Source organism: Pseudoclavibacter sp. 8L (assembly GCF_902506465.1).
Classification (GTDB): domain Bacteria; phylum Actinomycetota; class Actinomycetes; order Actinomycetales; family Microbacteriaceae; genus Pseudoclavibacter.
Genome location: NZ_LR733185.1, coordinates 170,966 through 223,855 on the forward strand (window position 1 = coordinate 170,966; position 52,890 = coordinate 223,855).

Genomic DNA, 52,890 nt, shown 5'->3' on the forward strand with positions numbered 1-52,890 from the left:
CCCCGGCCCCGTCGCTCGAGCGTCCAGCTGCTGCTCCTTGTGCTCGGCATCGGGCTCCTCAGCATCGCAGCGGTCGTCTTCCTCACCTTCGCCTGGGTCGTCTTCGGCGTCGAGGTCAAGGCGGCCATCACCGCCGGCGTGACACTCGCGGTCATCGCGACCGCCAGCATCCTGAAGCGCCGGAGGCTCTCGGCCACGGCGGAGGGGATCGGCGCGCTCGGTGTCGTGCTGGTCGTCCTCGACGTGTGGGCAGTCCAGGCCACGGGTCTCCTCGGTGCCGACGACGTGCCGGGAACGCTCTACTGGGGCATCGGCCTCCTCGGCGCGACGGCGGCCTTCGAGGCCTGGCACCGCCTCTCGCACCTCCGCGCCCCGGGCATAGCCGCGAGCCTCACCGTGCTGCCCGCCCTCGCGCTCACCGCGGCCGGAGCCACCTCCACGCTCCTGTCCCCCGTGCAGCGCCTGGTGCTCGCGCTCGTGCTGGCCGGTGCCGCCTCCGCGCTGCACGTCCTGCTGCGCGTCAGGCCGCCCGTCTCGGCCCCGACACAGGGCCCACCCGCCGCCGACTCGTTCACCAGTGCAACTCCGCGCTCGCTCGAGCGCTGGATCCTCGCCGTCACGGGCGTCGTAGCACTCGCCGGCGGCGTGCTCTGCGGCGCGGCGGCGGCAACCGGCAACGACCCCTGGCTCGGGTACGCGCTCCTCTTCCTCATCGCTGCGGCTTCGGCGGCCCTGCTCGCCTGGCTCGTCAGCCAGGAACGCGGAGCACTCGCCGCGCGCAGCCTCCTCATCGCCTTCGGCATCCTGACGGCGCTCTCGCTCGGGGCCGTCCCCCTAAGCTTCACCGAGGCTGCGCGCCTCGCGCTCTCGCTTGCGCTCATCCCGATCCTGCTGGCCGCAGCCCAGGTGCTCAGATCCCGACTCGCCGCGACAGCACGCCCGCAGTCCTCCGCGTTGCAGCTCGCGGTCATTTCGCTGAGCTTCACGACGCTCGCAGCGGCTGCGGTCCCGGTGATCTCGCTCGGCCTCTCGGTCGTCTCAGCCGACTCCGTGCTGTCCTTCGCCGCCGCTGACCAGGCCGGCATGGCACAGGCGCTCTCGGGCGCCGAGCTCCGCACCTGGTGGGCCATCGCGGGCGGTGCGCTCGGGCTCGCCGTGGCAGCAGGGCTGCTGCAGCTCGTGCCCGGCCGGGTCCGGCAGCTGACCCCCGCCTTCGCGGCGGCGGGATCGTTCCTCGCACTGTGCGCTGCCGCGAGCGCTCCTGGGGCGCTTGCCGTCACCATCGCGAACCTGCTGATCGCCGCGGCCTCCGTCGCGGGAGCGATCGTCCTCGCCCGCGAGCGGCTGGCTCCTCCTACCGCCGCAGTCCCCACGACTGCCCTCAGAATCGTGCTCCAGTGCGTGGCCGGCGTCGCGATCCTCGCGCTGCTGGCGGCGGGGCTCGCGGTGCGACCCGTCGAGATCGGCGCGCTTGTCGTCGGCGCTGCGCTCACCTTCGGACTCCGGTTCTCGGCCGCGCGCACCTCGCCGCTCCGGCCCGTCCTCACCGCGCTCACGGCAGCGCAGCTGCTCGCCGTCCCCCTGCTCGTCGCGTTCGTGCGGGACGCCTGGACGACCCCGGAGCCATCGGGGACGAACCTCGCCATCACGTGCTCCTACCTCGGCATCGCGCTCCTGCTCGCCGCCTCGCTGCTGCTCCCACGACCGTGGCTCTCCGTCGCCGAGCGCATCCTGCTCGCCTCCGCGGCAGCCCTCCCCGCCTTCGTCGCCTCCTTCGTGCTGCTCGCGCTCCTCAGGTCGAGCGCGGCGCGAAGCGACGACGGCGCCCTCCTGACGAACGCCGCCTGGCCGCTCGGAGCCCTCTGGCTGAGCTGCGCCGCGCTCGGCGCGCTGCTGTGCGCCGCGTGCGTGCTCGTCGCCCTGCGCCGCCGGCAGGACGAGGATGCACCCGCCGTGGTGCCGCTCCTCGCCGTCCTGCCCCCAGCTCTCTGGGCAACGCTCGGGGCGCTCGTCACGGCGTTCGTGACGGCGCAGTTCCTTCCGCCGGTCGTGGCCTCCCTGGGCGTCGCCGCCGCGGCGCTGACTGCCGGTGGCACCCTCGCGGCCCGACTTCGCGGCGCTCAGGGAAGCAGGGTCCTCTCCGCCGAGCTCGCAGCCACCGCCGTCGCGCTCGTCTCCCTCGTGAGCACGCCGTTCTTCACCGGCGCCTTCGAGTCGACCGCCGGAGCCCAGTACCTCGCGGCGACGATCGCGACTTCGGCCGCCGTACCGGTGCTGCTCGCGATCTCCCCCGCAGGGCTGTTCCGCGCGCGCGGACGAGCCTCGATCGCCTGGATCGGCGTGGGCCTCCTCACTGCCGCCTGGTACGCCTTCGCCACCGGCACCCCCGGCATCACGAGCTCCGAGGGCTTCCATCTCCCCGCCGGAGTCCCGCTTGTCGTCTCCGCGCTCCTGCTCTGGTGGTTCGGCCGGGCGCGGAGCGCTGGCGAGCCGGCACGAGCGGCCGCCTTCGTCCTCGCCGGCGGGCTCGTGCTCTCGACGGTCGTCCCCGCGATCACGTCAGCCGAGACGACCACGAGCACGCTGCTGTACTTCCTCGTCGGCATCGTGGTCGCCCTGGGGGTCGCCCTTGCAGCGAGCATCCTCAGCGTCCCGGCCCACGCGCGTCCGCTGCTCATCTCGCTGAGCGCCTCGGCCGCCGGCGTGGCCGTGCTCACGGCGCTCGCCCACGTCGAAGCGAACCTGACCGGCGACCTCAACCCGCACGGCGTGCTCACCGTCCTGATCACGAGCGTCGAGGCACTCGTGTGGCTCACGGCCTGCGTCCTGCTCGTCGGCACCGTGTCGTGGCTGCTGCTGCGGCCCGTCTGGGCTGCGGATGAAGCCAGCGCCCGCCGCAAGCTGCTCGTCGCCCTCCTCGCAGCGACCGGCGGCGCCGTCGTCATCGCGCTCCTGCTCACCGCCCAGTTCGAGAGCGCCATTCTCCTGCTCGGGCTGGCACTGCTCGCGGGCCTCCTCGCAGCCGTCCTGCCCGATCGCCTCGTCTCCGCCGTCGGGCGCGCCGGACTCGCCCTCGTCGGCTTCCTGGCGCTCGCATCCCACGGTGTCGCCGTGACGGTCGGCACACCCAGCGGGCCGAGCAGCCCCTGGATCCAGCAGCAGACGGGCATCACCGTGCTCCTCGTCGGCCTCGTCGCGGCAGCCATCGTCGTGATCGCCCGAGTGCTCTCCGCCCCGAACCTGCTCGTGAGGCTCGCCAGCTACGCCACCACGATCCTCGCGACCTGGCTGCTCGTCGACCACCTGCAGGCCATCGGTGTCGAGAGCGTCTCCCCCGTGCAGATCGCCGCCACAGCCGGAGTCATCGGAACGCTCACCGCCTTGGCCGGTGTGCTCCTGGCTCCCGAGGGAACGCGCCGAGGAGACGGGATCGCGCTGCGCGCGCTCGGCCTCCTGACGGCGCTGGCCGGCGTCCCCCTCGCAGCGGGAGCCTCGCGCGCCCGAGTCGAAGGGTTCGCCGATTGGAGCGCGCTCCCGACGGCAGTCGCCCTGCTCGCGGCCGCCGCAATCGTCGCGAGCCTCCATGTCGGGGCGCGCTCGCCGTACGCGATCCTCCGCTACCTCGGCGTGCCGGTGCTCGCGCTCGCCTGGGTCTGGGAAGTGCTCGGGAACTGGGACGACTCCTCTCTGTTCGTGGCCTTCGGCGGAGCGTTCCTCGTGTTCTTCGCAGCTGGCACCGCGACTGCCGCGACCGGCCGTCTCGGCGACGAGCCCCGTCCGCCAAGCGTCGAGAGCCTCCTGTGGCTCGCAGCGGCACCCGGCATCTGGCTCAGTGCGGGCGCGATCGCCGCGGTCGCGCAGCCCCTCGACGAACCCGGCGCGCGCATCCTGTCCCTCTCGGTGCCGGAGCTCGCACTCGCCATCCTGACCCTCGCGCTGGTCGTCGTGTGCACCGTCGCGCCCGTTGCAGCGCGGATGCGCGCCTCGGCCAACGCGCTCGGCGTCGGCTCGTCGATCTCGGCCGCCGTGCTCGGCCCCGCCCTGGTCATCGCAGCGCAGGGACCCCTGACCCCGGTCACCCTGCCGCTCTGGGGCGTCCTGCCTGCCTGCTTCGTGCTGCTCTTCGCGAGCGCGCTGTGGCGGCGCCAGCACCAGCTCGAGAACCCGCGCCTCGCGGCGCTCGCCTCGACGGTGCTCGTGCCCCTCGCCATCACGGCGCTGGTGCTCTCCGCCCTCCCGAGCATCCTGCGACGCGAGGTCGAGAACGGCCAGCAGCTCGCACTCACCTGGGTGCTGGTGCTCTGCGCGGTCACGATGGCGAGCCTGGTCCGCCCGGAGCTGCTCCCGACTCTGGCGCCAGCTCAGTCGGCCCCCGGCGCTCGGCCCTCGCTGCGCGTCCCCGTCCTCGCGTTCTCCGCCGCCGCCCTCGTCGCCGTCATCGGCTTGGTGGCTACCGATGCGCCGGCCCCATGGCTCGAACTCGCGACGGCGCCCCTCGGCGCCACGCTGCTGGCGGGAGGCCTGTTCTTCCTCGACAAGCGCCCCGCGCTGCGCAGCTGGGCCGCGCTCACCCCAGGCCTCGCCTTGCTGCTGGTCCCCAGCTACCTCGCGCAGTTCGCCGACCCGGCACCCTGGCGTCTCATCCCCCTCGGCCTCGGCGCCGTCGGCGTCACCGTCTGGGGAGCCACGCGACGCCTCCAGGCTCCGCTCGTCTTCGGCGCGATCATCACCGTGCTCCACGCGGTCACCGCGTTCCGCCAGCAGCTCGCCGTCGTCGCCGGCGTCGTCCCCTGGTGGGCGTGGCTCGCACTCGCGGGCACGGTACTCGTCGTCATCGCGACCACCTACGAGGCGAGACTGCGCGACGCGAAGCGCGCCGCGGCGTCCATCCGCTCGCTCAGGTGAGCGCCGGCTGTCAGCTCGTGAGAAACGTCAGAGCTGGCAGCCGGGGCACCAGTAGAGCTTGCGGGCCTGCATCTCCTCGAGGGCGATGGGAGTCCCGCAGACACGGCACGGCTCCCCGGCACGGCCGTAGACCCAGTGCCGGTCCTCGCGGTTCTCGAGGGCGGCCGCCTTGGCCTTCCCGCGAAGCCCGTCGATCGTCATCATCTGGCCAACCTCGACGCCGATCTTGAGCAGCTTCGTCCAGTCGCGCCACAGCTCCCTGAGCTGCTCGTCGGTGAGCTGCGAGGTTGGCGTATGCGGGTTGATACCCGCCCGGTAGAGCATCTCAGCCCGGTAGACGTTGCCGATGCCGCTCACGATCTGCTGATCCATGAGCACGATGCCGATGGGCGTGCGCTTGCCCCGCGCACGCTCGAGGAAGCGTGCCTCCGCCTTCGCACCGCGGTCGACGAGCGGATCCGGTCCCAGCTTCTCGATGCGCGCAGCGACCTCGTCGCCCGTCATGAGCTCGCACGCGGTCGGACCGCGGAGGTCGGCGCACGTCTCTGCAGTGAGGAGCCGCAGCCGCACGGCTCCGACGGGCTCCGGCGGCCACTGCGAGAGCTCCTGCTCGCGCTCAGCCTCGGCCATCTTCAGTCGCGTGCGCCTCGGGGCCCCGATGCTCGACAGCGAGGTCTCACCCCGCGAGTCCTCGATCGTCACACCGGGACGGGTGCGCGAGTACTCGCCGGTCTGCCCGAGCGTCGTCGAAACCTGACCCGAGAAGTCCCAGGCGCCATAGATGCCGAGGTGCACGCGCAACCAGATGCCGCCCTCGAACCGCGAGAACATGTGCTTGCCGACCGCGAAGGTCTCGACCATCTCGCGGTCGTCGATCTCGGCAGCCCCCTCGACGAAGCGCCCCTGCGGCGAGGACGCCGAGACGACACGCCCCGCATAGTTCGCAGTGAACTGGCGGGCTATTCGGTGGACGGAGTGACCCTCAGGCATTCCCCGCCGGCGTCTCAGACTCCACCATCGGCGGCACGACGGTGCCGACGGCGCCAAGCACCGACTTCCCGGCGATCTTGCCGGTCTGCTCGTACTCGGCGAGCTGCGAGATGCGGCGCAGGTGGCGCTCTTCTCCCGGGAACGGCTCGGCGATGAAGATGTCGATGAACCGCAGCGCATCCACGATCTCGTGCTGCCTCGCGCCGATGGAGATCACGTTCGCGTTGTTGTGCTCACGCGCCAGCTGCGCCGTGGCGTCGCTCCACGCCAGCGCCGCGCGCACACCCGTGACCTTGTTGGCCGCGATCTGCTCGCCGTTGCCGGAACCGCCGAAGACGACGCCGAGCGACTTCGAGCCGTTGGCCCAGTCGTTGGCGACAGCCTGAGCCGCGTTGATGCAGAACGACGGGTAGTCGTCGAGGGCGTCGTACTCGGACGGGCCGTGGTCGACGACCTCGTGACCCTGATCGCGCAGGTGCTCCTGCAGCTGCTGCGAGAACTCCAGTCCAGCGTGATCCGTCGCCACGTGGATGCGCATCAGTCGAACACCGGTCCGCGGGTGCGGCTGCGCTTGAGCTCGAAGAAGCCGTCGACCGACGCGGCCATCACGACGCCGTCGAACAGGCGAAGCGCCTCCTCGCCCTTCGGCGCAGGAGAGACGACGGGTCCGAAGAAGGCGACGCCGTCGATGGCGATGATCGGTGTTCCGACCTCGTCGCCGACACGCTCCATGCCGGAAAGGTGGCTCGCGCGGTATCGCTCGTCGAACTCGCCGGCGTCGGCGCGCTCGACGATCGACTCGGGGATCTCCAGCTCGCTGATCGCCTCCTGCAGCACCTCGTCGCGGTCCTTGCGGCCACCCGGGTGGATGCGCGTGCCGAGCGCGTCGTAGAGCGCCTTGACCTTCTCGTTGCCGAGGTCCTGCTCGACGCCGGCGACGACGCGGCCGAGGCGGGACGTTCCCTGCAGCATGTCGCGGTACGACTGCGGGATGTCCTTCTCCTCGTTGAGGAGCTCGAGGCTCATGATGTGCCAGGTGACGTCGAGGTCACGATGGCGAGCGACCTCGTCGATCCATCGCGAGGTCATCCAGGCGAATGGGCAGATCGGGTCGAACCAGAAATCTACTTTGATCGGTGCGGGCATACGCATAAGCCTACTCGGCAGGACTAGGCTGGCCGCGCCGCAAGCCCGGAACCTCCGGGCTCCCTCACACCAAAGGAGCTGGAATGCCCGGAGAGAACCTGACTCGCGCTGAGTCGGTCGAGCGTCGAGGAGTTGTGCTCGGTGTCGAGCACTACGACGTCGCACTCGACCTCACGACGGGTCCTGAGACGTTCCGCTCGATCACGACGGTCACGTTCTCGGCGGTTCCCGGCTCGTCCACCTTCATCGACGCCATCACCCGTCAGGTGAACAGCGTCGTACTCAACGGCGAGGCGCTCGACGTCGCTGCCGTGAACGATGGGGTGCGCATCCAGCTGCCGAACCTCGCCGAGCACAACACGCTCACGGTCGACGCGGATGCGATCTACATGAACACGGGCGAGGGCCTGCACCGCTTCGTCGACCCCGCTGACGGCGAGGTGTACCTCTACTCGCAGTTCGAGGTGCCCGACTCCCGCCGCATGTTCACGGTGTTCGAGCAGCCGGATCTGAAGGCGAGCTTCACGTTCCACGTCACGGCCCCCGCGGCGTGGCAGGTCATCTCCAACGAGCCGTCGCAGGCGCCTCAGCCCATCGACGAGGGGCGTGCCGTCTGGCACTTCGCGACGACACCGCGCATCTCGAGCTACATCACGGCGCTCGTGGCCGGCCCCTACACGGTCGTGCGCGACGAGCTCACCTCGATCGACGGACGCACGATCCCGCTCGCTGTGTACTGCCGCACGTCCCTCGCGCCGAACCTGGACGCCGACAACATCTTCCGCACCACGAAGCAGGGCTTCGAGTACTACGAGAAGGCCTTCGGGGTTCCGTACCCCTTCACGAAGTACGACCAGCTCTTCGTGCCCGAGTTCAACGCGGGCGCCATGGAGAACGCCGGGTGCGTCACGTTCACGGAGACCTACGTGTTCCGGTCGAAGGTCGCGGATGCGGTGCGCGAGCGCCGCGTCGTCACGATCCTCCACGAGCTCGCCCACATGTGGTTCGGCGACCTCGTCACCATGAAGTGGTGGAACGACCTCTGGCTCAACGAGTCGTTCGCGGAGTTCATCTCGACGCTCGCGACCGCTGAGGCCACCGAGTGGACCGAGAACTGGGTCACCTTCAACGCCAGCGAGAAGTCGTGGGCGTACCGACAGGACCAGCTGCCCTCCACGCACCCGATCGTCGCGGAGATCCGCGACCTCGACGACGTGCAGGTCAACTTCGACGGCATCACCTACGCCAAGGGTGGATCGGTCCTCAAGCAGCTCTTCGCCTGGGTCGGCCGCGACGCGTTCTTCGCCGGTATCAACGCGTACTTCCAGAAGCACGCGTGGGGCAACACGGAGCTGCGCGACCTGCTCGTGGAGCTCGAGACCACAAGCGGCCGCGACCTCACCGAGTGGAGCGCCAAGTGGCTCGAGACGGCCGGAGTCAACACGCTCCGCCCCGTCTACGAGCTGGACGAGCAGGGAAACTTCGCGTCGTTCGCCATCGAGCAGACGGCGACCGACGAGCACCCCACCATCCGTCCGCACCGCCTCGCGATCGGCCTCTACAACGTGCAGGGCGACGAGCTGGTGCGCATCCACCGCTTCGAGCTCGACGTCGACGGGGCGCGGACCGAGGTGCCGAGCTTCGTCGGCGGTGCGCTCCCCGACCTCATCATCGTGAACGACGACGACCTCGCCTACGCGAAGATCCGTCTCGACGAGCACTCGGTCGCCACGGTCCAGCAGCACCTCCCGAAGCTGCGTGCTCCCCTTTCCCGCTCGCTGGTCGTCAGCTCGCTCTGGGACGCGACCCGGGATGCGGAGCTGCGCGCACGCGACTTCATCCGCACCGTCCTCGGCGTCATCGGCACCGAGACCGAGTCGACGACTCGCCGCACGGTGCTCGGCCAGCTCATCTCCGCGGCCAAGTTCTACACGGCGCCGGAAGACCGGGCCGAGATCGTCGAGGTCGTCACCGACGAGCTCTTCGAGCTGGCGAAGCAGGCCGAGGCGGGATCGGACGCGCAGTTCAGTTTCGTCAAGTCGTTCGCCTCGCTCGCGGAGAGCCCCGCGCAGCTCGACGCCGTCGCCGCGCTCTTCGACGGCACGTTCAAGCTCGAGGGCCTCGACATCGACACCGACCTCGGCTGGGAGCTCCTCTACGCGCTCGTCGCGGGCGGCCGCGCCGGCGAGTCCGAGATCGCGGCGAGGCTCGAATCCGACCGCACGGCGGACGGCGAGCGCAGCGCGGCACATGCCCGGGCAGCGATCCCGACGGCCGAGGGCAAGGAAGCGGCCTGGGCGTCCGTCATGGATCGCTCGGACGCGACCAACGCCATCGTGCGCGCAACCGTCGCCGGCTTCGACCGAGTCGCCGACGAGGCGCTCCTCGAGCCGTTCGTCGACCGCTACTTCGGTCACATCTCGACGATCTGGGCCGACCGGAGCTTCCAGATCGCGGAGACCCTCATCGAGGGCTTCTTCCCCGCGGGCCTCGCGACGGCCCGCGTCCGCGACGCGGCCGACCAATGGCTCGCGAACAACGAGGGGGCGGCGCCCGCGTTCCGCCGCTTGATCATCGAAGGCCGCGCCGGAGTGGAGCGCGCCCTCGCCGCTCAGGAGCGCGACGCGCAGCCAGAGTAGGCGCTGCAACGCGAAGAGGACGCCTCCCATGGGAGGCGTCCTCTTCGCGTTGCAGCTGGCGGTGTGCTGCGGTCGAGACGCTACTCGGCGAGTGCCGCCTCGATCGCCGCGACGACCTCGGGAGCGTCCGGCTCCGTCGTCGGGCGGAAGCGGGTGACCTTGCCGTCGCGTCCGATGAGGAACTTCTCGAAGTTCCAGCTCACGCGGCCGGCCTTGCCATTCGCGTCCGGAGTCTTCGTCAGCTCCGCGTACAGCGGATGCTGCGACCGGCCGTTGACCTTGACCTTCTCGAACATGGGGAAGCTGACGCCCCACGTGAGCGAGCAGTACTCCTTGATCTTCTCGGTGTCGGAGTACTCCTGCAGGAACTGGTTGCTGGGGAATCCGAGCACCGTGAAGCCCTGCGCGCCGTACTGGCGCTGCAGCTCCTCGAGCTTCTCGTACTGCCCCGAGAGGCCGCACTTCGAGGCGACGTTGACCACGAGCTTCACCGGCTCGTAGGTGGCGAGCTTCTTGGCCTCGCCGTCGATGGTGGTGACTTCGATGTCGTTCACGTTCAGGCTCATAGGTGTGGCAACCGGAGGAGGCGCCCGCCTATTCCATGTCGACGCAGCTCGGATCGGGCTCACACGAGACGGATAGGCGCATCCGCCTACACTCGAGGCGCTATGGCAGAATTCTGGACTTCCCTCACAACCGCGCTCGCCCCCTTCGACATCCCCATCACGATCGTCTTCTACATCCTCGGGGCGTTCGTGTTCCGGTGGATCCTGCTGCGGCTCATCGACCGCTCCGTGAAGCAGATCGTGAGCGGCGTCAAGAAGAAGCGCGGGGTGACGGACACGCAGGCCATCTCGGTCCGCTCGCCGCTCGCGGCTGTCAGGACGGTGCAGCGCACGCGCACGATCGGGTCGGTGCTGACGAACATCGTCAACGTCGTCATCGTGGTCATCCTCATCGTCATGATCATCGCGAAGATCGACCCGGGCATCCTCGCGTCCCTCTCCCTCCTGAGCGCGGCTGTCGGTGCCGGTCTCGGTTTCGGCGCGCAGCGCATCGTCGGCGACGTCCTCAACGGCCTCTTCATGGTCATGGAGGATCAGCTCGGTGTCGGCGACGTCATCGACATGGGCGAGGCGACGGGTGTCGTCGAGAAGGTCGGCGTGCGCATCACGCAGATCCGCGACGTCGAGGGCACGCTGTGGTTCGTCCGCAACGGCGAGATCCAGCGCGTCGGCAGCTTCTCGCAGGGCTGGAACCGCATCGTGTTCGACCTTGCGGTTCCCTACGAGACTTCCCGCGCGCACGTCGAGCGGGTCATGCTCCATGCGGCGAAGGAGCTCACGGAAGACCCAGACTGGATGGACTACTTCATCGGAACACCCGAGATGTGGGGTATGGAGTCCATCTCCTCAGACGCTGTTGTCCTCCGTCTCACCATCCGCGTCCGCCCCGGCACGCGCTGGGAAGTGGAGCGAGAGCTGCGGGCCCGCACTCAGGACGCGCTAAAGTCGGCCGATATCAACCTGCCATCCCTGAAGGCGATCGTGCTCGAGGGGACTGACGGCCAGCCGACGGCCGGAGGAGGTGCCTGATGACGAACAACCCCATCCACCTCCGAGCCTCAGAGGGCGGGGGCTCGGCTCTCCCGACGCTCTACGACGAGATCGGCGGCATGCCCGCCTTCGACAAGCTCGCCCACGCGTTCTACGAGGGGGTGCGCGACGACGAACTCATGTGGCGCATGTACCCGCAGGACGACCTCGAGGGGGCGACCTGGCGACTCGGCCACTTCCTCGCCCAGTACTTCGGCGGGCCGAGCGAGTACAGCGCAGAACGCGGACATCCGCGGCTCCGGATGCGCCACAACGCGTTCCACATCAACCCGGAGGCGAGAGAGCACTGGCTGCGGCACATGCACGCGGCCATGGACCAGCTCGACCTCTCCCCCATCCACCGCCAGCAGATGGCCGACTACTTCGACCGCGCGGCGACTGCAATGGTGAACACCTTCGAGCCGAGCCCCGGAGCCGAGTCCGCCTCCTGAGCTCGGCCCGAACAGCCGTGGTCGCCCGACGCAGTCGCGGCTAGACGACGCCCTGCGCGAGCATCGCGTCGACGACCCGCGAGAAGCCCGCGATGTTCGCGCCGATCACGTAGTCGCCCGGTTTCCCGTACTCCTCAGCCGTCTCACTGCAGCGCGTGTGGATGTCGCGCATGATCTCCGCGAGACGCGCCTCGGTGTACTCGAACGACCACGAGTCGCGCTGCGCGTTCTGCTGCATCTCGAGCGCACTCGTCGCGACACCGCCGGCGTTGGCGGCCTTGCCCGGGCCGAAGAGGACACCCTCCTCCGCCCGGAATCGGTCAGCGGCCTCCTTCGTGCACGGCATGTTCGCCCCCTCGGCGACGACCCGCACGCCGTTCTTGACCAGCGCCGCAGCGGCATCACCATCGAGCTCGTTCTGCGTCGCGCACGGCAGCGCGATGTCGACGGGAACGTGCCACATCGCGGCGGCACTCGACAGCGCCTCCGCTCGCCCGCCAACGCGGTCGACGTACGCCCCGACGCGCTTCCGCTCGACGAGCTTCAGCTGCTTGAGCACCTCGACGTCGATGCCGTCAGGGTCATACACCGCACCGGAGGAGTCGCTGGCTGAGACCACCTTCGCTCCGAGCGCCACGGCCTTCTCCATCGCGAAGATCGCGACGTTGCCGGAACCGGAGACCGCGACCTCCTTGCCGTCGAGGTCGTCGCCCTTGGTCTTGAGCATCTCCTGCGCGAACAGCACCGTCCCGTAGCCGGTCGCCTCGGGTCGGACCAGCGACCCACCCCACGTCATGCCCTTGCCCGTCAGCACACCGGCCTCGAAGCGATTGGTGAGGCGCTTGTACTGACCGAACAGGTAGCCGATCTCGCGCCCGCCCACGCCGATGTCGCCGGCAGGCACGTCCGTGTGCTCGCCGATGTGCCGGTACAGCTCAGACATGAACGACTGGCAGAACGCCATGATCTCGCGGTCGCTGCGACCGCGTGGGTCGAAGTCGGCACCACCCTTCCCGCCACCGATCGGCATGCCCGTGAGGGCATTCTTGAAGATCTGCTCGAAGCCGAGGAACTTGATGATCCCGAGGTTCACCGACGGGTGGAAGCGCAGGCCGCCCTTGTAGGGGCCGAGCGCCGAGCTGAACTCGACGCGATAGCCGCGGTTGACCTGCACGTGCCCGTTGTCGTCGACCCACGGCACGCGGAAGATGATCTGCCGTTCCGGCTCGCTCAACCGGCGGATGACCGCGAGCTCGAAGTACTCGGGGTGGCGCTCGAGCACTGGACCGAGCGTGTCGAGCACCTCGGTCACTGCCTGATGGAACTCCGGTTCCCCCGCGTTGCTCGCGAAGATGTCCTTCTTGAGCCGTTCGATGCTGCGGTCCATGGGTTTCCTCCGGGGGTGCGGCGCACAGGGTGCGCGGGTGCTGAGCGATCGACTCGCTCAGTGGGCGACGGCAGCGTTCAGCGTGCCGAGCTGGATCGCAGGAGCACGTTGCCCTGCGTGGTCTCGAGTCGGAGCCAGGCTCCGGCGGTGAGGATGCGGGTCTCTTCACCCGAGCGCAGGAAGCCGAGGCTGAGGGCGGCGAAGGCGGCTCCGCTCGTGAGACCGCTCTGCTCGTCGATCACGCGCGTCCAGACCTCCGTGCGCACGCGCTCGACCAGCGCGGTGCCCAGGTTGCCTGGCACGGCATCGGCGACTTCGGCGATGCCCTGGTCTGCGGCGGCGATGAGCGTGGCCGCGGACATCGCCCCTGCCAGCGTCCAGCCTCCGGTCGGTGCCGCGATGCCCGCCCACGATTCGCGCAGACGCTCCGGCGGGACGGCGAGGTCGAACCCGGCGGCCGCATCCGCTTCCCCTGACGGGGCGTCACCGCCAGCCGAGCGAAGGCGAGCAAGGCGGTCGAGGAGGCCCCGCAGGGGGACGGTCGCATCGAACGCCCCCGCATGGACGTCGTCGTCAGCCGCCCCCTGGAGCTCGGCTCGCAGCGCGCGGACGCCGAGCACGAGCGGCGAGGTGTCGAGAAGCCCCTGCGGTCGCAGCACGGGAACCCAGAACGCCGCGACCGTGCCGGCCTGCACGATGCGCACGGCTCCGTCTTCGATGCGACCGGCTCGACCGAGGAACGATTCGAGGTCGCGTGCGGCGTGCAGATCGGAGATGCGGAGAACGGGAGACATTGCCCTCTAACCTACTCAGTTCTCCCGGGGCAGCGGGTCCCTAGACTGCTGAGATGGCAGATCTGGTTCCCGAGTCGCCCTCGCACTCGCCCGCGCCGCAGCAGCCGGCGCCGCTCTCGTTCGACGCCCTGGAGGCGCTGTCGCCGCTCGAAGCGTTCCTGCACACGCTGGACCTCACCGACACGGGTGCCCGCACTCGTGACGACATCTTCACGGGTCCGAGCCAGTGGATGCCCCACGGCCGCGTGTTCGGCGGCCAGGTGGCGGCCCAGTCGCTGGTGGCGGCCGCCAGGACCGTGTCGGGTGAGCGCCCCGTGCATTCCATGCACGGCTACTTCCTGCGTCCCGGCGACGTGAAGCTGCCGATCACGTTCGCCGTCGACCGCATCCACGACGGGAACTCGTTCACGACGCGTGCCGTGAGCGCCTTCCAGAGCGGGCAGCCGATCTGGTCGATGATCGCGTCGTTCCAAGACGTGGACGATGGGTTCGAGCACGAGGTGTCGATGCCGGAGGGCATCCCCGACCCGGAGGACCTCCCGAGTGAGGCTGATCTCCTCGAGACGGTGAAGGCGACGCTCGGCGCTGAGGCGCCGGAGTCCCTCGCCGCATACTGGCTGATGAAGCGGCCGTTCACGATGCGGCACGTCAACGGGCCCGTGTACCTCGAGCCCGCCGCAGATCAGACGCCGGCGCAGGCGGTATGGATCAAGGCGGTAGAGCGGATGCCGGACGACCCGCTGCTGCACCGCGCGGCGATCGCATACGCGAGCGACTACTCGATCCTCGAGCCCATCATGCGTGGGCACGGCCTGACCTGGTCGACGCCGGGGCTGCGCGCTGCGAGTCTCGACCACGGCGTGTGGTGGCATCGGGATGCGCGGGCTGACGAGTGGCTCCTGTATGTGCAGGACTCCCCGGTCGCCCGCGGCGGGCGTGGCTTCTCGCGAGGCCAGCTGTTCTCGCGTGACGGCGCGCTGGTCGCTACGGTGGCCCAGGAGGGCATGGTTCGCCGCAAGCGCAGCTAAACCGCAGCGCCGGGCGCCCGGGACGGGAGGCCGCGGAGCGCCCCGCGCCCAGGTCAGGCGTTGCTGCGGCCGCCGCGGAACGTGAGCGGCTCGTCGAGGTAGGCGGTCCATGCGTCGCGTTCGCGGTCGTTGATGCGCCGCGGCCGCTGGGTCGCCGCGTCGATGAACACGAGCGTCGAGGACGCGATGACGTACTTCGTGCGTTCGCCGCCCTCTGGCTGCGCGTCTTCGGGGCTCCAGATCTCGTAGTCGACCTCCGCGCTGGCGGCGCCCATCTTGGAGATCCACAGCTGCACGTCGAGGGGCTTCGTGGAGTACGGGATCGGGGCGAGGTACTCGATCTCGTTGCGGGCGATGAGGGTGAGCGTGTCGCCACCCTCTGCGGCTGCGTCGATGATCGCGAGGGGGCGCTCTTCGTCGTTGGATGCACCGATGTTCCAGAAGGCGCGGACGCGGGCCTCCTCGAGGAGGGTGAGCACACGCGAGTTGTTGACGTGGTTGTAGGCGTCGAGGTCGCTCCAGCGGAGGAGCGTGGGAACGTGGAAGCGCATCGGAGTCGGTGGTCCTTCGGGTCTGCTTGGCGCCGGCGCGAGCCGACGTCGTCTGGCGGGGTGGGACGAGGAAACCCCGGGGTCGCGCTGTGCGACCCCGGGGTTCCTGGTGGGACTAGTCCCTCGTGAGCTTGCGGTAGGTCATCCGCGACGGCTTCGCCGCGTCCGGGCCGAGGCGCTCGATCTTGTTCTCCTCGTAGCCCTCGAAGTTGCCCTCGAACCAGTGCCAGTGGCTCGGGTCTTCCTCGGTGCCCTCGTAGGCGAGGATGTGCGTGGCGATGCGGTCGAGGAACCACCGGTCGTGCGTGATGACCACGGCGCAGCCGGGGTACTCGAGCAGCGCGTTCTCGAGGCTCGAGAGCGTTTCGACGTCGAGGTCGTTCGTGGGCTCGTCGAGCAGCAGCAGGTTGCCGCCCTGCTTGAGGGTGAGCGCCAGGTTGAGGCGGTTGCGCTCACCACCGGAGAGCACGCCTGCCTTCTTCTGCTGGTCTGGCCCCTTGAACCCGAAGGTGGAGACGTAGGCCCGTGACGGGATCTCGACGTTCCCGACCTGCATGTAGTCGAAGCCGTCGGAGACGACCTCCCACACGTTCTTCTCGGGGTCGATGCCGCCGCGGGACTGGTCGACGTAGGAGAGCTTGACCGTCTCGCCGATCTTGAGCTCGCCACCGTCGAGCTCTTCGAAGCCGACGATCGACTTGAAGAGCGTCGTCTTGCCGACGCCGTTCGGTCCGATGATGCCGACGATGCCGTTGCGGGGCAGCGAGAAGCTGAGCCCGTCGATGAGAACTCGCTCGCCGAAGCCCTTCTTCAGCTTGTTCGCCTCGAGGACGATGCTGCCGAGGCGGGGGCCTGCGGGGATCTGGATCTCCTCGAAGTCGAGCTTCCTGGTGCGCTCGGCCTCGGAAGCCATCTCCTCGTAGCGGGCGAGGCGCGCCTTCGACTTGGCCTGGCGGCCCTTGGCGTTGGTGCGCACCCAGGCGAGCTCCTCTTCGAGGCGCTTCGCGAGCTTCTGGTCCTTCTTGCCCTGGACCTTGAGACGCTCCTGCTTCTTCTCGAGGTAGCTCGAGTAGTTGCCCTCGTAGCCGTGGAGGCGGCCGCGGTCGATCTCGGCGATCCACTGGGCGACGTGGTCGAGGAAGTACCGGTCGTGCGTGATGGCGATGACTGCGCCTGGGTACTTCTGGAGGTGCTGCTCGAGCCAGAGCACGCTCTCGGCGTCGAGGTGGTTCGTGGGCTCGTCGAGGAGCAGCAGGTCGGGCTTCTCGAGCAGGAGCTTGCAGAGCGCGACGCGGCGCTTCTCACCACCCGACAGGACGCTGACGTCGGCGTCTCCCGGTGGGAGGCGGAGGGCGTCCATCGCCTGCTCGAGCTGCGAGTCGAGGTCCCAGGCATCGACGTGGTCGATGTACTCCTGGAGGGTGCCCATCTCTTCCATGAGCGCGTCGAAGTCGGCGTCGGGTTCCGCCATGAGGGCTGAGATCTCGTTGAAGCGGTCGAGCTTCGCCTTCGTCTCGGCGACGCCGAGTTCGACGTTCTCGCGAACCGTCTTCGTCTCGTCGAGCTCCGGCTCCTGCATGAGGATGCCGACCGTGAAGCCCGGGCTGAGGGTCGCGTCGCCGTTCGAGGGGGTGTCGAGGCCAGCCATGATCTTGAGGATCGTGGACTTACCGGCCCCATTGGGGCCGACCATGCCGATCTTGGCACCTGGGAGGAACGACATCGTCACGTCGTCGAGAATGAGCTTGTCTCCGACCGCCTTGCGGGCGCGGATCATCTGATAAATGTACTCGGCCATGGGTTCCAGTCTAGGAGTTGGTTGGCACTCGGCGCGCGGCGCTTCGCTACCAGGTGATGGGCTGTGTGAGTCCGATGAGGCATTTGCCCGTGCTGACGGGGGCGACGATGTCCGAGGTGTAGCCGCGCGGGCCGCGTTGGCCGACGAGGCAGTCCTCGCCGATCTTCACGGAGACGATGATGTAGTCGGCTTCGAGATCGACGTTCGTGCGGTCGAACGTGACTTCCATGGCGGCCTTGTCGAAGCCGATCGCGGTGAGCCCGTCGACGAGCTCGACGGAGCTCGCTGAGCCATTGGTCGCGATCGTCTGCAGGTTCGTCTCATCGAAGATCGGCTTGTTGTCGCTCGCCGTTCCGCCGGGAACGAAGGTCGCGGGTGGCGCTTGCGTCGGCTCGGCGGCCGCGGTCGTCTCGGCCGGTGGCTGCGCCTCTTGCGACGAGCATCCCGCCAGCGCCAGCGCCGCCACCAGAGCCACTGGGGCGATGAGAGCGAAACGGCGCATTCGTGACCTTTCTCGGACGGGGCGGTCACCAGTGTAGGTGGCCGGGCGCTCAGAAGGGCGGCTGGTACTCGCTCTCCTCGGAGACGGGCGGCTTGTGCCACTCCACCTCGTCAGGTGCTGGCGCCGGTTCATCTGCTTCCGGCGGGGCCTCGCCCTGCATTCCTCCGTGCCCCTGCGCCCCGCCGACTCGCTGCCGCTGGTCAGCGCCGCCTTCGTCCAGGCGCACGCGCAGACGCTTCGCGAATGTCGAGGAGCCCGCCGTGAGGTCGTGACCGAGCGCATCCGCCACCACCTCGTGCTTCGTGCGAGGCCCGTTCTGCGAGTCGAACCTGCGCATCCGGAGCTTGCCGACGACGATCACCCGCTGCCCCTTCTCGAGCGATTTCTCCGCGTGCGTCGCGAGGTCTCCCCACGCGGCCACGTCGTACCAGTTGGGGTCGACATCCTCCCAGCTGTTCGTCGCCCGGTTCAGGCGACGAGAGTTGGTGGCGATGCGGAAGTTCACGACGAGCTGCCCGCTCGGCGTCGTCGTCAGCTCGGGCTTGCTGCCGAGGTTTCCGATGAGCGTGATGTGGTCGTGCATGTCTCCCCCTTGGATCTCGATGCGATGCGATGCGATCCGGCGCGGCGCTCGTGCCGGGAGCTCCGCGCCGGATCGTGGCACCAGTGTCGAGCTGGGAGGAGATGATCGTGTCCATGGGAAAGGCGCCTGTGCACGGCATAGCGTGCACAGGCGCCTTGTCGGCAGAGTGCCGAGGAGATCTGCAGAGGGCCGAGGAGGTCAGAGCATGTACTGCGTGAACTTCGCGCGCACCTTGTTGACCTTGGGCACGGCGACGAAGTTGCAGTAGCCCTGGCCCGGGTTCTTCGCGAAGAAGTCCTGGTGGTAGTCCTCGGCATCGAAGTACTGGCCGAGAGGCGAGAGCTCGGTGACGATGCCGCCGCCCCAGAGCTCGTCGGCACGGTCGCGCGCGGCTTCGAAGAGCTCCCGCTGGGCGTCGTCGGCGTAGTACATCGCCGAGCGGTACTGGGTGCCGACGTCGTTCCCCTGTCGGTTGAGCTGGCGGGGGTCGTGGAGTGTGAAGAAGATATCGAGGATGACATCAGCCGGCACCACGTCCTCGTCGAAGACGACGCGCACCGCCTCGGCGTGCCCGGTCGTGCCGGTGCACACGAGCTCGTAGTCGGGCTTCGGGTGCTCACCACCCGTGTAGCCGGAGATCACATCGCTGACGCCTTTGACGTTCCTGTACACGGCATCGAGACACCAGAAGCAGCCACCTGCAAGCACGAATTCGGTCATGCGGCAAGGCTACGCCGGTGCGCGAGAACTTGGCTGAGCCCTGCGCGAACACGGCACCGGACGAAGAATGTCGGTGGTCGCTCCTAGCCTGACCTCATGTTCACGACGCAGCTGACCCAGCCCACGCAAGCTCCCGTTCTGGCGCCCCGCACCGGACCATTCACCCAGCGTTTCGCCGAGCTGACGGCCACTCAGGTCCACGCCGCGCGGTGGCGCATCACGGGGTCCAACGGAGCGGTGCGCGGCTACGTCGAGGAGCACCCGCGCGGCTCTGGCGTGGTCTACGCAGCGACCCGCATGAGCCGCACGACCACCACGTTCCTCACGCTCGACGAGTTCTCCGACTTCCCCGAGGCGGTGAAGGCGTTCCGCTACCTCTGAGCACCACCGCCCTCACCCCGAGGAGGCGTCGTCGCCGAGAACCCTCAGTCTCGCCACCAGGTATCGGTCGGCAGCACCGGCAGCTGACGCTTGTGCTCGGTCTTGCGATAAAGCGCTTCGATGCGGGCTGCCGTCTCGGCATCGACTTCCCCACCCGTGAGGTAGGTGTCGATCTGGGTGTAGCTGAGACCGAGGTTCGCCTCGTCGGTCTGCCCCGGCGTCTCATCGAGCAGGTCGGCGGTGGGCGCCTTCACGTACAGCCGCTCCGGGGCACCGAGCTCTTCGAGCAGCAGGCGACCCTGGCCCTTCGTGAGCCCCGCCAGGGGATTCAGGTCGGTGCCGCCGTCGCCGTACTTCGTGAAGAACCCCGTGACGGCTTCGGCCGCGTGGTCGGTGCCCAGCACGAGGAAGCCACGCTCACCCGCGATGGCGTACTGCGCGACCATGCGCTGACGAGCCTTGGAGTTGCCCTTGTTGAAATCGGTGATGGCACGGCCCATGGCCTGCAGGAAGGCATGCTGGAGGCCGTCGGTCGCCGGCTTGATGTCAAAGCTGATGCGCTCGTCTGGCTCGATGAAGTCCAGCGCAAGCTGAGCGTCGTCTTCGTCGGCCTGGACGCCGTGCGGCAAGCGGACCGCGACGAACGTCGCCTCGCCGCCCTCCGCGCGGATCTGCTCGACGGCGAGCTGGGCGAGCTTGCCGAGCAGTGACGAGTCCTGGCCACCGCTGATGCCGAGCACAAGACCCTTGGAGCCGCTTGCGAGCAGGTAGTCGCGCATGAACGCGATTCGATCCCGAATCTCCGCCGCTGGATCGATGACCGGCTTGACGCCGAGGGCCGTGATGATTTCCTGTTGTGCGCTCATGGTGCGAACGATCCTAGCGAGCGCCTGTTTCGGTGGGGAGTCAGTTTCAGGGGCAAGCGCCTTGAGCGTCGATTCCTCGGCCCGAAGTGAGGCCGCTCAGCTGCGCACGAGACGGGCGATGGCATCGGATGCTTCCTTGAGCTTCTGCTCGCCTTCGGCTCCGCCGAGCCTCACGGCGTCGGCGACGCAGTGCTTCAGGTGGTCGTCCATGAGGCCGAGCGCGACGTTCTCGAGGGCGGAGGTGATCGCGGAGATCTGGGTGAGGATGTCGATGCAGTACTGCTCCTCGTCGACCATCCGGTGGATGCCCCTCGCCTGCCCCTCGATGCGCTTGAGTCGAGTCAGGTACCTGCTCTTGTCCTCGATGTAGCCGTGGTGGGCGTGGCCGCCCGCTTCGGTGGTCTCGCTCATGATGCTGCCTTTCGTGGTGTGGGCTCGGGAGTGGCGCTCGGAGCTTCGAGGCCTCGGAAGGCGCGAAGCCGAAGGCTGTTGCCGACGACGAACACGCTCGAGAATGCCATGGCCGCGCCTGCGAGCATGGGGTTGAGCATGCCGAGCGCCGCGAGCGGGATTGCCGCGACGTTGTAGGCGAACGCCCAGAAGAGGTTGCCCTTGATGGTGCCGAGCGTGCGACGGGAGAGGCGGATCGCATCCACCGCGGCGAGGAGGTCGTCGCGCACGAGCGTGACGTCGGCCGCCTCGATGGCGATGTCCGATCCCGTTCCCATGGCGAGACCGAGGTCGGCTTGGGCGAGTGCCGCCGCGTCGTTGACGCCGTCTCCGACCATCGCGACGACGCGCCCCTCACCCTGCAGGCGGCGGATCACATCGACCTTCTCCTGCGGCAGCACCTCGGCGATGACCTCATCGATGCCGACTGCGGCCGCGACCTGCTTCGCGACGGTGGAGTTGTCGCCGGTCAGCAGCACCGGGGCAAGCCCGAGGCGGCGCAGCTCGGCGATGGCACGCTCGCTCGTCGGCTTGATGGTGTCAGCCACGGAGAGCACGCCGCGCGCCTCACCGTCCCAGGCGACGATGACGGTCGTCTGCCCGAGGGCCTCGGCCTCGCGCTTGCGAGTCGCCAGCTCCTCGCCCAGCTCTATGGCCCAGTCGGCGAGCAGCTGCTCGCGTCCGATGACGACGAGGTGGCCATCGACGATGCCCTGCACTCCGGTGCCCTCGTGGTTCTGGAAGGAATCGACGGCAGGCAGCGGGCCGACCTCTGCTGCGGCCCCGACCGCGAGCGCACGAGCGATGGGATGCTCCGACGCGGATTCGAGCGCCCCCGCGAGCCTGAGGAGGTCGCCTCTCGAGACGCCATCCGCGCTCCACACCCCGACGAGGGCCATCTTGCCGCTCGTGACCGTGCCGGTCTTGTCGAGCACGATTGTGTCGACTCGGCGCGTGGACTCGAGGATCTCTGGGCCTTTGATGAGGATGCCGAGCTGCGCGCCGCGTCCCGTGCCGACGAGCAGCGCCGTGGGGGTCGCGAGGCCGAGCGCGCACGGGCAAGCGATGATGAGCACGGCGACGGCCGCGGTGAAGGCAGCCGCGGCGGGGAAGCCGGCGCCGAGCCAGGCCCCGAGGGTCGCGACGGAGATGACGATGACGATGGGGACGAAGACGCCAGAGATGCGGTCAGCCAGTCGTTGGACCTCGGCCTTGCCGGTCTGGGCATCTTCGACGAGCTTCGCCATCTGCGCGAGCTGCGTATCGCCGCCGACCTTCGTCGCTCGAACCACGAGGCGCCCACCCGCGTTGATCGTCGCACCGACGACACGGTCGCCCTCGACGACCTCGACGGGGACTGACTCGCCGGTGAGCATCGAGGCGTCGACGGCGGAGCGGCCGCCCGTGACGACCCCGTCTGTGGCGATCTTCTCGCCGGGGCGCACGACGAACTCGTCGCCGACGCGCAGCTCGCTGATCGCGATGCGGGTCTCCGCTCCCCCACGCAGGACGGCGACGTCCTTCGCGCCGAGCTCGAGGAGAGCACGGAGAGCCGCACTGGCCTGTCGCTTGGATCGCTTCTCGAAGTAGCGACCGGCGAGCACGAACATCGTGACGCCGGCGGCGACCTCGAGGTAGATGTTGGCCGCGCCGTCGGAGGGGGCGATGGTGAGCTCGAACGGGTGCTTCATGCCCGCCTCGCCCGCCGTGCCGAGGAAGAGTGCGTAGAGCGACCACGCGAAGGCGGCGAGCGTGCCGACCGAGATGAGCGTGTCCATCGTCGCGCTGCCGTGGCGGAGGTTCATCCAGGCAGCCCTGTGGAAGGGCCAGGCTCCCCAGACGATGACCGGCGCGGCGAGCGCGAGCGAGGCCCACTGCCAGTAGGTGAACTGGAAGGCGGGGACCATGGCGAGCAGGATCACGGGGACGGAGAGGACGATGCTGCCGATGAGTCGCTGGCGCAGGCTCGCGAGTTCGGGATCAGCATCCGCAGACCCTTGGATCGGTTCCACCGCTTCCGGAGCCGGCAGCGCGGCGGTGTAGCCCGTCTTCTCGACTTCGTCGATGAGGGATTGCGGGTCGAGCCCATCCGGTGCGCTGACGCGGGCCTTCTCGGTCGCATAGTTGACGGATGCGGTGACGCCGTCCAGCTTGTTGAGCTTCTTCTCGATGCGCATGGCGCAGGAGGCGCAGGTCATGCCGCCGATCTCGAGCTCGATGTCGGTGGTCGTGTTCATCGCTCTCCCTCTCCGTGCTCGGGGCCCGCGGAGTGCTCGTCCGGAGTCTGGTGGATCTGTGGGCGCCAGTCGTCAGCCTGGCCTGCGTCGACGGCGAGCTGCGCCGTGAAGAAGGCCGCGCCGAAGACCGCCGCGAGGAGCGCGGCGTAGAGGCTGAGCTTGACCGGCACGTTCACGTCAGGCCCTGGTCGCTGCGTAGCCGGCCTCGTCGACGGCGGCGATCACGGCCGCATCGTCGAGGGGCTCTGCGCTCTCGACGACAAGGCGCCCGGTCTCGGCCGAGACGTCGACGCCCGCGACGCCCGCGAGGTCGCTGACCTCCTGGGTGACGGCGCGCTCGCAGTGGGCGCAGGTCATGCCTGTGACCTGGTACGTGGTGGTGGTAGTCATCCTGATCTCCTTGCCGGGGTAGTGCCCCCTGGGGGTATGTACGGTGTGTGTAACCGTATACCCCTGGCAGGTATTCCCAGGCTCAGATTCAGAACCCGGCGACGACTGAGAACAGCCGGCCGAGGAGTGCGCAGATCAGTCTTCGCGCAGGATCCGGTAGCCGCGCAGCGGGTCGTAGCCGTGGATCTCGCGCGTATCGAGGACGGCCATGAAGTCGAGCACCTCATCGGTGACGAGCTGTCCTGGCACGAGCACGGGGAACCCTGGCGGGTACGGCGTGACGAAGCCCGCGGAGATCGGCGAGGCGCCTCCCCTGACCCGTTCGGCGAGCTGGGCGTGGCTGAGGTGCTCGATGTTCGCGCGGCGCTGGCCCCGGAAGAACGCCGTCCGCAGGTCACCGTCCGGGAGCCCATCAGCTGAGGCGTACTCGGGCGCGAACGCGCTGAAGTCGGGCAGCGGCGGCATCGGCGCGGGCGCGGGACGCTCGCCATCGATCTCCCGAGCCTGGGACTCCTCCTCGAAGCGCTCCGCGAGCTTCACGAGCACCTCGATGAGGTAGCCGACGGAACTGCGGGAAGTGCCGATGTTCGTCATGAACAGCACCGTGTTGCGGCTCGTCTTGTTGACCTGGATGCCATAGCGATCCATGAGGTGCTCGTGCTTGAACGTGTCACCGTCGACACCCGTGCGCGAGATCTCCACCGTGATCCGGCTCGGGTCGACGACGAACTCGTCTTCCTCCCACGCCTGCCACATCGTCGAGAACCCGTCTCGGTGCGGCATGGGTCTCATGCTGGCGCGATTCTCGGCCGGGATCAGATCGTGGCCGGACAGCACACGGAAGGTCCGGCGCAGCAGCGGGTGACGCGCGATGGCCTGCGCGATACTCGTCGCCAGATCCAGCTGACGCTGGACGAGCTCGAACCCCTCCAACTCCACCTGGCGTCGCCCGAGGTCGAGCGACGCGAGGATCTGATAGTTCGGCGACGTCGAGGTGTGCGTCATGTACGCCTCGTGGAACGGCTCCTCCGCCTCTCGGTACCAGTCCTTGTCGTAGACGTGGATCATCGAGCCCTGACGCAGCGCAGTGAGGGTCTTGTGGGTCGACTGCGTCGCGTAGACCCGGATCCGTGCATCCGGGGAAGGCAGGAGCCGCTCGGCGAGCCACACCTCGTCGGCGGCAGGCTCGCCCGTCTCGGGGTCGAAGAGGCGTGCGCGCTGCTCCTGGTAGGCCGTCGCGTGCGCGGTGGTGGCCAGCCGATCCTCGAGGTGCTTTGCTGCCGCCATCGCGGTGCGACGGCGCGTGATGGGGTGGAACGCGGCGAACGCGAACCAGGCTTCGTCCCAGAGGAACACGAGGTCCGGCTTGATCGCGAGGCACTCCGCCATGACCCGCTCCGGGTCGTAGACGATGCCGTCGAAGGTGCAGTTCGTGAGCGTCACGAGGCGCACCTCGTCGAGGCGCCCCGCCGCGCGGTAGTCGAGCAGGAGCTGCTTGATTCGGTCGAGCGGCACCGCCCCGTAGAAGGCGAACTCGTTGAGCGGGTACGCCTCGAGGTAGGCCGTGCGGGCCCCGGTGAGCATGAGCGCGTGGTGGTGCGACTTGTGGCAGTTGCGGTCGACGAGCACGATGTCGCCGGGCGAGACGAGCGCCTGGTGCACGATCTTGTTGGCCGTTGAGGTGCCGTTCGTGACGAAGAACGTGTGCTTCGCCCCGAACGCGCGGGCCGCGAGCTCCTGCGACTTCTTGATCGCTCCGACTGGGGCGAGCAGCGAATCGAGGCCGCCCGAGGTGGCGCTCGTCTCGGCGAGCAGAAGGTTGAGGCCGTAGAAGTCGACGAGGTCCGTGATCCACTTCGAGGTGACCACCGACCCGCCGCGCGAGATCGGCAGGGCGTGGAACACACCGGCTGGGCGCCTGGCGTGCTCCTGGATCGCGGTGAAGAACGGGGTGTCGTAGAGGTGGGAGACGCGCCGCAGCAGCGACAGGTGCAGCTCGAGCTGATCCTCGCGCAGGAACACGCGGCGGAAGCGTCTCGTGAGCACGCCGGCGAGGTCTTCGATGTGTGCGCCCGCGACGAGGTACAGGTCGAGCTCGGGCCGGAGGGTGTTGAGCGTGTCGGCGAGCCCGAGCACGCGCTGCACCGAGGCGAGGCTCGAGCGCGACGTCGCCGTGGTCCCGGCAGAGTCGACGTGGGCCAGTTCGATGGTCTCGCGCATGTCGCGGCTGAGGCGCTGCTGGCTGCGGTCGCTGAAGCCGGGGCGGATGATGACGGCGAGGATGTTCGGGTTCGTGAGCACGGCCGCGACGGCGTCGTCCGCCGACGGCACGATCACGTAGTCGTACACGAACGCGTCCGCGGCGCTGCGGAGCTTCAGGATGTCGGCGCGCAGCGCGTCCCGGTCTGCGGTGGTCGTCTCGTCGACGAGGAGCACCTCGAAGCGGGGCCGAGGGTCGGCGTCATCCTGCAGCTCTGCACGCTCCGCCTCGTCGAGGCGGTCCTCGCGATGGTCGGCAGGGATGCTCGTGCCCCGCAGACGACTCACGACCCGGCCGATGCGCTCGAGGGCCGTCGAGTACTCCCCCTTATCGAGGGACTCGCGGATCTCGGCGACGTAGCGCTGCCCGAAGCCCGCCCAGTAGAGCTCGAGCGTCTCGAGCGCGCGGAGGTTTCGCGAGATCTCGCCGTCTGCATCCAGGATGCTCGATGTCTCGTGCCCCGACTCGAGGCGCTTGATCGCGAACCGGAGGTACTCCCACGCGTCGCTGCGCAGGCGCCAGGTGCTGGTCGGCATGCCCGGATCTCGTTCCAGGCTGTGACCGGAGGCGCGACGATCAGCGTCGATCGCGGTATTGGCGGAATCGTGGAGACCTGCGGCATCGAAGCTCGTCACGTTCGCCATTCTTCCAGAGCACCGGACGCTTCTCGGCCACGCGACGAATTGCGACCGAACCGTGCCTACGGCGCCAGGTAGCGGCGGATCAGATCATGCAGCTCATCAGCCGCACCCGATGCGTCGAAGGTCGTGTCCTCGACGCTGCGCGTCAGGACCCCGTCGGCGATCACCCCGACCCACAGGGCGAGCCGGTCGCCCGTGATATCCGAGCGCCACAGCCGCTCACGCTGCCCCGCCGTGATGATCGCCTCGAGCGTGTCCTGCTGTCTCGATGCGAATTGCTCGAGCAGCTGCTCGACGCGCTGATCGCTCGGTGCTGCGCTCAGGCCGGCGACGAAACCGGCGAGGTGCGGATCGCTCGCCTCTTCGAGCAGCAGGTCGAGCCAGGCGAGCAGCGCACCTCGCGGGTCGTCCGGGGCGCGTTCCGCGAGCGCTGCGAACCGGGTGCGCGACTGCGCTGCATCCGCCTCGAGGATGCCGACCAGGAGGTGCAGCTTCGTCGGGAAGTGGTGGAAGAAGGTTCCGGACGAGACACCGGACCGTGCGCAGATCCGTGCCGTCGTCGCCCCCGCGTAGCCGAGCTCGGCGATGAGCTCGGAGCCTGCCTCGATGATCGCCGTGCGCGTTCCTCCGGTGCGTGCCGCCATCAGCTGCCTCCCGCCATCTTCTCGAAACCGATGTAGAGCGTTCACTCTAGAGTGTTTACTCTAGAGCGTGAGTGAAACGACGGAGGAGCGAATCGACAGTCCCGCGGCGTGCGACGGCATCGGCACGCCGACGTTCGAACCGCGGGCGCGTGACGGCTGGATCTTCCTCGCGGGGCTCCTGCTGTTCTGGGGCGTCTACAACGGCCCGCCGGTTCCGGAACTGGCAGGCATCGACCTGCGACTGGGAATGGCGGGACCCGCGGCGAGCAACGCCTGGAAATGGCTTGGGGCGCTCCTCCTGATCGCACTCGTGCTCTGGGGGCGAGCGTCGGGGGCTTGCCTCACTGCTCATCACGAAGCCCACCAGCAAGGACATCGAATGGGCCTTCTACGCCTTCGGGGGCGTCATGGCATGGTCCTGGATCGCCAGCCTCGTGGCCCCGCAGGAGGAGAACAGCGGTGTCGCCACGATCACGAGCATGAGCATCGCCGGGGTCCTGCTGCTCATCGTCACCGCCGCCGTCACGGAGGAGGTGGCCTTCCGCGGCTACCTGCAGGAGCGTCTCGGCTCGCTCCTGCACTCGCGGTGGATCGGCGCGGCGGTGAGCCTCATGATCTTCATCGCGCCCCACGTGGTGTTCTTCGGGCCGAGCTGGCTGTTCCATCAGCTCGTCGGCACCCTGGCGCTCGTCGCGTTCACCCTCATCCGTCGCAACCTCGTGGCGACGATGCTCCTCCACTTCCTGATCAACGCGCCGATCCTCATCCCGACCGTGCTGGCGAAGCTCTGAGACCCCAGCCGATGGCGCGGCGGGCTAGCCGTGCTGGCGGCGCCCCGCAAGCCACGTGTGATTGACGATGGCCCTACTCACCGCCTCGCGATAGGCGGCGCCCTCCGGACCTCGCCGGAGATCACGGGAGAAGTAGGGCGAGGACTCACGGTGGGGCGACCCGTTGTGGATTCGCTCTGCGAGCTCACTGAGGTACGTGCGACCCGCGAGGCGGTACTGCTCGAGCTCGTCCTCGTCGAGGCAGATCAGGGCGGAGTCGTCGACCATGTTCGTCACCACGTACCTCGCGTCGAGGTACAGCCGCTCGCCTTGCGCGACGAGGAACCAGCGCCCGGGCTCGTGGTCGACGTAGCGCATGGCCTCTCGTTCTTCCGCGATGCGTGCCGCGTCGCCCCATTGCTCGACCGGCGGGATCGCGCCGAGCCGGTGCCGCCGCGCCTGGTCGAGCGCGAGGTGGCTCACGACCGGGGTGCCGCCACGAACGAGCGTGACGCACAGGATGCGGCGGCACGTGAGGCAGGTCAGCTGGCTCTCGACACGCTCCATGAGGCCGGAGGTGTGGAGGGGGCGAAGATCCGACAGGCGCACCCAGCTGGCGCTCTCCTGGAGGAGGCCGGCCGCGAGCGCCTCCGCGATCGCCTCGACGGTGCGCTCGAGGTCACAGGCGCCCACCCTGTCGCGCACGACGAGGCCGCTGCAGCTGGGGCAGAGGTCGTCTTCAGGGCGGACGACGAGGCCCGGCTGCTCGAGTGTGAAGACGAGCGCAACGAGGTTGCCTGGGTCATTCCAGCCGCGGCGGTCGCGGAATTCCGCCCGCGCGTATCCAGCGTCGAGCTCGAAGTAGGGGGTGCCGAGCCCGGCGAAGCGGCGGCGTCCGGCGATGACCTTCTTGAGGTCGTCGAGCGTCGCCGCGTTGTGGGCGCCCTCGAGCCACTCGGACAGGTCGATCGCCGATGGCGAGTGGGCGGTGGGCACCGTGTGCAGGATCACGGCGACGAGCGCATCGTCCTGCAAAATCAGCTCCCCACCAGAGGCAAACCGCAGCCGCCGCGACCGCACGGCCGGCTCCCCCACCAGCACCTCGGACACCCAGACAGGGGCGCCCCCGAACGCCTCGGCCAGCGACCTGACCGGCGCATCGCGTTCGGAGAGCGTGAGCGCGTCCAAGATCATCCGCAGTCGAGAGGGCATGCTTCATCGTGCCAGGCGCGCCTCGGAGACGCGCCTGCTGCGCTCAGGACAGCGGCCGGAACGGACCGGAGGGTGAGAACGCGTACGCCGCGAAGCGTTCGCCCATGAGCTGGTGGGCTTCGGGCCCAGGGTGCAGGTCATCGGGAAGCGGCAGCAGCGCCGCATCCGCTTCGCCGTAGAGCTCGGTGCCCTCGAGGAAGTACAGCTTCGGGTCGGCAGCACGGCGTTCGGCGAGCGAGGCGAGCTCGCGCCGGATCACGCTGAGAGTGAGGCGCCCCTGCGACTCGTCCCCCGGGGTGCCTGTAGCCAGGAACTTCACGCGTCCGACCCTGAGCGATTCCGGGTCGAGCGCTCCAGGGCCGGGCGTGTGCTCGTGGATGCCGCAGAAGACCGGCGAGATGAGCACGATCGGGGTGTCTGGATGCCCGTCCCGGATCGTATCGAGGAAGCCGTGGACGGCGGGCACGAACGCTCGGATGCGCATCGCGTCGACGTTCACGACGTTGATGCCGAGTTTCACACTGATGAAGCCCGCGGGCGTGTCCCGCAGGACGCGGGCGAGGAACGGATCGACCATCGCGCTGCCGCCGAGCCCGAGGTTCAGGAGCTCGACGCCAGCTCGGCGGGCCGCGACAGCCGGCCAGATGTCGCTCGGGGCGGACGCATTCGAACCGTGGCTGATGGAGCTGCCGTGGTGCAGCCACACCGGGCCGGCCGACGTGACCGGCTCAAGCGGTGCGTCCGAGCGCAGCTCGACCAGCTCGACCGACTCGTTGTGCGGAAGCCAGAACTCGACTCGCTTCATCTCGCCCGCCGCGAGCCCCGAGATCGTCGTCGTGTGCGTCGCGCCCGCGTGGAACGACGTCGCCCCGGTCTGCAGGTCGACCTCGACGACGTCGCCGCCCGTCAGCTCGTCGCTGACGAGCCGCGTGCCGTCGACGAAGACGTCCACGCGCCCGCGGGGACGTTCGATGCCGGCGTAGGCGGATCTCGTGGGGTGCAGCTCGAGCGCGACGCTTGCGGCCGCCGTATCGAAGACCACGCGAGCCCCCGAGGGCTGAGCCTCCACCAGGAGCAACTGCGGATCCGGGAACTGCAACCGGACTGCCTCGGGCAGCCGGTGGGGCCGAACGCCCCGGTCGGTCTGCTCGAGTTCCGCGGCGCCGCGCACGAGCTGGGGAGAGAGCGGGGTGACGTTCACGAGAGTGCCTCCGGAATCGAGGTCGGCCGGGCCGAGGAGCTGCGGAGAAGGGTGCCCCAGGCAGGATTCGAACCTGCGACCGACGGATTAGAAGGCCGTTGCTCTATCCACTGAGCTACTGGGGCGCGATCCCAGCCAGCATAGCGGGCCACGAAAGGGTGCACTGGCCGCCGCGAAACGTGGGGAATCACTACGATGTCCCTCATGCCTATTGCTCAGGAACGTCTCGTCTGGATCGACTGCGAGATGACAGGCCTCGACCCGTCCATCGACGAGCTGGTCGAGGTCGCCGCTTTTGTCACCGACAGCGACCTGAACATCCTCGACGAGGGCTTCGAGATCGTGATCTCGGCGAGCGACGCGGCGATGGCCAACATGGGTGAGTTCGTGACGCAGATGCACACCACGTCCGGGCTCATCGAGGAGATCCCCAACGGAGCCAGCCTAGAGACCGCGACGGCGCAGCTGCTCGCCTACCTGAAGAAGCACGTCCCCGTGCCCAACACGGCGCCGCTCGCGGGCAACACCATCGGCACCGATCGCATGTTCCTCGCGAAGTACATGCCAGAGGTCGACCAGCACCTCCACTACCGCAACGTCGACGTCTCCACGCTGAAGGAGCTGTCGCGCCGCTGGTTCCCCCGCGTGTACTTCCACTCCCCCGACAAGGACGGCGGCCACCGCGCGAAGGCCGACATCCTGGAGTCGATCCGCGAGCTCAAGTACTACCGCAAGGCGGTGCTCGTGCCCGAGCCCGGACCGACCAGCGAGGAGCTTCGAGAGGTCGCAGCAGAAGTGGTGAACGACTTCGCCCAAAATCTGTAATAGACTCTCGTAGTCGCAGGCGAGCGAGAGCACGTGTGCGACAGACATGGTGGGTATAGCTCAGCTGGTAGAGCGCCTGGTTGTGGTCTAGGAGGCCGCGGGTTCAAGCCCCGTTACTCACCCCATGTTGGAAGGCCCCGAGTTCCCTGCACTTTCAAGTGCTGGGGAACTCGGGGCCTTCGTCGTTGGTAGCTCGGGCTCGGCGCCCACACTTCGCCCACCGTACCAAGTGCAGAGGCGGCTACCTTGACTTCAAGACGCGTGGCGATCGTGTCGAGAGCCGCGTCGAAAAGGTGGCGTATTGCACCCGCTGGCGCCCTGGACGTCGCGCACACCGACACCAAGGGCAGCGAAAGCTACTTTTCCCGAGGCGCGATCCTCCCGCCCGAGGCGGACCCCACTCACGTCGACTAACTGCTCGAGCTCGGCATGATCGAGAAGGTCGAGACGCCCGTTGAGCCGCCTCCATCCGCATTTCCTCGCGAAGTTCACCGCCAGCTGCTGAACCCACGGCGTCAATGTTCCCGAGCCGATCGCGCGGGAGGAGAGCATCCTCGAGCCGCTCCGCACCATCGACCACGTCCCGAAGCGCCCGCTCCTCGAACTCTCCGACGCCGAGCTCCTTGAGCGCGTCACCGACCTGTCGATTCCCCAGCACCAAGGCAACGCGGCATCCAGTCGAGGTTCGTCCAGTCAGTCGAAGACGCGCTGCTCGACGAACTGCCGGACATCATCGCCCCCACATCGACGCGGCCATTGACGAGCGGCGACTGCAGTTCGCGGAAGTGGCTGCACCGCTCGAAGCGGGAGTGCAGCAGTTCTGGTTCACCTGGCTCACGACGAGCGACTCCGGGATCGACATGGCCGACGAAGCCGCGAGCGCAGCCAGGCGAGCCATGCGCCCCCGTGTACGCCGTTACCCCGTTCGTGACGTTCCGGCGGGCCACGTCTGGAGCCTTCGAGGTCACCCCCACGGTCGCTGAGCAGCAGATCTGCGACCAAGGCCAGCCGGTTGACTACTCCATCTGCTTCGCAGCCGTCGAAAACCGGAGCAACAGGAAAGGCAACTAGTACGCGGAGCACGGGTCCAGTGGCGGCATCGACTGGTTCGCGCTCGCGGTCGACCGGTTGCGGCTCGTTTCCCCCACAGAGGCTCGCGCGAAGCACGCCGAACGTCGCCGCCGCCCCGCGTTGCCCACTCTTCCCGATTGGTTCCTTACCCGACCGGGAAACGTGCGAACAACAGCGACCGTGGTTGGAACGCTGCGCACGCCCCAGGTGCCCCGTCGAGTTTTCGGTGGGGCTCCGCATTCGACGCACGCTATGGCCTGTATCGACAACCTCAACGCTCAGCGCGTTGAGACCGCGCAGAAGAGCTAGGCATCCCTCTGGCGGATATCGTTCGACGCATGAACGAACTCATCCTCGCCGCATCTGAGGCCGTTCCGAATGCGATCGACTTGCTGACTGCAGGACTCGCCGGTTCGGGAACCATTATGGCTGCGCTGATCCCCTGGCGTGTCCAACGACGCCAAGAGCGGGCGGCAACCGCGGCGGCCGAGAAGCAACGCCAAGGCGCGCTCGACCACGCGGACTTCGAAGACGCTCTACGAGCCAGGCAATGGCAACGTGAGCAGAAGCTCAACGTCTACAGCGATTTCGCAACCGCTGCCCGCGACGCCGCCTCGCAGGTCAACGTCGCGGTCGCTGCGAGCGATGGCTATTGGGGAGCGCCCGCGGAACGCTCGAAGGCTGCGACAACGAGATCGCGCGTGCAGGCGACGGCCGAGGCCGCCGAGTTCATCGCGCCACCGGAACTCGGCGACAAGGTTCGAGCATTCGCGGCGCTCTGCGACGCTGAGGTCGACGCGTTGTTCGACGAGGCCGAAGCCCAGGAGAGGGCGGCCCGGGGGCGTGACCCGCTGCCCGAGTACGAGCCGTACAAGTCACGCTCCCGAGAGCTCCGCGTCCTGGCGCTCCAGATCCACGCCGCGATGCAAGTCGAGCTCGGTCTCAGCTCCGCGTCTTGATCACAAGCCGTCCGCGGCGGTGAGCGCGGCGACAACGTGGTCGCGTTCGGCACCCGTCAGAGCGCCAGACAAGAGCAGGAGCCACACCTCATCGCAGAGGTCGCACCGTGCATCATCGGGTCGAACCGAATCCGCCCACACCGAATCACTTGTGCGGCAAAGTCTGGAAACCCGAAACGCCTGCCGACTCCCCGCCGTGTTCTAGCGCTTCTCTCCGCGTGTGAAGTGGAGCTTGTGTGGGGGTGGCGTGGGGAATGATGCTGAAACTGTCGACACGGTTCGAACGCTCAGCCCGTCTCAGCGCCAGCGATCAGGGGAGCGACCGCCGATGTCGCCCGGAGCAACGAGGCGCATTTCGGTTCCGGCTCGATCGCGGTTCGCGCGATCGCTGGAGTCGGGTTCATGTTCCCGTCGCCGCGCTCGCTTGTGAAGATCCAGACCGGCGCCTAAGAGCGCTTCTAAGCAGGCTGGGGGGCGCAAAATTCTGGGCGCGTACCCTCGGCTGTCGGGAGGGGACTCCGCATCTTCAGAAAAGGCGAAGCCGCCGAGTTTCCGCCGATGACCTCGCCCCTCCTAGGGGACCCCATCACCCGCGCGAGCCGCCACATGCGACACTCCTGGTGTGCCTGGCCGCGACGCAGCGATCCCTTGGGAGCTTTTCGCTAGGTTTCGGGTATTCTTCAGCAACTTCTCTCTCCTTAGAGTCGAAACCCGACGAGCCGATGAAGGGCCAAGCTGTGCGACTTGCTGAGCCTCCAGGAGTCCGTTCCACACGACAAGGTGATCGTCGAGGAACGGGCGGAACGTGGACTCGATGCCAGGCCATGGATGGCTCATCGAGCTTTCATCATGAGTTCGACGCATTCATGCGCACCCTGGCCGACAGCGAGCGCGCCATCCTGCGCGCAGAAATCAGGGACAAGCTCGCGGCTGGATCGCAGGGTGAGCTTACTTTCGGCAAGGGACGTCAGTACGACGTAGATCTGATCGAGTCGGCCCGCTTCGTGCTGGAAATCAAGCTGGCCAATCACACCTTCCTCGAGGAGTCAGACGATGACGACGACCCGGAGGATGACCTCGAACCGGTGGAGCGTCAGACTCGCATCTACTACACAGAGCCGGAGAAGGAAGCCGGTCTGCTGCTGTTGCTGTCGATCGAGTCGAAGCTACCGGGCCGGATCGGACTAGAGGAACAGAACCGACATGCCGGTGCTGCAGCAAGGAAGGCTGACGAGCATTGCATCTACAACAAGATCCTGTGATGCCGCGAGGTCCGAGCTTGCGCGGACCTCACGGCATCCATCAGGATATGACGCTAGAGTCATACTTTGACCTCGGAGGGCAACGTGAACATCAACGAACTTCTGGGTATTGATCAGGACAGCGTGAGCGACCGGCTGGCAGATGAGCTCGTCCAGGCGGACAAGCGACTGCTCGCTGAGCTGATCAAGGCCCGCGTCAGGGCTGACAAGACTCAGGCACAGATTGCGGCAGCGATGGGTATATCTCAAAGCGCAGTGGCAAGGATTGAGGGCGGTGAGCGAGACCTTCACCTGTCAACGCTTCGTCGATATTCGCATGCTATCGGGGCGCTCGTCCAGCATATCGTCACGCCCGAGTACGCCGCTCAGGTGCGCTGGCGAGGCCGCGAGGCATCGGTGTCGAACGTCACAACGTACGGCGACGTTACGGGTCGCGCGGGCCGAATGCGCAACCCTCAAACTACGCGGGTGCTGGCAAAGCATGGCTAAGTTGGAGTGGCGCTTGCCGTTCGGGTTCGGCGGAATCCGAGTCCTGGCCACGAGCGCGATGCCCGAGCCAGAAGATCGCCCCGCGAACTTCGTCTCGGGCGAAGCCACGTGGACGGTCGGCATGATGGTCGACTCGGAGGCGGCTGAGCTCGGTATCGGTGGACTCTTGATCTTGATCGAGGACGGCATGCTGTACATGGCGCATGTTGTGATCCCCTTGAGCTTCCCCGAAGCGATCGACCTGGACAACGATGATTTCACGCGCGAAGTCCAGAGCGCTGCGGCAACCATCGTCGGGGAAATTCTCTATGACTTTGCTCGCCTGAACGTCCTGACGACTGCGGCCGCTCAGGGCAGCGTGATCACGTTGCCCGAGATCGCTCCCGGCTCCGAAGAGTGACCCTCCTCCCCGGGTGGCGTGCCCACGTTTTGCCCACGATCGAGCGCCATCCAGCTTGAATGGGCGAATCGGACAGGTCGCAGTCGGCAGAAAATCGGGCGATGCGCCCCTTGAGCAGCAACGTGGCGCACGACTCGAACGGGTTCAAGCCCCGTTACTCACCCCATGTTGGAAGGCCCCGAGTTCCCTGCACTTGCAAGTGCTGGGGAACTCGGGGCCTTCGTCGTTGGGCCGGGTCTGTGCGAAGACAGTCCGGCCGCATCCACGCGAGAGGCGCAGGTTCCCAGTGCCGGGAATCTGCGCCTCCCGCGTGCTTCTAGCGAGGCGCGGGGGCCTCGAGTTTTGGTGAGTCTGGGAGAGGCGATTCAGGAGGAGGCGGCTCAGTCAGCGGCGATTCGGCGACGGGTGGCTCCGGGATGCCGGGATCCGGGGCCGGCACGAGCGCTGCGGCTGGCATGCGGCTCGCCCAGAGGACCCCGAAGAGCACGATCGCGCCGCCGACGAGCTCGAGCGGGCCGGGCCGCTCCCCCAGCACGAGCCACGCTGTCGAGATGCCGACCACGGGGACGAGCATCGAGAACGGTGCGACGACGCCCGCCGGGTGGCGCTTCATGAGCCACACCCAGATGCCGGAGCCGAGAACCGTGCCGAGCACGATCGTGTAGACGAGCCCAACCCAGGCGGGAACCGCGGCAACAGTCCACGCCGTCGCGAGCGACGCCCAGATCTGTTCCGGCCCCTCCACGAGCAGCGAGACGGCGAGCATGGGGATGGGAGGCACCACGGCCATCCACATCGTCAGGTGCAGGGGCTTCGGCGGTTCGGCGAGTCGGCTCGAGATGTTGCCGATGGCCCAGCCGAACGCGCCGATCACCACGAGCACAAACGGCCACCAGCTTCCGGCGCCACCCCGGGCGACGCCGACCAGCAGCAGGCCGGCGACCGCGACCGCGATGCCGATGACTCGACGCGTCGTGAGCTTCTCGCGGAGGAAGATCGCGCCGAGCAGCACGGTGAACGGCGCCGACATCTGCAGCACGAGCGACGCGAGCCCCGTGGGGAAGCCCGCCGCCATACCGAGGTAGAGCCCGACGAACTGCAGGGTGCCGAAGCCGAGCCCGTACCCGACGAGCCACCGCAGCTTCACGTTCGGGCGCGGGATGAACAGGATCGTCGGGATCGCGAGCAGCCCGAAGCGCAGGGCGATGAGGAAGAACGGCGGGAACTGCTCGAGCGAGGCGTGGATGGCGAGGAAGTTCACGCCCCAGAGGACTGCGACGAGGCAGGCGAGGGCGACATGACGAGGAGGCACGGGATCAGTGTGCGGCGCGCTCACCCTGAAGCACCAGTGATGATCCGTGACCGGTAACTGTAGGCTCCCTACATGGAATTCCGTCACCTCGAGCTGCTCCGTGAGCTGTCGCTGCGGGGCACTCTCGCGGCGGTTGCCGAGGCCACGCACCGTACCCCCTCCGCCCTCTCGCAGCAGCTGAGGACCGCAGAGCGGGAGGTCGGCGCGAGCCTCGTCGAGCCGTTCTCCCGAGGGCTGCGCCTCACCGCTGCCGGGAGGATCCTCGCCGACGGCGCCGACGACGTGGGCCGGGCGCTCGCCGAGGTGCAGGCGAAGCTCGAGGCGAGCCTCGGCGAGCCGAGCGGCACCGTCTCGATCGGCGCGCTCCCGAGCGCCAGCGAGGCGCTTGTCCCCGGCCTGCTCCGCCGCACGGCGGGGTCGGCGATCCAGCTCGACCTCGACGACTTCGACCTCGCCGAGTCCGAGTACGCAGCGCGAACCCTCGACGCCGACATCGTCATCGGGCACAGCCTCACGGGAGACGTCCCGCGCGGGGCAGAGCACCTGCACACGCGAGTCCTCGCCCGGGAGCCGATCGACGTCGCCCTGCCGTCCGAGCATCCGCTGGCGCACCTCGACTACCTCGTCCCTGGCGATCTGCTCGGCACCACCTGGGTGGGTGTGCCCGTCGGTTACCCGTTCGACAGCATCCTGATCGCCGTCGAGAACGCCACGAGCACCAACCTCGATCGAGTGCAGCGGCTCCGCGACAACCGACTCGTTGAAGCGCTCGTCGCGACTGGCACGGGGCTCGCGCTGCTGCCGCGCTTCACGACTCGCCCGCGCCCGGGGGTGGTGCTGCGCCCGCTCGACGGCGTGCGGTCCGTGCGCAGCATCGTCGCCATCGCCCGTCCAGACCGTCAGGCGCGCTTCGCCGTGCGAACCGTCCTCGACCACCTCACCGCCGCGGGCGCCGACCTGGAGGCGGAGTTCGCGGAGGTCGACCCACCGCGTCCCTGACCAGCTCTAGTGATCGGACCCCAAGTGCATGCTGGATGCGGCGACAGAGGTGGCTTTCATCACGCAAGTTGGACAGCAGATCGGGCACGAGCCGTCAGCCGGCGTGCTTCAACGGTCAGCCGGCGCGCTTCGCGGACTCCGCGAAGGCGCGAATCCGGGCGTGGTCCTTGACGCCCGGGCTCGACTCGACCCCGCTCGACACGTCGACGCCCCAGGGCTCCGCCTCGCCGATCGCCTCGGCCACATTCCCCGGGTGCAGGCCGCCTGCCAGCAGCCAGCGCCCCTGAGGGCGACGACGGACGAGCTCCGAGAGGTCCCAGCGCTCGCCAGACCCCGGCTTCGGCGCATCCAGCAGCAGGAGTTCCTCACCGAACGCCCCGACGCGCAGCTCAGGGTCGTCGGCGAGCGAGGTGGCTCGCCAGATCCGCGGGAAGATCGTGCCGGCAGCTCGAACCTCATCGCCCGAGTAGGAGCCGTGCAGCTGCAGCACGTTCGCACCGACCGCTCCCGCGATCTCGGCGGCGTCCGTGGCCGGCATGTCGTGCACGACCAGCACCCGATCGACGCCAGCGGCAACGGAACCGAAGATCTTCCCGGCCTCCTCCGCGGAACGCCTGCGCGGGCTCGTGCGGCTCATCACGATGCCGACCGCGTCGGCTCCGCTCTCGACGGCAACCGCCGCTGACTCGACAGAATCCAGGCCACACACTTTGACGTACACGCGAGCATCATAGGGCGTGGATGCAGGAGAGGTCGCCTCGCTCCTCCGTGAGGTGTCAGCGCTGCGGAGCGCCCGCGGGTGCCGCAACCAGGTCGCGACGCCGCTTGGGCGCGATGAACTCGAGCAGGGAGAAGATCGCGAGCGCGACGAGGGCACCGGCGCCGGCTGCCCCCAGCGCGACGAGCAGGAAGCTCGACACCACTGAGAGGACGACGGAGGCGGACAGGCTCACGATGCTCAGAGCGACGAGGAGCAGGAGGATGGCGGCGGCCAGCACTCCCCAGCGCGTGCGGTTGAGCAGGCGCGGCCGCACGGATCGGACGATGCGCAGCGCGATTCCGACGCCGATGACCATGCCCCAGAAGGCGAACCGCGCGACCGTCTCATGGGTCAGGGTCTCCCCGAAGACGTCGATCATGGCCCTATTCTCGCGGGCCGCGCCGCACCACGCCAGCGAGCGCGGACGCTCCGGCGCGTCGAGCAGCTCAGTCGCGCACTGCGGCCAGTCGGAACCGCCGCTGCGTGACGATGATCGGCCGCGCCGCGTCCAGGCGACGCAGCGTGCTGATGTTGGCGTCGACCTCGAAGCCTGGGACATCCCATGGCACCAGGGCCATGTACTCGACCAGCGCACGTGCATCCGCGAACGTCATCCGCCCAGCCCACTCGTCGGCGAGCTCGATGCGGAGCCCGGCGGCTGCCACCTCGCTGCTCGCGTTCGCCAGCGTCACGTCGTCGTGCAGCGGGTCGCCGCCGAACCACTCTCGGAGCTCGTGCGCTTCCCGTCCGTCAACCTGCTGGGTCAGGAACCGCCCGCCCGGGGCGAGCACACGGGCGACTTCCCCGGCGTCGAAGGACTCGTGGCGGCACACGACGAGGTCCAGCGACGCGTCTTCGAACGGCAGGGAGTCACCCGCCTCGGAGTCGTACCGGTGCACGCCAACACCGAACGGCGCCAGGTTCCGCCTCGCGATCTCGATATTCGGCTCCCACCCCTCGGTTGCCGCGATGGAGAGGGACTCCGCGGCGGCACCGAGGTCGCCGATGAGCTCGATGAGCCGCTCGCCGCCTCCCGTGCCGAGGTCGGCGACCCGCGTGGCAGACGCCATCGCGGCACGGCACTCGGCGGTGAAGTCCCAGTGGGGTTCGTCGGCGGTCATGCGCCCGTCCAGGACGGAGAAGTCCCAGCCGACCATGGCGGCGGCGTGCGCAGCTCGCCATTCCTGCGGGCGGGAGCATTCGTCATCGGTCACAGGGGCACCCTAGCGAGGAGCGCCAGCATCGAGCCAGGAGACCCTCTCGAGGACACCTCGTAGGCTCACGTCATGACCGCTTTCGAACTCGCATCCGCCCGGCCCGTCTCGGAAGGCGAACTCGAGCTCGTCGAAGCCGCCCGATCCACGATCGATGCGACAACGGATGCTGGGCCGGATGAGGACGGCATCCACACGGTAGGGGCTGCCGTGCGCGCGGCGGACGGCCGGGTGCACGTCGGCGTGAACCTGCACCATTTCACGGGCGGACCCTGCGCCGAGCTGGTGGCGCTCGGCTCGGCCCGCGCCGCTGGTGCCCTCGAGCTGACGCACATCGTCGCCGTCGCGAACCACGGCCGCGGGGTCATGAGCCCTTGCGGGCGTGACCGCCAGGTGCTCGCCGACCACTACCCCGACATACGGGTGATCCTGCCCGGGCCCGACGGCCTGATCAGCGTGATCGCACGCGAACTCCTGCCCCTCGCCTACGACCACGCCTCAGCGCAGGTCTAGCCGCCGGTCCCCGTCCAGCCGCCCTGCGACACAATGAGCGGATGGAGATGTCGCGGGAGAACTTCGAGGCCCTGGTCGTCGACGAGCTCGACGAGCTGCCGGACGAGATGGTCGACGGCCTCGACAACGTGATCTTCGTCGTCGAGGACCGGCCCGAGGACGGCTCGCTCGACCTGCTCGGTGTCTACGAGGGATTCGCGCTCACGGATCGCGGTCAGTACGGCTTCGGCGAGCTGCCCGACCGCATCGTGCTGTTCCGCGAACCGCTCCTGTCGATCTGCGACGACGAGGAGACCCTCCGCGACGAGGTGCATACGACGCTCGTGCACGAGATCGCCCACTTCTACGGCATCGACGACGCGCAGCTCCACGAGCTGGGCTGGGCGTAGAGCCTCCCGAGTCGCGCGTCCCCGATACGCTTCCCGGATGCAGCAGACGCCACCAGCCCGCGGGCCCCTCCGGCCAGGACGCCTCCTCTGGGGAATCGTCCTCGTCCTGGCGGCACCAGCTTTCGCACTGTGGATGGCCGTGACCGGTCTGCTCTCGGCGCTTGCTGCCGCGAGCATCACGGTCGACACCGTCGGGCCCATCCCACCGCTCGTCGAGGCCGGGCAGACGCTTCTCTCCGCGTTCGCTTTCTGGGCGATGTTCGTCTCGGCAGGTGCCGGCCTCGTCGTGCTGATCCTGCTCGGGTCGCGGAGCATCCAGGCTGCTCGTCGCACACCAGGCGCGGCCGGTCCGACGTTCGGCTCCGTGCTCTGGGGGTGGGCATTTGCGATCCCCCTCGCGACGGGTGTCGGCGCGCTCGCCGGTCTCCTGCTGCGGCCGGTCGCCGACAGCATCGGCACCGACCTCTCCCTCGACGCCGGTCCCGGCACCAGCATCGACTACGACGATGCCGTCTACGGCCTCATCGTCGGTAGCACCTGGCTGCTCGCAGCGCTGGTGGGGCTGGTCATCGCAGTGATCTTCACCGTGCGCTACGTGCGCGCTCGCCGCCAGCAGAGCTCAGACCAGGCGGGCACCGGCCCGCGCTGACGGCGCCTCGCGACGCCGCAAAAACCCCGTCACGCGCCGGGCGCGGCCTCGATGATGACGTCGGCGAGCAGGAACGGCGCATTGCGTCGCAAATGCTCGCGCTCTTGAGCCGCCCACATCTCCCAGAACTCTTCGAAGACGCCGACATCTGCAGGACGCGAGAGCGCCCGCGGCTTCCGGTGGGCCTCGTCGAGCTCTATCCACACGCTCGTCGTCGCGAGCGGCGCGCTCTCGTGCGACAGCGAACCGCAGCCCTCGACGATGAGCGGCGCGGAGCCGTCGAGGTCCCGCCACGGACCGGGCGCATCCGCCGCCCAATCCCAGCTCTCATAGCCGGGGCGGTGCTGGGATTCCGGCTGCTCGGGACTCAGCATGTCGCGGTGCACCGCCTGCGAGGCGGCAGCGAGGCCACCCCAGCCCGGGTAGGCGTCGTCGAGGGACACCAGCTGCGCGCTCTCGAAGCCGCGCGCCCGAAACTCCGCCAGCAGCTCCCCCGCGAGCGTCGTCTTGCCCGAGCCCGAACCGCCGTCGATGAGCACAACCGGGCGCGACCCGCGGGCGTCCACCAGCACGCGGTCCAGCAGCGCCGCGACCCTGCTCACGCGCTGCCCACGAGCCGGTACGACCCCGCCGCGACGGCCACACCGATGGCCGCGCCGGCGATCACCACCGCCGCAAGCACGAGAACGAGGTCTCGCCAGCCGAGACGTGAGGGGCGAGCCCACGTCCGCGTGATGTCCTCAGCGCCGAAGCCGCGAGCCTCCATGACGGTCGCGAGTGTCCCTGCCCGTCGCAGCGCGAGGGCCAGCAGCGCGAACGCCATCGTCATGAACCGTCGGATGGCACCGGAGTCGCCGAGACCGCGAGCGCGGCGCGCCTGGCTCATCGCCGTCCAGTCGTCGCGGAACACGGCGAAGAGGCGGATGCCCGCGAGCGCCGACACCACGAACCTCGCCGGGAGGTGCGCGACCTGCGCGAGGCCGTCGGCGAGGCGGGTCGGGTCGATGCGGCTCAACGCGACGAGCGTCGGCACGCCGATCGCGAGCACGCGCACGCCGACGGCGATCGCGAGCTGGATGGAGTTGTCGGTGATGTTCGCGTAGAGGAACTGCCCGTAGCTCGCCCCGCCGGGCTTGGCGTACAGCAGCATGCTCGTGGCGGAGACGGGGGCGGCGATGAGGAGGATCCAGCTCGATCGCAGGACCTCCATGGGGCGCACGCCGGCGACGCCGAAGGCGAGGAGCGAGAGCGTCAGCGCGACGGCCGCCGAGACGACGTCGAGCGTCGTCAGCAGGGGTATCGAGTACAGCACCGCCGCCAGGAACGGCGTGACCGGGTTCACGCGGTCGAGGAACCGTCCGCCGACGGGGAGCACCTCGAGCGGCACGCCGTCGGCGTCGACCTGGGGCGACCTTGCCGACCATGCCGGGCGGGAACCCGCCGAGGCGACGCCCGCGCCGCTGCCGCTCATGCTGGCACCTTCTCATTCTTGCGGTCGTGGGCTTCGATGCGGATGCGCTGGTCGCCGAGCACACGCACGAGCTGCTCGTCGTGGGTCACGGAGACCAGCGAGTGCCCCTCGGAGACGAGGCGAGACATGATCGTGACGAGCTCCGTCCAGGTCCTGCGGTCCTGCCCGAAGGTGGGCTCGTCGAAGATGAGCACCCGAGGCGCTGTCGCGAGGACCGTCGCGACGGACAGCCGACGCTGCTCACCGCCGGAGAGCGTGAAGGGGTGCGCTTCCGCGAGGTGCGAGAGGCGCAGCGCCGCGAGCAGCTCGTCGACGCGTTCGCTCGTCTCGCGTCTGCCCCGCCCCACCGCATCCGGTCCCACCTCGAGCTCGCGCCGCACCGTGCCGGCGACGAACTGGTGCTCGGGCTGCTGGAAGACCGTGCCGATCCTCGTCAGCAGCTGACGGGAACGCCAGGCAGAAGGATGCGGGCCGACCGGGCCCGCAGCGCGGAACCTGCCGAGCGCCCAGCCAGCACGTCGACGGTCAGCGTCTTCGCCAGCTTCCCGCAGGGCGCTGCTCGCACGCACGTCGCCCGCGACCGGCTTGAGCAGGCCAGCGAGCGTCAGCGCCAGCGTCGTCTTGCCCGCGCCGTTGGGCCCGAGCACCACCGTCGATTCCCCCGCCCGCAGCGTCGCGCCGAACTGCGTGTGCAGCGGATAGTCGGCACGCCCGAACCCCAGGCCGTCGGCGACGAGCAGGTCCTCGCCCGGGGCGCGCTCGCCCCGGGGAACCGTGGGTTCGTGGCCGCCTATCCACACACCCGCCGCGAGGAGCGACTCCCGCTGCTCCTCCAGGATCACGTCAGGGGCACCGTCTGCGAGCAGGTGCTGCTCAGTGCCGAGCACGACGACCCGGTCGACGCTCGAACGCCACACATCCACCCGATGCTCGATGACGATGAGCGTCGCGCCGGTGACCTCGGCGGCACGCACGACGGCCTCGCGAACCTCCTCGACACCGGCCGGGTCGAGGTTCGCGGTCGGCTCGTCGAGCAGGATGAGGTTCGGCCGCATCGCGAGCACGCCCGCGATCGCGAGGCGCTGGCGCTCACCGCCGGACAGCTGCGCGGTCGAGCGGTCGAGCGGCATCCGCAGCCCGACGGCGTCGAGCGCCTCGCGCACCCGAACCCAGGTCTCGGCGCGCGGCACACCGAGGTTCTCGCAGCCGAAGGCGATGTCGTCGCCGATGCGGGCGAGCACCGTGTTCGCCTGCGGATCCTGCAGGACCAGCCCCACCGCGCCGCGGGCATCCGTCGGATGCCTGCCGTCGACCAGCAGCGAGCCGAGCTCCTGCCCGTCGTCCTCGTGGTCGCCGAGCACCCCGGCAAGAGCCGCCAGGAGCGTCGACTTGCCCGCCCCCGACGGCCCGAGCAGCAGCACAGCTTCTCCGGGCTCGATCGTCAGGTCGAGCTGGCTGACCGCCAGCTTCGCCCGGTCGGCGTGGCGCCAGCCCCACCCCCTCGCCTCGACTCTCGCGCCCACGAGCGCTAGCCGATTCGCTTCGCGCTTCTGCCCGCCGCGAAGCGGTTCAGCGCGCCCGTCGCGGCGAGCGCTCGCGTGAGCAGCCAGCCGACGACTCCCGCCAGCACCGCACCGGAGACCACGACAGCGACCAGGTAGATCGTCAGGAACTCGGGGCCCTTCTCGATGTTCGCGCTGAGGAACAGCTCGAGCACCCACGCGGCGACGGCAGCACCCGCGCCCGCGAGCATCGCGACGCTCAGACCGAAGCGCCTGTAGAGGAACAGCGCGAAGATGAGCTCGGCACCGAGGCCCTGCGCGATACCCGAGTAGACGGTCTCGATCGACCACTGGCTGCCGAGCAGCATGGAGACGCACGCCGCGAGCACCTCGACGAAGAGCGCAGCCCCCGGCTTGCGGATGATGAGCCCGCCCAGCACGCCGCCGAGCAGCCAGATGCCGACCGCTATGCCGCCGATCCCCGGAGTGAACGCATCCATCGCCACGAACCAGGCGTAGCCGACGCTGTTCCAGAAGATGAAGATGAGGCCCGTCGCGACACCGAGAACGGCCGCCGTGACGATGTCGATGACCCGCCAGCGGAAGCGGCTCTTCGGCGCCTTCGCCTGAGCCGGAACCTGCGCTGCCGCAGTCGGAGATGGAGTCGAGGAAGTTGTCATGCTGTGTGCCCTTTCGAGTGAAAGTGCACGGGCGCAGAGCCGTGGGCGACCCTGCTCGGAGATGTGCCTCCCTGCGCTGGCATTACCCAGATCAGGTTTGACGGTCGAAGGCTTGAGCCTTCCTCTCAGCCCGGACTACCGGACTCCCGTGAACACCCCGAGTATAGGCCGTACCGCGGCCGGAGCTACTTCTTGAGCGCCTTGATGAGTCGCGGGAGGGCGTGCCCGACCGTCCACACCAGCGGAATCGACACGACGAGCAGCGTGATGATGTTCGGACGGAAGCTCGTGCCGAACTCGTCATCGACGTACGCGCCGACCGGCACGGCCATCCCGCCGCCACCGCCGCCCGACGAGTTCTCCTGACCCTCCTCAGTGCTCTCACCACCGCCGTAGCCGTACGAGACGAGAGCGACCGGAAGGATCGTGGACTTGCCGAGTTCCACCTTCTCGCCATAGGCGAGTGTGACGCCGAGCTTCTTGACCGAGTCCGTGAGGTTCTGTGTGAGGTTCGTCATGCGGCCAGCGTAGGTCGTCGACATGCCTGCCAACCAGGAGAAGTCCTGTGTGCTTGCGGGCGAGAGCGCTCCCACCCTTTGGTAGCTTTAGTGCCTGCATCCACACGCGATGTTCTTCGATGAAGCAATAGGAGCGTGCATGAAAACGTGGCCCGGAAATGCCTACCCCCTCGGAGCGACGTTCGATGGAAGTGGCACCAACTTCGCGATCTTCAGCGAGGCCGCCCACAAGGTCGAGCTGTGCCTCTTCGATGACGACGGCAACGAGGAGCGGGTGAGGCTCCACGAGCAGGACGCGCACGTCTGGCATGCCTACCTCCCTCACGTGCAGCCAGGCCAGCAGTACGGCTACCGGATGCACGGCGACTACGACCCGATCAACGGAAGCCGCTGCAACCCGGCGAAGCTCCTCCTCGACCCGTACGCGAAGGCGACGACGGGCGACATCGACTGGGACCAGTCGCTCTTCAGCTACAACTTCGGCGACCCCGACTCGTTCAACGACCTCGACTCAGCGCCCCACATGATGAAGGGCGTTGTCATCAACCCCTACTTCGACTGGGCTGGCGACCGTAAGCCCGGCATCCCCTACAACGAGTCCCTCATCTACGAGGCGCACGTCAAGGGCCTCACCGAGCTGCACCCGGACGTGCCGGAGGAGATCCGCGGCACGTACGCCGGCATCGCGCACCCCGCGATCGTGGAGCACCTCAAGCGGCTCGGCGTCACCGCCATCGAGCTCATGCCCGTGCACCAGTTCGTGCAGGACAGCACCCTCATCGAGAAGGGCCTCCGCAACTACTGGGGGTACAACACCATCTCGTTCCTCGCCCCGCACGCCGACTACGCCTCCCAGGGCACGGCAGGCCAGCAGGTGCAGGAGTTCAAGTCGATGGTGCGCACGCTGCACGCCAACAACATCGAGGTCATCCTCGACGTCGTATACAACCACACGGCAGAAGGCAACCACCTCGGCCCGACCCTCAGCTTCCGCGGCATCGACAACGCCGCCTACTACCGGCTCGAGGAAGACGACAAGCGGTACTACACCGACTACACGGGCACCGGCAACTCGCTCAACATGCGCCACCCGCACTCGCTGCAGCTCATCATGGACTCGCTGCGCTACTGGGTCACCGAGATGCACGTCGACGGCTTCCGCTTCGACCTCGCCTCCACCCTCGCCCGCGAGCTCCACGACGTCGACAAGCTGTCCACCTTCTTCGACCTCGTGCAGCAGGACCCGGTGGTCTCGCAGGTGAAGCTCATCGCCGAGCCGTGGGACGTCGGCCCCGGCGGCTACCAGGTCGGCAACTTCCCACCGCAGTGGACAGAGTGGAACGGCAAGTACCGCGACACCGTGCGCGACTTCTGGCGAGGCGAGCCATCGACGCTTGGCGAGTTCGCGAGCCGCATCACCGGATCCGCCGACCTCTACGAGCACTCCGGACGCCGCCCCTTCGCCTCCATCAACTTCGTCACGGCCCACGACGGCTTCACGCTGAGAGACCTCGTCTCCTACAACGAGAAGCACAACGACGCCAACGGCGAGAACGGGAACGACGGCGAGAGCCACAACCGCTCCTACAACCTCGGCGTCGAGGGCCCGACCGATGACCCCGAGATCAACGCCATGCGCGCCCGGCAGCAGCGCAACATCATCGCGACGATGCTGCTCAGCCAGGGCGTGCCCATGCTCCTCCACGGCGACGAGCTGGGGCGCACCCAGAACGGCAACAACAACACGTACGCGCAGGACAGCGAGATCAGCTGGGTGCACTGGGAGAACGCCGACGAGCCGCTCGTCGAGTTCACGCGGGCCGTCGCGCAGCTGCGCGCCGACCACCCGACGTTCCGTCGACGCCGCTTCTTCAACGGCCGCGTCGAGGAGCGCGCCGAAGGATCCGCGCTGCCCGACATCGTGTGGCTCTCGACCGACGGCACGCAGATGGCATCCGAAGACTGGAACGCGGAGTTCGTGAAGTCGATGGGCATGTTCCTCAACGGCAACGCCATCGCCGGGCGCGACGAGCGGGGCGAGGAGATCACCGATGTGAGCTTCATGGTCTACTTCAACGCCAGCGAGACAGTCGTCGAGGCGACCATCCCGAGCGTCGAGATCACCTCCCACTGGGACATCGTCATCGACACCTCCGGCATGCACACCGACCTCGAGGCCGTCGAGCCGGGAGCAACCATCCCGCTCGAGCCGCGCTCGCTCGTCGTCCTGCGCGAAGCGGAGCTCAACGAGAAGCCAGACCATTCAGTTGCCGCTTCCGTCGCCGCGATGACAACCCCCATCCCCATCATCACGCGGCCGCCCCTCGGCAGCTGACCCAGCCAGAGCCATCTCAGAAGCACCTCGCGCCACGGAGACCATGATGCGGATCCCATCCAGCACGTACCGATTCCAACTGACGTCGGAGTTCGACCTCGACGCCGCCACCGAGCAGCTTCCCTACCTGGAGCGGCTCGGCGTGGGATGGGTGTACCTCTCGCCCATCCTCCAGGCGACCCCAGGCAGCACGCACGGCTACGACGTCGTCGACCCCTCGAAGGTCGACGACGAACGTGGCGGGCGCGAGGGGCTCGAGCGGTTCTCCGCGAAGGCCCGCGAGCTGGGCCTCGGCGTGCTCGTCGACATCGTCCCGAACCACATGGGAGTCGGAACACCACGTGACAACCCGTGGTGGTGGGATGTGCTCAAGCACGGCCAGCAGGCCGCCCACGCAGAGTCCTTCGACATCGACTGGGAGGCGGGCGGCGGCAAGCTCCTCATCCCCACGGTCGGCGACGACGACATGCCCAGGGAGCGAGGCGACGCGATCGCCAACGTGACCGTCGACACCGAGGCCGGCGTGCTGCGCTACCACTCCACCGAGTACCCGCTCGCGGAAGGCTCGGCACCCGAAGGCGCATCGGTGCGGGAAGTGCTCGACAACCAGCACTACCAGCTCATCCACTGGCGCCAAGGCGACAGCCGCCTCAACTACCGCCGCTTCTTCACCATCACCTCGCTCGCGGGCATCCGCGTCGAAGACGAGCACGTGTTCGAGGAAGCCCACGCGGAGATCCTCGACTGGATGCGTCACCGCCTCGTCGACGGGCTCCGGATCGACCACCCGGACGGACTCCGCGACCCGGGCGGCTACCTGCGCCACCTCGCCGACCGAACGCGCGGAGCGTATGTGCTCGTCGAGAAGATCCTCGAGGGCGACGAGGCACTGCCCGCCGATTGGCGCACGGCAGGAACGACCGGCTACGACGCGCTCGGCCAGATCGACCGGGTCCTCGTCGACGCCGACGCCGAAGAACCGCTCGACGAGCTCGCGGCGGGAGCGGACGGCGACCCGGTCGACTGGGAGCAGCTCATCCACGAGGCGAAGCGCGCCGTGGCCGACGTGTCCCTGAACGCCGAGATCCGCCGCATCGCACGGGAACTGCGCGCGACGGGCCTCGAGGACGACCTCATCGAGGACTCCGTCGCCGAGATCGCCGCCCACTTCAGCGTGTACCGCAGCTACCTTCCGACGGGTGCGAACCACCTCACCGACGCGGCCAAGGCCGCCACCGAGCAGCGACCGGACCTCGCGGCGTCGATCGCCCGCGTCCTGCCGTTCCTCGAGGCACCAGAAGCCGAGGCCGCGCTGCGCCTGCAGCAGACCACCGGCATGATCATGGCGAAGGCCGTCGAAGACCGCTCGTTCTACCGCTACGCACGCCTCACCTCACTCAACGAGGTCGGCGGCGACCCCAACGTCTTCTCCATCACCCCGGAGCGGTTCCACGAGCTCCAGAGCGCACGGGCCCGCGACTGGCCAGACGCCATGACCACGCTGTCGACCCACGACACGAAGCGCGGCGAGGACACTCGCGCCCGCATAACCGCCCTCAGCGAGGTCCCCGAGTTCTGGGCGGAGAGCGTCGCCGAGCTCCAGAATGTGGCCCCCATCGACGACAACGCGTTCGCGCAGCTTACCTGGCAAGCGATCGTCGGCGCGTGGCCCGCATCTCGCGAGCGCCTCACCGACTACCTCGAGAAGGCTGCACGCGAAGCCGACCTGCACACGAGCTGGACCAACCCGAACGAGACGTTCGAGGGGCAGCTGCACGCGGCCGTCGACGCCGTCTTCGACAACCCCGTCGCGTCGAACGTCGTCCAGAACGTCGTCGCCGAGACGCAGGAGGCGGGCTGGTCGAACTCGCTGACCGCGAAGATCGTGCAGCTCACGATGCCGGGTATCCCCGACGTCTACCAGGGCACGGAGCTCTGGACGCGCACGCTCGTCGACCCAGACAACCGGCAGAGTGTCGACTACTCGTCGCGCACCGCGGCGCTCGACGCGATCCTGCACGGAGCGGTCCCCGCGATCGACGACTCCGGTGCTGCGAAGCTCCTCGTGACCGCGGCCTGCCTGCGCCTGCGCCGCAGCCGACCGGAGCTCTTCACCGAGTACGAGGGCATCACCGCCGACGGCCCAGCGGCAGAGCACGCGCTCGCGTTCTCGCGGGGCGGGGCCATCACGATCGGCACGCGCCTTCCCATCGGCCTCGAGCAAGGCGGCGGATGGATCGGCACGACCATCCCCCTCCCCGAGGGCGAATGGATCGACCAGCTCACCGCCGCGGTCTTCACGGGTGGCAAGGACGTCCCGCTCGCCGCCCTCCTGCAGCAGTACCCCGTGGCGCTGCTCGCAAGGTCCTAGCCGGCACCCGCATCCACACCACCTCGCTTCCCACCAAGGAGTTCTCTGTGCGCGATTCCCGCTTCGATGTCTGGGCACCACACGCCGAGACGCTAGCCCTGCACGTCGACGGCACCGAGCTGCCGATGCGGCGCACCGACGGCGACTGGTGGGTACCGGACACGGAGCTCGAGCTCGACGAGGACACCCACGACTACGGGTACCTCGTCAACGGCGACCCGACCCCCATCCCGGACCCTCGCTCGCGGTGGCAGCCGGACGGCGTGCACGGCCTCTCGCGCACCTTCGACGCCGACCGGCACCCGTGGGTGGACGGCGACTGGACCGGCCGCCCGCTGGCGGGGTCCGTCATCATCGAGGTGCACATCGGCACCTTCACGCCCGAGGGCACGCTCGACTCGGCGGTCGATCGCCTGGATCACCTGCAGCAGCTCGGGGTCGACTTCGTCGAGGTCATGCCCGTCAACGCTTTCAGCGGCACCCACGGCTGGGGCTACGACGGCGTCGACTGGTTCGCCGTCCATGAGGGCTACGGCGGACCAGCCGCCTACCAGCGCTTCGTCGAGGCCTGCCACGAGCGTGGCATCGGCGTCATCCAGGACGTCGTCTACAACCACCTCGGCCCTTCCGGCAACTACCTGGGCAAGTTCGGGCCGTACCTCTCCGATCACCACGCCACGGCGTGGGGCGACACCGTCAACCTCGACGGGGAGAACTCCGACGAGGTTCGCGCCTTCATCCGCGCCAACGTGGCCATGTGGCTGCGCGACTTCCACGTCGACGGGCTCCGGCTCGACGCCGTCCACGCCCTCATCGACGACCGGGCCGTGCACATCCTCGAGGAGCTGGCCCTGGACGTCGACGAGCTCGAAGCGCACCTCGGTCGCCCGCTGACCCTCATCGCCGAGTCCGACCTCAACAACCCACGCCTCATCACGTCAGACGAGGCAGGCGGCTACGGACTCGACGCCCAGTGGTCGGACGACTTCCACCACGCCGTGCACGTCAACCTGACCGGGGAGACCAGCGGCTACTACGCCGACTTCGAGGGTCTCGATGCCCTCGCGAAGGTGCTCGAGAAGGGGTTCTTCCACGACGGCACGCTGTCGAGCTTCCGAGGTCGCCATCACGGTCGCCCCCTTCCGGCTCGCACGCGCGCCTGGCGGCTCGTCGTCTCGTCGCAGAATCACGACCAGATCGGCAACCGGGCCATCGGCGACCGCCTCACGGCGACGCTCTCCCCCGGCCAGCTGGCCATCGCGGCCACGCTCGAGCTGACCGCGCCCTTCACACCCATGCTCTTCATGGGCGAGGAGTGGGGCGCCACGACCCCCTTCCAGTTCTTCTCCTCCCACCCGGAGCCGGAGCTGGCGAAGGCGACAACCGAGGGGCGCATCGGCGAGTTCGCGCGCATGGGCTGGGACGCCGCCGTCGTTCCGAACCCGCAAGACGTCGCGACGTTCGAGCGGTCGAAGCTCGACTGGAGCGAGCTCGAGAAGCCGGAGCACGCCCAGCTCCTCGAGACCTACCGCGAGCTCATCGCACTCCGCAGGCGGGAAGCGGACATCACCACGCCCTGGATCGATGCGAGCAGCGTCGAGGCGTCACAGGAAGACGGCACGCTGGTCATCACGCGTGGCGGTCTTGTCATCGCCGTGAACTTCTCGGCAGACGAGCGGGACCTGCGAGTCGACCGAGCCACCGAGGTGCTCTTCTCCACGGACGCACGGGCCACGCTCGGCCAGAGCTCCGGCACCGTCACGGGCGCACCGGTGGGCGCGTCCGCCGTCCCGCTCCGCCTCCCAGCTGAGAGCGCCGCCGTCATCCGCGTCAGCTAGTTCCCGCCCGACTGCGCGGAGGTCCGGGCGGGAACGCCGCTCCGCGAGCCCGGGGCGCCGCAGAGTCGGCGGCGGCCCGCGCTGACCAACATCAGTGCACATTCGGACGCAGCCGACCAGAAACCGCAGCAATCGCCGGAATCTGCACTGAAGTTGGACACAGTGACCGCGAACCGAGCCCGGAACCGGGGCGGGGAAGGCCGGAGCGGGGCGGTGTTCTCGTGGTCATCGCAGTGCCTCGGCGTACCCTGTCGCGCATGTGCAGAAACATCACAGAGCTGCGCGGGCTCGAACCAGCCGCGAACGACAACGAGATCGAAGCCGCCGCCCGCCAGTACGTGCGCAAGGTCTCCGGCATCACGCACCCGACAGCGCGCACACGCGAGGCCTTCGAGAAGGCGGTCCGCGAGATCGCGCACATCACCGAGCACCTCCTCGAGGACCTCCCGGAACGGCGCCAGCCGCCGAAGACCGTGCCGCCGCTGCGTCGCCCAGAGGTGCAAGCCCGCATCTCGGCCCGGGAAGCGGGCGGGGCAAGCAGTGCCACCACGACAAGCGGCGCAAAGGCGGCGTCCTAGGCGCGCACACCCGACGGGCCTGCCGTCTCAGTGCTGGTTCGGGGCCTCATCCTGCTTGCGATTCGCGCGTTCGCTGATGCCGACCGTGCCGTCGCTGCGTTCCCCGCGGCCGAGCAGCGACGCCGGTCGAAGCGCGAACTTCCCGAAGCGGGCGACCGCCTGGTCGACGGCGCGCTCCGCCGCCTCCCAGTCGTCGTCTTCCTCCGCCCCGAAGAGCGACAGCTGCCCCGAGCTCCCTGCCTCCACGAGCCGCTCAGCACGCACGCCGATGAGGCGCACCGGCCTGGGCGGCACGAGAGCCGCGCGCAGCATCTCCCGCGCGGCGAGGTAGAGCGAGTGGCCGACATCGCTGGGCTCGGCGAGCGTGTGCGAGCGCGTGATCGTCGAGAAATCGGACCAGCGCAGCTTGATGCCGACCTGGCGCGCCTGCAGCCCCGCACGACGCAGGCGCGTCGCCACCGCATCCGCCTGAGCCCGCACCTCGCGCTCCAGGAAGACGAAGTCGGTCACGTCCTCCAGGAAAGTCTGCTCGTGGCTGATCGACTTCTCACGGCTCGCCTCCTCGACTCCCCGCTCGTCCCTCCCCCACGCGAGTGCGTGCAGCTTGCCCGCC

General features: G+C 68.6%; 50 protein-coding genes, 2 tRNA genes and 1 riboswitch. Of the genes, 21 read left to right on the forward strand and 31 right to left on the reverse strand.

Features of this window, described 5'->3' with window-relative positions; genetic code table 11:
* Positions 1-4,905, forward strand: a 4,905-nt coding sequence (locus tag GV007_RS00740; RefSeq protein WP_160070582.1) for an SCO7613 C-terminal domain-containing membrane protein, incomplete at its 5' end; no start/stop codon positions are given.
* A 27-nt stretch (positions 4,906-4,932) separates the two neighbouring features.
* On the opposite strand, the gene GV007_RS00745 is transcribed toward GV007_RS00740, so the two are convergent.
* Genes GV007_RS00745 through GV007_RS00755 form a run of 3 tightly spaced genes read right to left on the reverse strand, consistent with a single transcriptional unit; the run spans position 4,933 to position 7,041 of the window.
* Entirely contained in the window at positions 4,933-5,895 is a 963-nt protein-coding gene (locus tag GV007_RS00745) for an Fpg/Nei family DNA glycosylase (RefSeq protein WP_160070583.1), read from the reverse strand.
* Complete coding sequence (locus GV007_RS00750; RefSeq protein WP_160070584.1) at positions 5,888-6,433, reverse strand: ribose-5-phosphate isomerase; 546 nt, start codon at positions 6,431-6,433, stop codon at positions 5,888-5,890. Before GV007_RS00750 ends, GV007_RS00745 begins: the two co-directional genes overlap by 8 nt.
* Positions 6,433-7,041: a mycothiol-dependent nitroreductase Rv2466c family protein gene (locus tag GV007_RS00755; protein WP_160070585.1), complete on the reverse strand. Its 609-nt coding sequence runs from the start codon at positions 7,039-7,041 to the stop codon at positions 6,433-6,435. Before GV007_RS00755 ends, GV007_RS00750 begins: the two co-directional genes overlap by 1 nt.
* 83 nt (positions 7,042-7,124) lie before the next feature.
* Between GV007_RS00755 and pepN the strand changes: the two genes are divergently transcribed.
* The gene (gene pepN, locus GV007_RS00760; protein ID WP_160070586.1) at positions 7,125-9,680 is read left to right on the forward strand and encodes an aminopeptidase N; all 2,556 of its coding nucleotides are present in this window, start codon (positions 7,125-7,127) and stop codon (positions 9,678-9,680) included.
* A gap of 80 nt (positions 9,681-9,760) precedes the next feature.
* Here pepN and GV007_RS00765 read toward each other — a convergent pair whose 3' ends face one another.
* On the reverse strand, positions 9,761-10,246 hold the full coding sequence (locus GV007_RS00765; protein WP_160070587.1) for a glutathione peroxidase: 486 nt from the start codon (positions 10,244-10,246) through the stop codon (positions 9,761-9,763).
* 102 nt (positions 10,247-10,348) lie between these two features.
* Between GV007_RS00765 and GV007_RS00770 the strand changes: the two genes are divergently transcribed.
* The gene (locus tag GV007_RS00770; RefSeq protein WP_160070588.1) at positions 10,349-11,275 is read left to right on the forward strand and encodes a mechanosensitive ion channel family protein; all 927 of its coding nucleotides are present in this window, start codon (positions 10,349-10,351) and stop codon (positions 11,273-11,275) included.
* A complete protein-coding gene (locus tag GV007_RS00775; RefSeq protein WP_104240747.1) occupies positions 11,275-11,727 on the forward strand; it encodes a globin in 453 nt (150 codons plus the stop codon). Before GV007_RS00770 ends, GV007_RS00775 begins: the two co-directional genes overlap by 1 nt.
* 40 nt (positions 11,728-11,767) lie before the next feature.
* On the opposite strand, the gene gdhA is transcribed toward GV007_RS00775, so the two are convergent.
* Both gdhA and GV007_RS00785 read right to left on the reverse strand, forming a co-directional pair.
* Positions 11,768-13,114 carry an NADP-specific glutamate dehydrogenase gene (gdhA, locus tag GV007_RS00780; protein ID WP_160070589.1) on the reverse strand — a complete coding sequence of 449 codons (1,347 nt, stop codon included), beginning with the start codon at positions 13,112-13,114 and terminating at the stop codon, positions 11,768-11,770.
* 77 nt (positions 13,115-13,191) lie between these two features.
* Positions 13,192-13,908: a hypothetical protein gene (locus tag GV007_RS00785; protein ID WP_160070590.1), complete on the reverse strand. Its 717-nt coding sequence runs from the start codon at positions 13,906-13,908 to the stop codon at positions 13,192-13,194.
* Between the two features lie 53 nt (positions 13,909-13,961).
* Between GV007_RS00785 and GV007_RS00790 the strand changes: the two genes are divergently transcribed.
* Positions 13,962-14,936 (forward strand): acyl-CoA thioesterase, encoded by a 975-nt coding sequence (locus tag GV007_RS00790; protein WP_160070591.1) that lies wholly within the window; start codon positions 13,962-13,964, stop codon positions 14,934-14,936.
* Positions 14,937-14,989: 53 nt separating this feature from the next.
* Here GV007_RS00790 and GV007_RS00795 read toward each other — a convergent pair whose 3' ends face one another.
* The 5 genes from GV007_RS00795 to msrA all read right to left on the reverse strand — a co-directional run bounded on the left by GV007_RS00795 (position 14,990) and on the right by msrA (position 19,090).
* On the reverse strand, positions 14,990-15,487 hold the full coding sequence (locus GV007_RS00795) for an acyl-CoA thioesterase (protein ID WP_160070592.1): 498 nt from the start codon (positions 15,485-15,487) through the stop codon (positions 14,990-14,992).
* A 115-nt stretch (positions 15,488-15,602) separates the two neighbouring features.
* Entirely contained in the window at positions 15,603-17,285 is a 1,683-nt protein-coding gene (gene ettA, locus GV007_RS00800) for an energy-dependent translational throttle protein EttA (RefSeq protein ID WP_104330988.1), read from the reverse strand.
* Positions 17,286-17,331: 46 nt separating this feature from the next.
* Positions 17,332-17,787: a DUF6993 domain-containing protein gene (locus GV007_RS00805; protein ID WP_160070593.1), complete on the reverse strand. Its 456-nt coding sequence runs from the start codon at positions 17,785-17,787 to the stop codon at positions 17,332-17,334.
* Positions 17,788-17,836: 49 nt separating this feature from the next.
* Positions 17,837-18,370 (reverse strand): single-stranded DNA-binding protein, encoded by a 534-nt coding sequence (locus tag GV007_RS00810; protein WP_160070594.1) that lies wholly within the window; start codon positions 18,368-18,370, stop codon positions 17,837-17,839.
* A 198-nt stretch (positions 18,371-18,568) separates the two neighbouring features.
* Positions 18,569-19,090 carry a peptide-methionine (S)-S-oxide reductase MsrA gene (gene msrA, locus GV007_RS00815; RefSeq protein WP_160070595.1) on the reverse strand — a complete coding sequence of 174 codons (522 nt, stop codon included), beginning with the start codon at positions 19,088-19,090 and terminating at the stop codon, positions 18,569-18,571.
* Between the two features lie 96 nt (positions 19,091-19,186).
* On the opposite strand from msrA, the gene GV007_RS00820 reads away from it, so the two are divergent.
* Positions 19,187-19,471, forward strand: a complete 285-nt coding sequence (locus GV007_RS00820) for a hypothetical protein (RefSeq protein WP_104240738.1) — start codon at positions 19,187-19,189, stop codon at positions 19,469-19,471.
* A gap of 44 nt (positions 19,472-19,515) precedes the next feature.
* On the opposite strand, the gene nadE is transcribed toward GV007_RS00820, so the two are convergent.
* From nadE to GV007_RS00855, 7 genes are all read right to left on the reverse strand, one after another.
* Positions 19,516-20,337 (reverse strand): ammonia-dependent NAD(+) synthetase, encoded by an 822-nt coding sequence (gene nadE, locus GV007_RS00825; protein WP_160070596.1) that lies wholly within the window; start codon positions 20,335-20,337, stop codon positions 19,516-19,518.
* A 96-nt stretch (positions 20,338-20,433) separates the two neighbouring features.
* Positions 20,434-20,748 carry a metal-sensitive transcriptional regulator gene (locus GV007_RS00830; protein ID WP_104330982.1) on the reverse strand — a complete coding sequence of 105 codons (315 nt, stop codon included), beginning with the start codon at positions 20,746-20,748 and terminating at the stop codon, positions 20,434-20,436.
* Positions 20,745-23,024, reverse strand: coding sequence for a heavy metal translocating P-type ATPase (locus tag GV007_RS00835; protein WP_160070597.1), 2,280 nt, complete (start codon positions 23,022-23,024; stop codon positions 20,745-20,747). The genes GV007_RS00830 and GV007_RS00835 overlap by 4 nt, the downstream gene beginning before the upstream one ends.
* Positions 23,021-23,200, reverse strand: coding sequence for a hypothetical protein (locus GV007_RS00840; protein ID WP_160070598.1), 180 nt, complete (start codon positions 23,198-23,200; stop codon positions 23,021-23,023). The genes GV007_RS00835 and GV007_RS00840 overlap by 4 nt, the downstream gene beginning before the upstream one ends.
* 1 nt (position 23,201) lies before the next feature.
* Complete coding sequence (locus GV007_RS00845; protein WP_160070599.1) at positions 23,202-23,414, reverse strand: heavy-metal-associated domain-containing protein; 213 nt, start codon at positions 23,412-23,414, stop codon at positions 23,202-23,204.
* 135 nt (positions 23,415-23,549) lie between these two features.
* Complete coding sequence (locus GV007_RS00850) at positions 23,550-26,210, reverse strand: aminotransferase class I/II-fold pyridoxal phosphate-dependent enzyme (protein ID WP_228503188.1); 2,661 nt, start codon at positions 26,208-26,210, stop codon at positions 23,550-23,552.
* A 164-nt stretch (positions 26,211-26,374) separates the two neighbouring features.
* Positions 26,375-26,959, reverse strand: coding sequence for a TetR/AcrR family transcriptional regulator (locus GV007_RS00855; protein WP_160070601.1), 585 nt, complete (start codon positions 26,957-26,959; stop codon positions 26,375-26,377).
* Positions 26,960-27,366: 407 nt separating this feature from the next.
* On the opposite strand from GV007_RS00855, the gene GV007_RS00860 reads away from it, so the two are divergent.
* Complete coding sequence (locus tag GV007_RS00860) at positions 27,367-27,750, forward strand: CPBP family intramembrane glutamic endopeptidase (protein WP_160070602.1); 384 nt, start codon at positions 27,367-27,369, stop codon at positions 27,748-27,750.
* 24 nt (positions 27,751-27,774) lie between these two features.
* On the opposite strand, the gene GV007_RS00865 is transcribed toward GV007_RS00860, so the two are convergent.
* The 3 genes from GV007_RS00865 to GV007_RS00875 form a co-directional block, all read right to left on the reverse strand.
* Positions 27,775-28,941 carry a hypothetical protein gene (locus GV007_RS00865; RefSeq protein ID WP_160070603.1) on the reverse strand — a complete coding sequence of 389 codons (1,167 nt, stop codon included), beginning with the start codon at positions 28,939-28,941 and terminating at the stop codon, positions 27,775-27,777.
* Between the two features lie 43 nt (positions 28,942-28,984).
* Positions 28,985-30,142, reverse strand: a complete 1,158-nt coding sequence (locus GV007_RS00870) for an SGNH/GDSL hydrolase family protein (protein WP_160070604.1) — start codon at positions 30,140-30,142, stop codon at positions 28,985-28,987.
* Positions 30,143-30,194: 52 nt separating this feature from the next.
* Positions 30,195-30,267 (reverse strand) — tRNA-Arg (locus tag GV007_RS00875).
* Between the two features lie 79 nt (positions 30,268-30,346).
* On the opposite strand from GV007_RS00875, the gene orn reads away from it, so the two are divergent.
* The 6 genes from orn to GV007_RS00905 all read left to right on the forward strand — a co-directional run bounded on the left by orn (position 30,347) and on the right by GV007_RS00905 (position 35,148).
* Positions 30,347-30,967 (forward strand): oligoribonuclease, encoded by a 621-nt coding sequence (orn, locus tag GV007_RS00880; protein ID WP_104240789.1) that lies wholly within the window; start codon positions 30,347-30,349, stop codon positions 30,965-30,967.
* Positions 30,968-31,016: 49 nt separating this feature from the next.
* A tRNA-His gene (locus GV007_RS00885) sits at positions 31,017-31,092 on the forward strand.
* A gap of 1,284 nt (positions 31,093-32,376) precedes the next feature.
* On the forward strand, positions 32,377-32,997 hold the full coding sequence (locus tag GV007_RS00890) for a hypothetical protein (protein ID WP_160070605.1): 621 nt from the start codon (positions 32,377-32,379) through the stop codon (positions 32,995-32,997).
* 824 nt (positions 32,998-33,821) lie between these two features.
* Positions 33,822-34,259: a hypothetical protein gene (locus tag GV007_RS00895; protein ID WP_160070606.1), complete on the forward strand. Its 438-nt coding sequence runs from the start codon at positions 33,822-33,824 to the stop codon at positions 34,257-34,259.
* 84 nt (positions 34,260-34,343) lie between these two features.
* Positions 34,344-34,748, forward strand: a complete 405-nt coding sequence (locus GV007_RS00900; RefSeq protein WP_201297533.1) for a helix-turn-helix domain-containing protein — start codon at positions 34,344-34,346, stop codon at positions 34,746-34,748.
* A gap of 58 nt (positions 34,749-34,806) precedes the next feature.
* The gene (locus GV007_RS00905) at positions 34,807-35,148 is read left to right on the forward strand and encodes a hypothetical protein (RefSeq protein ID WP_236558225.1); all 342 of its coding nucleotides are present in this window, start codon (positions 34,807-34,809) and stop codon (positions 35,146-35,148) included.
* 316 nt (positions 35,149-35,464) lie between these two features.
* On the opposite strand, the gene GV007_RS00910 is transcribed toward GV007_RS00905, so the two are convergent.
* A complete protein-coding gene (locus tag GV007_RS00910) occupies positions 35,465-36,460 on the reverse strand; it encodes an EamA family transporter (RefSeq protein ID WP_160070608.1) in 996 nt (331 codons plus the stop codon).
* 72 nt (positions 36,461-36,532) lie between these two features.
* Here GV007_RS00910 and GV007_RS00915 point away from each other — a divergent pair, with 72 nt between their 5' ends.
* Positions 36,533-37,459, forward strand: coding sequence for a LysR family transcriptional regulator (locus tag GV007_RS00915; RefSeq protein ID WP_160070609.1), 927 nt, complete (start codon positions 36,533-36,535; stop codon positions 37,457-37,459).
* A 115-nt stretch (positions 37,460-37,574) separates the two neighbouring features.
* Here GV007_RS00915 and GV007_RS00920 read toward each other — a convergent pair whose 3' ends face one another.
* From GV007_RS00920 to GV007_RS00930, 3 genes are all read right to left on the reverse strand, one after another.
* Complete coding sequence (locus GV007_RS00920; RefSeq protein ID WP_160070610.1) at positions 37,575-38,180, reverse strand: phosphoribosylanthranilate isomerase; 606 nt, start codon at positions 38,178-38,180, stop codon at positions 37,575-37,577.
* A gap of 55 nt (positions 38,181-38,235) precedes the next feature.
* Positions 38,236-38,598 (reverse strand): hypothetical protein, encoded by a 363-nt coding sequence (locus GV007_RS00925; protein ID WP_160070611.1) that lies wholly within the window; start codon positions 38,596-38,598, stop codon positions 38,236-38,238.
* 67 nt (positions 38,599-38,665) lie between these two features.
* On the reverse strand, positions 38,666-39,433 hold the full coding sequence (locus GV007_RS00930) for a class I SAM-dependent methyltransferase (protein ID WP_236558226.1): 768 nt from the start codon (positions 39,431-39,433) through the stop codon (positions 38,666-38,668).
* Between the two features lie 72 nt (positions 39,434-39,505).
* On the opposite strand from GV007_RS00930, the gene GV007_RS00935 reads away from it, so the two are divergent.
* The 3 genes from GV007_RS00935 to GV007_RS00945 are packed head-to-tail and all read left to right on the forward strand — an operon-like array spanning position 39,506 to position 40,984.
* Positions 39,506-39,946 (forward strand): cytidine deaminase family protein, encoded by a 441-nt coding sequence (locus GV007_RS00935; RefSeq protein ID WP_104240723.1) that lies wholly within the window; start codon positions 39,506-39,508, stop codon positions 39,944-39,946.
* Between the two features lie 41 nt (positions 39,947-39,987).
* Positions 39,988-40,335, forward strand: a complete 348-nt coding sequence (locus tag GV007_RS00940; protein WP_104240722.1) for a metallopeptidase family protein — start codon at positions 39,988-39,990, stop codon at positions 40,333-40,335.
* Between the two features lie 37 nt (positions 40,336-40,372).
* Positions 40,373-40,984 (forward strand): hypothetical protein, encoded by a 612-nt coding sequence (locus GV007_RS00945; protein WP_160070612.1) that lies wholly within the window; start codon positions 40,373-40,375, stop codon positions 40,982-40,984.
* 29 nt (positions 40,985-41,013) lie between these two features.
* Here GV007_RS00945 and GV007_RS00950 read toward each other — a convergent pair whose 3' ends face one another.
* From GV007_RS00950 to GV007_RS00970, 5 genes are all read right to left on the reverse strand, one after another.
* Entirely contained in the window at positions 41,014-41,586 is a 573-nt protein-coding gene (locus GV007_RS00950) for an ATP-binding protein (RefSeq protein ID WP_236558227.1), read from the reverse strand.
* Positions 41,583-42,455, reverse strand: a complete 873-nt coding sequence (locus GV007_RS00955; protein ID WP_160070613.1) for an energy-coupling factor transporter transmembrane component T family protein — start codon at positions 42,453-42,455, stop codon at positions 41,583-41,585. The genes GV007_RS00950 and GV007_RS00955 overlap by 4 nt, the downstream gene beginning before the upstream one ends.
* Positions 42,452-43,978 (reverse strand): ABC transporter ATP-binding protein, encoded by a 1,527-nt coding sequence (locus tag GV007_RS00960; RefSeq protein ID WP_160070614.1) that lies wholly within the window; start codon positions 43,976-43,978, stop codon positions 42,452-42,454. The genes GV007_RS00955 and GV007_RS00960 overlap by 4 nt, the downstream gene beginning before the upstream one ends.
* 5 nt (positions 43,979-43,983) lie before the next feature.
* Positions 43,984-44,637, reverse strand: coding sequence for an ECF transporter S component (locus GV007_RS00965; RefSeq protein WP_160070615.1), 654 nt, complete (start codon positions 44,635-44,637; stop codon positions 43,984-43,986).
* A 50-nt stretch (positions 44,638-44,687) separates the two neighbouring features.
* A riboswitch (TPP riboswitch) is annotated at positions 44,688-44,797 on the reverse strand.
* Positions 44,798-44,822: 25 nt separating this feature from the next.
* Positions 44,823-45,155, reverse strand: a complete 333-nt coding sequence (locus tag GV007_RS00970) for a hypothetical protein (RefSeq protein ID WP_104298986.1) — start codon at positions 45,153-45,155, stop codon at positions 44,823-44,825.
* A gap of 139 nt (positions 45,156-45,294) precedes the next feature.
* On the opposite strand from GV007_RS00970, the gene glgX reads away from it, so the two are divergent.
* The 4 genes from glgX (at position 45,295) to GV007_RS00990 (ending at position 52,277) form a co-directional block, all read left to right on the forward strand.
* Positions 45,295-47,490: a glycogen debranching protein GlgX gene (gene glgX, locus GV007_RS00975; protein ID WP_160070616.1), complete on the forward strand. Its 2,196-nt coding sequence runs from the start codon at positions 45,295-45,297 to the stop codon at positions 47,488-47,490.
* Between the two features lie 46 nt (positions 47,491-47,536).
* Positions 47,537-49,861, forward strand: coding sequence for a malto-oligosyltrehalose synthase (treY, locus tag GV007_RS00980; protein WP_160070617.1), 2,325 nt, complete (start codon positions 47,537-47,539; stop codon positions 49,859-49,861).
* A gap of 47 nt (positions 49,862-49,908) precedes the next feature.
* Positions 49,909-51,699 carry a malto-oligosyltrehalose trehalohydrolase gene (gene treZ / locus GV007_RS00985; RefSeq protein ID WP_160070618.1) on the forward strand — a complete coding sequence of 597 codons (1,791 nt, stop codon included), beginning with the start codon at positions 49,909-49,911 and terminating at the stop codon, positions 51,697-51,699.
* A 257-nt stretch (positions 51,700-51,956) separates the two neighbouring features.
* Positions 51,957-52,277, forward strand: coding sequence for a DUF2277 domain-containing protein (locus GV007_RS00990; RefSeq protein WP_160070619.1), 321 nt, complete (start codon positions 51,957-51,959; stop codon positions 52,275-52,277).
* Between the two features lie 27 nt (positions 52,278-52,304).
* On the opposite strand, the gene GV007_RS00995 is transcribed toward GV007_RS00990, so the two are convergent.
* Positions 52,305-52,890, reverse strand: a 586-nt coding sequence (locus tag GV007_RS00995) for a DinB/UmuC family translesion DNA polymerase (RefSeq protein ID WP_442960367.1), incomplete at its 5' end; no start/stop codon positions are given.

What these genes read in the sequence shown, in the direction of transcription:
- GV007_RS00770 (WP_160070588.1), top strand. Translation starts at nt 10,349, where the DNA reads ATGGCAGAATTCTGGACTTCCCTCACAACCGCGCTCGCCCCCTTCGAC.
- GV007_RS00855 (WP_160070601.1), bottom strand. Translation starts at nt 26,959, where the DNA reads ATGGCGGCACGCACCGGAGGAACGCGCACGGCGATCATCGAGGCAGGC.
- GV007_RS00790 (WP_160070591.1), top strand. Translation starts at nt 13,962, where the DNA reads ATGGCAGATCTGGTTCCCGAGTCGCCCTCGCACTCGCCCGCGCCGCAG.
- pepN (WP_160070586.1), top strand. Translation starts at nt 7,125, where the DNA reads ATGCCCGGAGAGAACCTGACTCGCGCTGAGTCGGTCGAGCGTCGAGGA.
- GV007_RS00845 (WP_160070599.1), bottom strand. Translation starts at nt 23,414, where the DNA reads ATGACTACCACCACCACGTACCAGGTCACAGGCATGACCTGCGCCCAC.
- GV007_RS00970 (WP_104298986.1), bottom strand. Translation starts at nt 45,155, where the DNA reads ATGACGAACCTCACACAGAACCTCACGGACTCGGTCAAGAAGCTCGGC.
- GV007_RS00785 (WP_160070590.1), bottom strand. Translation starts at nt 13,908, where the DNA reads ATGTCTCCCGTTCTCCGCATCTCCGATCTGCACGCCGCACGCGACCTC.
- GV007_RS00810 (WP_160070594.1), bottom strand. Translation starts at nt 18,370, where the DNA reads ATGCACGACCACATCACGCTCATCGGAAACCTCGGCAGCAAGCCCGAG.
- msrA (WP_160070595.1), bottom strand. Translation starts at nt 19,090, where the DNA reads ATGACCGAATTCGTGCTTGCAGGTGGCTGCTTCTGGTGTCTCGATGCC.
- GV007_RS00765 (WP_160070587.1), bottom strand. Translation starts at nt 10,246, where the DNA reads ATGAGCCTGAACGTGAACGACATCGAAGTCACCACCATCGACGGCGAG.
- GV007_RS00925 (WP_160070611.1), bottom strand. Translation starts at nt 38,598, where the DNA reads ATGATCGACGTCTTCGGGGAGACCCTGACCCATGAGACGGTCGCGCGG.
- GV007_RS00990 (WP_160070619.1), top strand. Translation starts at nt 51,957, where the DNA reads ATGTGCAGAAACATCACAGAGCTGCGCGGGCTCGAACCAGCCGCGAAC.
- GV007_RS00890 (WP_160070605.1), top strand. Translation starts at nt 32,377, where the DNA reads ATGAACGAACTCATCCTCGCCGCATCTGAGGCCGTTCCGAATGCGATC.
- GV007_RS00915 (WP_160070609.1), top strand. Translation starts at nt 36,533, where the DNA reads ATGGAATTCCGTCACCTCGAGCTGCTCCGTGAGCTGTCGCTGCGGGGC.
- GV007_RS00755 (WP_160070585.1), bottom strand. Translation starts at nt 7,041, where the DNA reads ATGCCCGCACCGATCAAAGTAGATTTCTGGTTCGACCCGATCTGCCCA.
- GV007_RS00820 (WP_104240738.1), top strand. Translation starts at nt 19,187, where the DNA reads ATGTTCACGACGCAGCTGACCCAGCCCACGCAAGCTCCCGTTCTGGCG.
- ettA (WP_104330988.1), bottom strand. Translation starts at nt 17,285, where the DNA reads ATGGCCGAGTACATTTATCAGATGATCCGCGCCCGCAAGGCGGTCGGA.
- GV007_RS00965 (WP_160070615.1), bottom strand. Translation starts at nt 44,637, where the DNA reads ATGACAACTTCCTCGACTCCATCTCCGACTGCGGCAGCGCAGGTTCCG.
- GV007_RS00775 (WP_104240747.1), top strand. Translation starts at nt 11,275, where the DNA reads ATGACGAACAACCCCATCCACCTCCGAGCCTCAGAGGGCGGGGGCTCG.
- orn (WP_104240789.1), top strand. Translation starts at nt 30,347, where the DNA reads ATGCCTATTGCTCAGGAACGTCTCGTCTGGATCGACTGCGAGATGACA.
- GV007_RS00865 (WP_160070603.1), bottom strand. Translation starts at nt 28,941, where the DNA reads ATGCCCTCTCGACTGCGGATGATCTTGGACGCGCTCACGCTCTCCGAA.
- GV007_RS00830 (WP_104330982.1), bottom strand. Translation starts at nt 20,748, where the DNA reads ATGAGCGAGACCACCGAAGCGGGCGGCCACGCCCACCACGGCTACATC.
- GV007_RS00750 (WP_160070584.1), bottom strand. Translation starts at nt 6,433, where the DNA reads ATGCGCATCCACGTGGCGACGGATCACGCTGGACTGGAGTTCTCGCAG.
- GV007_RS00935 (WP_104240723.1), top strand. Translation starts at nt 39,506, where the DNA reads ATGACCGCTTTCGAACTCGCATCCGCCCGGCCCGTCTCGGAAGGCGAA.
- GV007_RS00945 (WP_160070612.1), top strand. Translation starts at nt 40,373, where the DNA reads ATGCAGCAGACGCCACCAGCCCGCGGGCCCCTCCGGCCAGGACGCCTC.
- GV007_RS00745 (WP_160070583.1), bottom strand. Translation starts at nt 5,895, where the DNA reads ATGCCTGAGGGTCACTCCGTCCACCGAATAGCCCGCCAGTTCACTGCG.
- GV007_RS00860 (WP_160070602.1), top strand. Translation starts at nt 27,367, where the DNA reads ATGGCATGGTCCTGGATCGCCAGCCTCGTGGCCCCGCAGGAGGAGAAC.
- GV007_RS00895 (WP_160070606.1), top strand. Translation starts at nt 33,822, where the DNA reads ATGGATGGCTCATCGAGCTTTCATCATGAGTTCGACGCATTCATGCGC.
- GV007_RS00835 (WP_160070597.1), bottom strand. Translation starts at nt 23,024, where the DNA reads ATGAACACGACCACCGACATCGAGCTCGAGATCGGCGGCATGACCTGC.
- GV007_RS00805 (WP_160070593.1), bottom strand. Translation starts at nt 17,787, where the DNA reads ATGCGCCGTTTCGCTCTCATCGCCCCAGTGGCTCTGGTGGCGGCGCTG.
- GV007_RS00905 (WP_236558225.1), top strand. Translation starts at nt 34,807, where the DNA reads ATGCCCGAGCCAGAAGATCGCCCCGCGAACTTCGTCTCGGGCGAAGCC.
- gdhA (WP_160070589.1), bottom strand. Translation starts at nt 13,114, where the DNA reads ATGGACCGCAGCATCGAACGGCTCAAGAAGGACATCTTCGCGAGCAAC.
- glgX (WP_160070616.1), top strand. Translation starts at nt 45,295, where the DNA reads ATGAAAACGTGGCCCGGAAATGCCTACCCCCTCGGAGCGACGTTCGAT.
- GV007_RS00940 (WP_104240722.1), top strand. Translation starts at nt 39,988, where the DNA reads ATGGAGATGTCGCGGGAGAACTTCGAGGCCCTGGTCGTCGACGAGCTC.
- nadE (WP_160070596.1), bottom strand. Translation starts at nt 20,337, where the DNA reads ATGAGCGCACAACAGGAAATCATCACGGCCCTCGGCGTCAAGCCGGTC.
- GV007_RS00955 (WP_160070613.1), bottom strand. Translation starts at nt 42,455, where the DNA reads ATGAGCGGCAGCGGCGCGGGCGTCGCCTCGGCGGGTTCCCGCCCGGCA.
- GV007_RS00850 (WP_228503188.1), bottom strand. Translation starts at nt 26,210, where the DNA reads ATGCCGACCAGCACCTGGCGCCTGCGCAGCGACGCGTGGGAGTACCTC.
- GV007_RS00795 (WP_160070592.1), bottom strand. Translation starts at nt 15,487, where the DNA reads ATGCGCTTCCACGTTCCCACGCTCCTCCGCTGGAGCGACCTCGACGCC.
- treY (WP_160070617.1), top strand. Translation starts at nt 47,537, where the DNA reads ATGCGGATCCCATCCAGCACGTACCGATTCCAACTGACGTCGGAGTTC.